At 63.6% G+C, this 57,671-nt stretch carries 49 protein-coding genes, 1 pseudogene and 1 riboswitch; of the genes and pseudogenes, 19 read left to right on the forward strand and 31 right to left on the reverse strand.

Annotation, left to right across the window (positions count from 1 at the left end; genetic code table 11):
* The 10 genes and pseudogenes from EN885_RS33890 to murA form a co-directional block, all read right to left on the reverse strand.
* Positions 1-122, reverse strand: a pseudogene (locus EN885_RS33890) (IS630 family transposase); the annotation flags it as partial.
* 94 nt (positions 123-216) lie between these two features.
* On the reverse strand, positions 217-1,332 hold the full coding sequence (locus EN885_RS25715) for an anhydro-N-acetylmuramic acid kinase (RefSeq protein WP_128243556.1): 1,116 nt from the start codon (positions 1,330-1,332) through the stop codon (positions 217-219).
* Positions 1,333-1,339: 7 nt separating this feature from the next.
* Entirely contained in the window at positions 1,340-2,344 is a 1,005-nt protein-coding gene (locus EN885_RS25720; RefSeq protein WP_128243557.1) for a serine hydrolase, read from the reverse strand.
* A gap of 232 nt (positions 2,345-2,576) precedes the next feature.
* On the reverse strand, positions 2,577-4,322 hold the full coding sequence (locus EN885_RS25730; protein ID WP_128243558.1) for an ABC transporter ATP-binding protein: 1,746 nt from the start codon (positions 4,320-4,322) through the stop codon (positions 2,577-2,579).
* Positions 4,319-5,158 (reverse strand): ABC transporter permease, encoded by an 840-nt coding sequence (locus tag EN885_RS25735; RefSeq protein ID WP_126103426.1) that lies wholly within the window; start codon positions 5,156-5,158, stop codon positions 4,319-4,321. Before EN885_RS25735 ends, EN885_RS25730 begins: the two co-directional genes overlap by 4 nt.
* Complete coding sequence (locus EN885_RS25740; RefSeq protein ID WP_126103425.1) at positions 5,158-6,117, reverse strand: ABC transporter permease; 960 nt, start codon at positions 6,115-6,117, stop codon at positions 5,158-5,160. Before EN885_RS25740 ends, EN885_RS25735 begins: the two co-directional genes overlap by 1 nt.
* Positions 6,118-6,160: 43 nt before the next feature.
* The gene (locus EN885_RS25745) at positions 6,161-7,699 is read right to left on the reverse strand and encodes an ABC transporter substrate-binding protein (RefSeq protein WP_128243559.1); all 1,539 of its coding nucleotides are present in this window, start codon (positions 7,697-7,699) and stop codon (positions 6,161-6,163) included.
* A 127-nt stretch (positions 7,700-7,826) separates the two neighbouring features.
* Entirely contained in the window at positions 7,827-8,750 is a 924-nt protein-coding gene (murQ, locus tag EN885_RS25750; protein WP_128243560.1) for an N-acetylmuramic acid 6-phosphate etherase, read from the reverse strand.
* Between the two features lie 185 nt (positions 8,751-8,935).
* Positions 8,936-9,826, reverse strand: a complete 891-nt coding sequence (locus tag EN885_RS25755; protein ID WP_128243561.1) for an N-acetylglucosamine kinase — start codon at positions 9,824-9,826, stop codon at positions 8,936-8,938.
* Positions 9,823-11,079, reverse strand: coding sequence for a UDP-N-acetylglucosamine 1-carboxyvinyltransferase (gene murA / locus EN885_RS25760; RefSeq protein WP_128243562.1), 1,257 nt, complete (start codon positions 11,077-11,079; stop codon positions 9,823-9,825). The genes EN885_RS25755 and murA overlap by 4 nt, the downstream gene beginning before the upstream one ends.
* A gap of 181 nt (positions 11,080-11,260) precedes the next feature.
* Between murA and EN885_RS25765 the strand changes: the two genes are divergently transcribed.
* Positions 11,261-12,118 carry a MurR/RpiR family transcriptional regulator gene (locus EN885_RS25765; protein ID WP_128243563.1) on the forward strand — a complete coding sequence of 286 codons (858 nt, stop codon included), beginning with the start codon at positions 11,261-11,263 and terminating at the stop codon, positions 12,116-12,118.
* A 39-nt stretch (positions 12,119-12,157) separates the two neighbouring features.
* Here EN885_RS25765 and EN885_RS25770 read toward each other — a convergent pair whose 3' ends face one another.
* From EN885_RS25770 to EN885_RS25790, 5 genes are all read right to left on the reverse strand, one after another.
* Entirely contained in the window at positions 12,158-12,940 is a 783-nt protein-coding gene (locus EN885_RS25770) for an ABC transporter permease (RefSeq protein WP_095484012.1), read from the reverse strand.
* Positions 12,937-13,803 (reverse strand): ABC transporter permease, encoded by an 867-nt coding sequence (locus EN885_RS25775; RefSeq protein WP_128243564.1) that lies wholly within the window; start codon positions 13,801-13,803, stop codon positions 12,937-12,939. Before EN885_RS25775 ends, EN885_RS25770 begins: the two co-directional genes overlap by 4 nt.
* Positions 13,800-14,861 carry an ABC transporter ATP-binding protein gene (locus EN885_RS25780; protein ID WP_128243565.1) on the reverse strand — a complete coding sequence of 354 codons (1,062 nt, stop codon included), beginning with the start codon at positions 14,859-14,861 and terminating at the stop codon, positions 13,800-13,802. The genes EN885_RS25775 and EN885_RS25780 overlap by 4 nt, the downstream gene beginning before the upstream one ends.
* 106 nt (positions 14,862-14,967) lie before the next feature.
* The gene (locus EN885_RS25785) at positions 14,968-16,005 is read right to left on the reverse strand and encodes an ABC transporter substrate-binding protein (RefSeq protein ID WP_128243566.1); all 1,038 of its coding nucleotides are present in this window, start codon (positions 16,003-16,005) and stop codon (positions 14,968-14,970) included.
* A gap of 110 nt (positions 16,006-16,115) precedes the next feature.
* The gene (locus tag EN885_RS25790) at positions 16,116-17,099 is read right to left on the reverse strand and encodes a 2-oxoglutarate and iron-dependent oxygenase domain-containing protein (RefSeq protein WP_128243567.1); all 984 of its coding nucleotides are present in this window, start codon (positions 17,097-17,099) and stop codon (positions 16,116-16,118) included.
* Between EN885_RS25790 and EN885_RS34745 the strand changes: the two genes are divergently transcribed.
* The 5 genes from EN885_RS34745 (at position 17,098) to EN885_RS25810 (ending at position 22,464) form a co-directional block, all read left to right on the forward strand.
* The gene (locus tag EN885_RS34745; RefSeq protein ID WP_281035159.1) at positions 17,098-17,232 is read left to right on the forward strand and encodes a hypothetical protein; all 135 of its coding nucleotides are present in this window, start codon (positions 17,098-17,100) and stop codon (positions 17,230-17,232) included. The genes EN885_RS25790 and EN885_RS34745 overlap by 2 nt on opposite strands.
* Before the next feature lie 140 nt (positions 17,233-17,372).
* Positions 17,373-18,482, forward strand: a complete 1,110-nt coding sequence (locus EN885_RS25795; RefSeq protein ID WP_095483825.1) for a carbohydrate kinase — start codon at positions 17,373-17,375, stop codon at positions 18,480-18,482.
* Positions 18,483-18,512: 30 nt separating this feature from the next.
* On the forward strand, positions 18,513-19,442 hold the full coding sequence (locus EN885_RS25800) for a pseudouridine-5'-phosphate glycosidase (protein ID WP_127203659.1): 930 nt from the start codon (positions 18,513-18,515) through the stop codon (positions 19,440-19,442).
* A 70-nt stretch (positions 19,443-19,512) separates the two neighbouring features.
* A complete protein-coding gene (locus EN885_RS25805) occupies positions 19,513-20,334 on the forward strand; it encodes an enoyl-CoA hydratase/isomerase family protein (protein ID WP_127203660.1) in 822 nt (273 codons plus the stop codon).
* Positions 20,335-20,337: 3 nt separating this feature from the next.
* Positions 20,338-22,464 carry an acetate--CoA ligase gene (locus EN885_RS25810; RefSeq protein ID WP_128243568.1) on the forward strand — a complete coding sequence of 709 codons (2,127 nt, stop codon included), beginning with the start codon at positions 20,338-20,340 and terminating at the stop codon, positions 22,462-22,464.
* On the opposite strand, the gene EN885_RS25815 is transcribed toward EN885_RS25810, so the two are convergent.
* The 8 genes from EN885_RS25815 to EN885_RS25855 all read right to left on the reverse strand — a co-directional run bounded on the left by EN885_RS25815 (position 22,465) and on the right by EN885_RS25855 (position 34,149).
* A complete protein-coding gene (locus EN885_RS25815) occupies positions 22,465-25,935 on the reverse strand; it encodes an indolepyruvate ferredoxin oxidoreductase family protein (protein ID WP_128243569.1) in 3,471 nt (1,156 codons plus the stop codon).
* Positions 25,932-27,344 carry an FAD-binding oxidoreductase gene (locus tag EN885_RS25820; protein ID WP_128243570.1) on the reverse strand — a complete coding sequence of 471 codons (1,413 nt, stop codon included), beginning with the start codon at positions 27,342-27,344 and terminating at the stop codon, positions 25,932-25,934. The genes EN885_RS25815 and EN885_RS25820 overlap by 4 nt, the downstream gene beginning before the upstream one ends.
* Positions 27,345-27,624: 280 nt before the next feature.
* The gene (locus EN885_RS25830; RefSeq protein WP_128243571.1) at positions 27,625-28,905 is read right to left on the reverse strand and encodes a trehalase family glycosidase; all 1,281 of its coding nucleotides are present in this window, start codon (positions 28,903-28,905) and stop codon (positions 27,625-27,627) included.
* A 59-nt stretch (positions 28,906-28,964) separates the two neighbouring features.
* Positions 28,965-30,005 carry an ABC transporter ATP-binding protein gene (locus EN885_RS25835; RefSeq protein ID WP_127203666.1) on the reverse strand — a complete coding sequence of 347 codons (1,041 nt, stop codon included), beginning with the start codon at positions 30,003-30,005 and terminating at the stop codon, positions 28,965-28,967.
* A gap of 21 nt (positions 30,006-30,026) precedes the next feature.
* Positions 30,027-30,869, reverse strand: a complete 843-nt coding sequence (locus tag EN885_RS25840; RefSeq protein ID WP_095483834.1) for a carbohydrate ABC transporter permease — start codon at positions 30,867-30,869, stop codon at positions 30,027-30,029.
* A complete protein-coding gene (locus EN885_RS25845) occupies positions 30,866-31,711 on the reverse strand; it encodes a sugar ABC transporter permease (RefSeq protein ID WP_127203667.1) in 846 nt (281 codons plus the stop codon). Before EN885_RS25845 ends, EN885_RS25840 begins: the two co-directional genes overlap by 4 nt.
* 76 nt (positions 31,712-31,787) lie before the next feature.
* Positions 31,788-33,053: an ABC transporter substrate-binding protein gene (locus EN885_RS25850; protein WP_128243572.1), complete on the reverse strand. Its 1,266-nt coding sequence runs from the start codon at positions 33,051-33,053 to the stop codon at positions 31,788-31,790.
* A 37-nt stretch (positions 33,054-33,090) separates the two neighbouring features.
* Positions 33,091-34,149, reverse strand: a complete 1,059-nt coding sequence (locus tag EN885_RS25855; protein WP_128243573.1) for a substrate-binding domain-containing protein — start codon at positions 34,147-34,149, stop codon at positions 33,091-33,093.
* A gap of 217 nt (positions 34,150-34,366) precedes the next feature.
* Between EN885_RS25855 and EN885_RS25860 the strand changes: the two genes are divergently transcribed.
* From EN885_RS25860 to EN885_RS25905, 10 genes are all read left to right on the forward strand, one after another.
* On the forward strand, positions 34,367-35,341 hold the full coding sequence (locus EN885_RS25860; RefSeq protein ID WP_095483838.1) for a sugar-binding transcriptional regulator: 975 nt from the start codon (positions 34,367-34,369) through the stop codon (positions 35,339-35,341).
* A 44-nt stretch (positions 35,342-35,385) separates the two neighbouring features.
* Positions 35,386-36,831: an extracellular solute-binding protein gene (locus EN885_RS25865; RefSeq protein ID WP_095483839.1), complete on the forward strand. Its 1,446-nt coding sequence runs from the start codon at positions 35,386-35,388 to the stop codon at positions 36,829-36,831.
* Positions 36,832-37,036: 205 nt separating this feature from the next.
* The gene (locus EN885_RS25870) at positions 37,037-37,960 is read left to right on the forward strand and encodes a sugar ABC transporter permease (protein ID WP_128243574.1); all 924 of its coding nucleotides are present in this window, start codon (positions 37,037-37,039) and stop codon (positions 37,958-37,960) included.
* Positions 37,961-37,969: 9 nt separating this feature from the next.
* Complete coding sequence (locus tag EN885_RS25875; RefSeq protein WP_095483841.1) at positions 37,970-38,827, forward strand: carbohydrate ABC transporter permease; 858 nt, start codon at positions 37,970-37,972, stop codon at positions 38,825-38,827.
* A 5-nt stretch (positions 38,828-38,832) separates the two neighbouring features.
* Positions 38,833-39,951 (forward strand): ABC transporter ATP-binding protein, encoded by a 1,119-nt coding sequence (locus EN885_RS25880; RefSeq protein WP_128243575.1) that lies wholly within the window; start codon positions 38,833-38,835, stop codon positions 39,949-39,951.
* Positions 39,948-41,072, forward strand: coding sequence for an ABC transporter ATP-binding protein (locus EN885_RS25885; RefSeq protein WP_128243576.1), 1,125 nt, complete (start codon positions 39,948-39,950; stop codon positions 41,070-41,072). The genes EN885_RS25880 and EN885_RS25885 overlap by 4 nt, the downstream gene beginning before the upstream one ends.
* Positions 41,072-42,625: an FGGY-family carbohydrate kinase gene (locus EN885_RS25890; protein ID WP_128243577.1), complete on the forward strand. Its 1,554-nt coding sequence runs from the start codon at positions 41,072-41,074 to the stop codon at positions 42,623-42,625. Before EN885_RS25885 ends, EN885_RS25890 begins: the two co-directional genes overlap by 1 nt.
* A 10-nt stretch (positions 42,626-42,635) precedes the next feature.
* A complete protein-coding gene (locus EN885_RS25895; RefSeq protein WP_126103396.1) occupies positions 42,636-43,676 on the forward strand; it encodes a 2-hydroxyacid dehydrogenase in 1,041 nt (346 codons plus the stop codon).
* A gap of 48 nt (positions 43,677-43,724) precedes the next feature.
* Positions 43,725-45,242 (forward strand): glycerol-3-phosphate dehydrogenase, encoded by a 1,518-nt coding sequence (locus EN885_RS25900; protein WP_128243578.1) that lies wholly within the window; start codon positions 43,725-43,727, stop codon positions 45,240-45,242.
* The gene (locus tag EN885_RS25905; RefSeq protein ID WP_095484013.1) at positions 45,242-46,183 is read left to right on the forward strand and encodes a TIM barrel protein; all 942 of its coding nucleotides are present in this window, start codon (positions 45,242-45,244) and stop codon (positions 46,181-46,183) included. The genes EN885_RS25900 and EN885_RS25905 overlap by 1 nt, the downstream gene beginning before the upstream one ends.
* Positions 46,184-46,226: 43 nt before the next feature.
* Here EN885_RS25905 and fba read toward each other — a convergent pair whose 3' ends face one another.
* Entirely contained in the window at positions 46,227-47,291 is a 1,065-nt protein-coding gene (fba, locus tag EN885_RS25910) for a class II fructose-bisphosphate aldolase (RefSeq protein ID WP_095483847.1), read from the reverse strand.
* Between the two features lie 290 nt (positions 47,292-47,581).
* Here fba and EN885_RS25915 point away from each other — a divergent pair, with 290 nt between their 5' ends.
* The 3 genes from EN885_RS25915 (at position 47,582) to EN885_RS25930 (ending at position 49,700) form a co-directional block, all read left to right on the forward strand.
* Complete coding sequence (locus EN885_RS25915; protein ID WP_127203680.1) at positions 47,582-48,349, forward strand: DeoR/GlpR family DNA-binding transcription regulator; 768 nt, start codon at positions 47,582-47,584, stop codon at positions 48,347-48,349.
* Positions 48,350-48,458: 109 nt separating this feature from the next.
* Positions 48,459-49,217 carry a triose-phosphate isomerase gene (locus tag EN885_RS25925; protein ID WP_127289609.1) on the forward strand — a complete coding sequence of 253 codons (759 nt, stop codon included), beginning with the start codon at positions 48,459-48,461 and terminating at the stop codon, positions 49,215-49,217.
* Between the two features lie 39 nt (positions 49,218-49,256).
* Positions 49,257-49,700 (forward strand): RpiB/LacA/LacB family sugar-phosphate isomerase, encoded by a 444-nt coding sequence (locus EN885_RS25930; RefSeq protein ID WP_095483850.1) that lies wholly within the window; start codon positions 49,257-49,259, stop codon positions 49,698-49,700.
* A gap of 98 nt (positions 49,701-49,798) precedes the next feature.
* Here the strand turns inward: EN885_RS25930 and dhaL are convergent, their stop codons facing one another.
* The 7 genes from dhaL to EN885_RS25965 form a co-directional block, all read right to left on the reverse strand.
* Complete coding sequence (gene dhaL / locus EN885_RS25935) at positions 49,799-50,437, reverse strand: dihydroxyacetone kinase subunit DhaL (RefSeq protein WP_095484014.1); 639 nt, start codon at positions 50,435-50,437, stop codon at positions 49,799-49,801.
* 11 nt (positions 50,438-50,448) lie between these two features.
* Positions 50,449-51,462 carry a dihydroxyacetone kinase subunit DhaK gene (locus EN885_RS25940; RefSeq protein WP_206616849.1) on the reverse strand — a complete coding sequence of 338 codons (1,014 nt, stop codon included), beginning with the start codon at positions 51,460-51,462 and terminating at the stop codon, positions 50,449-50,451.
* A gap of 69 nt (positions 51,463-51,531) precedes the next feature.
* The gene (locus EN885_RS25945) at positions 51,532-52,005 is read right to left on the reverse strand and encodes a 6,7-dimethyl-8-ribityllumazine synthase (protein ID WP_126103390.1); all 474 of its coding nucleotides are present in this window, start codon (positions 52,003-52,005) and stop codon (positions 51,532-51,534) included.
* Positions 52,006-52,081: 76 nt separating this feature from the next.
* A riboswitch (FMN riboswitch) is annotated at positions 52,082-52,228 on the reverse strand.
* Between the two features lie 366 nt (positions 52,229-52,594).
* Positions 52,595-54,883 (reverse strand): xanthine dehydrogenase family protein molybdopterin-binding subunit, encoded by a 2,289-nt coding sequence (locus EN885_RS25950; protein WP_128243580.1) that lies wholly within the window; start codon positions 54,881-54,883, stop codon positions 52,595-52,597.
* 9 nt (positions 54,884-54,892) lie between these two features.
* Positions 54,893-55,879 (reverse strand): xanthine dehydrogenase family protein subunit M, encoded by a 987-nt coding sequence (locus tag EN885_RS25955; RefSeq protein WP_127203684.1) that lies wholly within the window; start codon positions 55,877-55,879, stop codon positions 54,893-54,895.
* A gap of 3 nt (positions 55,880-55,882) precedes the next feature.
* Positions 55,883-56,542, reverse strand: a complete 660-nt coding sequence (locus EN885_RS25960) for a 2Fe-2S iron-sulfur cluster-binding protein (protein WP_126103387.1) — start codon at positions 56,540-56,542, stop codon at positions 55,883-55,885.
* 90 nt (positions 56,543-56,632) lie between these two features.
* A complete protein-coding gene (locus EN885_RS25965) occupies positions 56,633-57,517 on the reverse strand; it encodes an AraC family transcriptional regulator (RefSeq protein WP_128243581.1) in 885 nt (294 codons plus the stop codon).
* Positions 57,518-57,671 lie beyond the last annotated feature (154 nt).

Here is a 57,671-nt window from a genome sequence, read left to right on the forward strand (position 1 = left end):
AACAGCTTCACCGCCGCCGAAGCCGAAATGCCGAACCGTTTGGCGGCAGACCGGCGGCTTTCACCACTCAAAACCGCCGCCACCACCCGCTCGCGAAGATCATTGGAAAGGGGTCGAGTCATCAGATGCTGGCCTCCACTCCAGCCAGCATCTTGAATCACAAAACCCACAAATCTGGAATCCCCTTCGATTCCATCAAGCCGTGAACCGCTCTAGTTAGCCGGCAAGGCGCCCGCCGCGCATCGGCTGTGGCGCACCGGTGGTGGTCGGGAAGCTGATCGGCAGGCCCCTGAGCACGCGAACCGCAAGGAAGGCAAAGCACTCCGCCTCGACCGCGTCACCTTTCCAGCCGAGCGCCTCCGCCGGCACGGCTTCGACGCCGGCGCGGCTGGCAAGCATGGCCATGATCGTCGGGTTGTGGCGGCCGCCGCCGCTGACCACCAGCCGCTTCGGCCGATGCGGCAGAAGGTCGAGCGCTTTGCCGACGGCTGCGGCGGTGAAGGCCGTGAGCAGCGCGGCGCCATCTTCAGCGTTCATCCCGTCCGCCATGGCCGCGCCGAAATCGAACCGGTCCAGCGATTTTGGATAGGGCTTGGCCAGATAGGGATGCTGCAACAGCTTGACCAGCCGGGCTTCGTCGACGGTGCCCGCGCGGGCCAATGCGCCGTCGCGGTCCATCTCACCCAAACCCTTCGACTTGATGAAATCGTTCAGCGGCGCGTTGGCAGGCCCGGTGTCGAAAGCGACGACATTGTCCTTGCCGTCCCACCAGGTGATGTTGGCAACGCCGCCGAGATTGAGCACAGCCGTGTCGCCGCTGGTATCGGCATCGCGCAAAAGCGCCGCGTGATAGGCGGCGGACAGCGGCGCGCCTTGCCCGCCGGCGCGCATGTCGGCCGAGCGGAAGTCATAGGCCACCTTGGTACCCAGAATGGCATGCATCAAAGCGCCATCGCCGAGCTGGCGGGTCTGGCCGAGCCGGCCGACTTGCGGCGCGCGATGCAGCACCGTCTGGCCATGGAAGCCGACGACCCCAATATCGGCCATCGTCAGACCGTAGCTTTCGACCAGGTCTTTGACCGCCGCGGACTGGGCGCGCGTCAGCGCCTCTTCGGCCTCGCGAAAAATCGCCGGTTCCGGTCCGGTGAAATTCCACACCCTGGCCTGATCTAGCGTCTCCTCCAGCAGGGTCCGGATCGACCTGGGGTAGGGCGCCAGCGTGTAGGTGCCGAAATCCGCGATCCGCTCGCCGTCGGTCTTGATCAGCGCAACATCGATATTACCGTCCAGCACGGTGCCGGTCATCAGGCCGACGGCCCAGATTGGTTCCATAACTATCCTAGGCTCCGTTGACGAGATCGCCGACCGATTGGCGAAGCGCTGCGATCCCGCTGTTGAAATGACGTGTCGGATGGATCCGGTTGGTGAGCAAGATCCATGCCTTGCCTTTGTCGAAGTCGATCCACAGCCCGGTGCCGGTAAAGCCGGTATGCCCGATCGTCCCAGGGCTGCACAGCCGGCCGCCGGACCAGCCTTCATAGGGTCGCTCCCAGCCATGGGTGCGCGTCGGAGAGAGCGGCATGCGCATCAGCGCGATCGAACGCTCGGATGCGCCGGTCCCATCCAGCAACCCTTGTGCAAAGTCGAGGATAGACGCCGCCGTTCCGAACAGCCCGGCGTGACCCGCACCTTGCAGCGCCGAGCAATTGTCGTCGTGGACCTCGCCGCAGAGCACGCGATGACGCCAGGTGCAGTCTTCCGTCGCCGCCGTTTGATCCGGCTCAGCGGAGAACGCAAAGCCCGGGCCGGGGTCCATCTCGCGGATGGCCTTTCCCGACACGCGCTCCAGGGCAAAGCCGAGCAGGATAAAATTGATGTCGGAATAGACCGGTTCCCCGGCCTGCCATTCGCGCTGCAGGACGAAGGCGCGCAGCAGGTCGGGGTCCCGCCCATAGGTGTAGATCGGCGCAACGGCGGGAAACGGCGTCTGATGGCCGAGGCACTGGCGAAACGTCACCTTCCGCTCCCAGGCCTTTTCATCATACTGGCGAAGATCTGATAGGACCGAGATCAGCGGTGCGTCGAGATCGATGACGCCTTCTTCCGCCAGCGCCAGGATGCGCGGCGTCGTGAAGATGACTTTGGTCAGCGAGGCGAGATCGAACCAGGTTTCGACATGCATCGGCCTGACATTAGGCACCATCTGGGCCGAGCCAATAGCCCGGACGATGCGGGCACCACCGCGCTCGACGAGGCCCAACACACCGCCCGGAATGCGAGATGCCGCCACGGCCACTTCGAGAGGGGCGAAGGCGCGGTCTAAGAGGCGGGCTAGGCCGGTCATAGTTGGCCTCCCTCTGAGATGCAGCGATCCTTCCCACCCCCCTCTGTCCTGCCGGACATCTCCCCCTCAAGGGGGGAGATTGGCAGTTTTGGCGCCGCCGTCCATTTCTTTCCGCGTTGAAAATTGGCGAAACCTAAGGCGATATCCAATCTCCCCTCTTGAGGGGGAGATGTCCGGCAGGACAGAGGGGGGTGCTGTCCCGCTGCGTCTGGATAATTTTGGGCGACATGCATCACGCTTCCACCCTCGCTCTGTGATCCGGCCCGAACTCATCCCACCTCGCCGGCTCCGGTTCAAATCCCAGCGGCCGCACAAGCGAGGGGACCTGGCGCGTGTCCAGTTCGAAATGCTCGCGCCGCCGGTCGATGGTGGGAACCGCCGCAATGAGCTTCTTCGTGTAGGAATGCTTCGGCTCCGACAACACCGATGTGGCGTCGCCGATCTCGACGATCTGGCCGGCATAGATGACCGCGATGCGGTGGGCGATCCGCTCGACGACAGCCATGTCATGCGAAATGAACAGATAGGCCAGCCCGAACTCGCGCTGCAGGTCGACCAACAGCTCCAGAACCCTGGCCTGCACCGAGACATCGAGCGCGGAGACCGCTTCGTCCAGGACGACGACGGAAGGGTTGAGCATCAGCGCGCGGGCGATGCACAGTCTTTGCCGCTGGCCGCCCGAGAATTCGTGCGGGTATCGTTCAAGACTACTTTCCGGCAGGCCGACGCGTTTCAGCAGCGCGGCCATTTTCTCCCGCGTCTGCGCGTTCACACGGCCGGTGGCGATCACCGGTTCCGCCAGAATGCTGGCGATGCTGAGCCTGGGATTGAGCGAAGCGTAGGGGTTCTGGAACACCATCTGCACTGGCAGGGCGCTCTGCTCGGCGGCAGCCTTCCGCGCGCCGGCCGAGAATGTGCCGCGCGTCGACCGCACAAGCCCCAGGATCGCGCGCGCGGTGGTGGATTTGCCGGAGCCGCTCTCGCCGACGATGGCCAGTGTCTCGCCGGGCATCAGGTCGAAATCGACGCCGTCGACCGCATGCACGGCGCCGCTGGCGCGGCTGAAGAAACCTGATTTGACCGGAAACCGCACCACCAGGCCGTCGACCTTCAGCGCGGGTTCGGTGCCTTTGTCCTGTTCGCGTCGCCCGTCCGAGCGCGTCGCGCGACCGCTGGCGAAATGCGGCACGGCGTGCAGCAGATGCTGCGTGTAGGGGTGCTGCGGATGGTCGAGTATCTGGTTCAACTCGCCCTGCTCGACGGCCTCGCCGCCCTGCATCACCATGATCTTGTCGGCGATGCCGGCGACCAGGCCGATGTCGTGCGTGATGAAGATCATCGACATGCCGGTTTCCCGCTTGAGCTCGGCGAGCAGCGCCATGATCTGCGCCTGCACCGTCACGTCAAGCGCCGTCGTCGGCTCGTCAGCTATGAGCAGGCGCGGATTGCAGGCGAGCGCCATGGCGATCATCACGCGCTGCAGCATCCCGCCCGACAGCTGGTTCGGCGTGTATTCCAGCCGCCGCGCCGCATCCGGAATGCGCACGCGATCGAGCGCATCCTTTGCTGCAGCCGTAGCCTGCCGGCCGGTCAGGCCGCGATGCAGGCGAAACGATTCCTCGATCTGCGTGCCGATGGTCAGCACCGGATTGAGCGAGGTCATCGGCTCCTGGAAAATCATGCCGATCTCGGCGCCGCGGATCTTTGTCAGTTGCGGCTCGGTCGCCGTCAACAGGTCGAAGACGCTGTTGTCGGCCCGTCTCAGCTTGATCGAGCCGCCGGTGATGCGGCCGCCGCCATAGTCGACGAGACGGTTGATCGACAGAGCGGTGACCGACTTGCCCGAGCCGCTTTCGCCGACAATTGCCAATGTCTCGCCGTCGGCGAGGTCGAAACTGACGCCGCGAACGACCTCATTGGCTTCAGGGTTGCGGCCGAAGCCGACGTGCAGGTCGGTGACGGACAGAAGCGGGATCACGCAATCGACCTCCGCATCTTCGGATCGAGGATATCGCGCAAGGCATCGCCAAGCAGGTTGAAGCCCAGGATGCTGACCATGATGGCGAGCCCCGGGAAGATCATCAGCCAGGGGGCTGTTTCCATGAGGTTGCGGCTGTCGCTCAGCATCAGACCGAGCGACGCGGCGGGCGGCTGTGTGCCAAGGCCGAGGAAGCTCAAGCCGGCCTCCGTCAACAATGCCCAGGCCAGCGCCAGGGTTACCTGGACGGTCAACGGCGCCACGAGGTTGAGCAGCAGATGCCGGGTCAGGATGTAGCTTGAGCTGGAGCCGAAGGTGCGCGCGGCGTCGACGAATTCACGCGCCTTGAGCGACAGCGCAGGGCCGCGCACGACGCGCGTGAAGATCGGCGTGTAGACGATGGCGATGGCAACGATGCTGGTCCATGTTCCCGGCCCTGCAACTGTGACGATCAGCAGTGCCAGAAGGATCGCCGGGAACGCCAGCAGCACGTCCATGATGCGCATTAGCAGGCCGTCCCAGCGGCGTCCGAACCACGCTGCCGCCAGCCCGAGGATGGTGCCGGCGAGCGTTGCGAAAGCGACCGAGAAGAACGCCACCGTGAAGGATTGGCCGATCCCGATCATTAGCCGGCTTGCCACATCGCGGCCGAACAGGTCCGTGCCCATCCAGTAGGCGCTGTCGGGCGCATGCAGCCGGTCGACGCGATACTGCATCAGCGGATTGTGCGGCGTCAGTCCCAGCATTCCGAGGATCGCAAGCAGCAGATAGAGCGCGACGATCGCGCCGCCGATCCGGCCGCTGGTATGCGCGAAGATGGCGCGCAGAATACGCATCAGCGCTCCCCCAGCCGGATGCGCGGATCGAGCGCGACATAGGCGAGGTCGACCAGGAGGTTGACGATCATGAAGTTGAAGGCGATGAACAGGACGCTTCCCTGCACCAGCGCATAGTCGCGCTGCAGGATCGCATCCAGGACCATGCGTCCGAGACCCGGCAGCGCGTAGATCTGCTCGACGATGACGGCGCCGCCCAGGAGGTAGCCGAACTCGATGCCGCTCAGCGTGACGACTGGGATCAGCGCATTCGGCAGGGCGTGGCGCCAGATGACGCTGCGGTTGGAGGCGCCCTTGCTGCGGGCCGTCCTGACATAGTCGTCGCTCAGCACGTCGAGCATGGCCGACCGCGAAATGCGGGTTACCGAGGCCGCGAAGGCAAATCCAAGCGTCACCGCGGGCAGCAGCAGCTGGCCCAGATTGCGCAGCGGATCCTGCCACAGGGGCGAAAACGCGCCCATTGCCGGCAGCACGCCAAAGCCGGCGGACAGAGTGTAGATGATCAGCAGGGCAAGAACGAAATTCGGCGTCGACTGACCGATCATCGCGACCACGCGCACGCCGAGATCCGATAGCTTCTCATTGTGCGTGGCGGCGAAAACCCCCGCCGGCATGCCGACCGCAAGCGCGATGATCATCGCCAGCAGCGCGAGCTCGAGCGTGAGCGGGAAGCGCTCGAGGATAACGTCGAGGACCGGCTTGCCATAGGTGACCGAGATGCCCAGATTGCCGTGCAAGAGACCGAGCAGCCAGCGCCAGTACTGGATGAACCAGGGCTGATCGATGCCGAAATAGGCTGCAAGCGCATCACGCTGCGCGGGCGTAAGGAGGCCGGCTTCGGTCCCCAGCATCGCCGTGATCGAGTCGCCCGGAACCATCCGGATCGCCACGAAAACGAGAACGGACACGCCAATCAGGACGAGAGGAAACGTCGCCAGCCGTCGCATCAGATAGTTCACGCGAAGAATACCTCTCGGGCGATAGGTCCGAAGCCGGAGTTGGTTACTGCTGGAGCGTTACCTTGGCGAGGCTGAACAGCGATCCGGTCGGCACCGGCACGAACCCTCCGACATTCTTCTGCTGGGCCGTATAGCTGTACGAGGTGTAGAGCCAGATCCAGGGCGACATCTCGGTGATATGTTTCTCGAAATCGCCAAAGATCACCTTGCGTGCCGCCGGGTCGGTCTCGGTGCGGCCTTTCTGCATCAGTCCGTCGAGCGTGTCGTCGATATAGTTCGCCCCCTTCTGCAAGTTTCCGGCCTTGGTCCAGTAGCGATTGTACATCGTGTAGGGATCGGCCCTGCCGCCGTTCAAGGCGATGGCCATGTCGAAGTCGCCCTTCAGCCAGGCATCGACATAGACATTGAGCTCCATCATCTTGATGTCGAGCTTGACGCCGATTTCGGCGAGCTGCGACTGGATGACCTGGGCTTCGGCCGCCGCCGTCGGCGGCTCGCCGGTGGCGCCGATCACGCTCGCCGAAAAGCCGTCGGCATAGCCGGCCTCGGCCATCAGCTTCTTGGCCTTCTCGACGTCGCGCGTGTAGCAGAACAATTGGTTCGGATCGGTCGCCAGAGCAGGGATCGTCAGCGGACCGGTGATCTTGCCTTCGCCAAGCGAGGCGGTGTCCAGCACCTCCTGCCGGTCGATGGCGCAAGAGATGGCTTGACGCACTTTGAGCTCGGTCATCGGCTTGCGTGACGGATTGAGCTGCAGCACGTGATAGGCAAGAACCGGCACGCGGTTCAATTGCAGGCTGGCTTCCTTTGGAACCAGCGTGGCGACAAGCGGGTCGTTGAGCAGCGCGAAATCGACCTGCTTGGTGCGCAGCGCCGCCAGGATCGCCGTCTCGTCCGGAAGCACCGAGATGTCGATGCCGTCGACGCCGGTCGCGCCACCGGCCCAGTCCTTGTTGGCCACAAGCACTTCCTTGGAATTCGGATCCCATTTCTCGAGCTTGAACGGACCCGAGCCGATCGTCGTCGTGCCGATCGACCCGGCGGCGATTTCGCTGGCAGGGACAATGGCTGCGTTGATGTCGCTCATCGCCGTCAGAATCGGAACATCCGGCTGCGACAGGTGAAACACGACGGTGGCCGAATCTGGCGTATCGATGCTGGCGATCGAAAGGAAGTTGGCGCGGGCGGCTGCACTTGTCTTCTCGTCGAGTATCCGTTCGAACGATGCCTTTACATCGGCCGACGTCACCGCCGCGCCGTTCTGGAATTTTGCTTTCGGATTGAGCTTGAAGGTCAGCTCCTTGCCGTCCGCCGAGAACTGCCAGGAATCGGCGATGGCCGGGGTGATCTGCAGGCTGGCGTCGAGCCGCACCAGCGGTTCGTAGATCAGCTCCAGCAGCCGCAGTGACGAAAAGGCCGTCTGCTTGTGCGGATCAAGCCCGGTGGCGTCCTGTGACCAGGCCATACGCAACGTCGCCGCATCCGCCTGCACCGGGACTGCCGCAATGCCGAGCATCGCCGCCAAGGCAATGCCAGGTAGCGTCATGCCGGAAAGCAGTTTCTTGGTAAGGTGCTGTACCATCGTCGTCTCCCATTGTGATCGAACTCGATGCCTTGCAGTTCCCCGGTCCGCTTCAAAGAGACACGCGTCCCCAGAATGTCGGCCCAGTCTATCGGGCCCAGTCTGTCGGCCCAGTATCCATGCGGCTTCACACCGTCTTTTCGCCTATCGCCTTTCGCAGGAACCCTCCGGCAGCGCCAAGCGCCTCGCGCGCCTCTTCGACGCCCGTGCCGGTGATCGTCACCAGTATCGCCAGCTTGACGTCATTGCCGGTCTGGTCGAGTGCTTGTCGTGCCTGTTGCGCCGCGCAACCGGTCGTCTGCATCACCATCCTGACGGCCCTGGCAACGAGCTTCTTGTTGCTGGGATTAAGGTCCACCATAAGGTTCTGATAGCTCTTGCCGATGCGGATCATGCTGGCGGTCGTCAGCATGTTGAGGACGAGCTTTTGCGCCGTTCCCGACTTCAGCCGGGTCGAGCCGGTGAGAACCTCGGGGCCGACAAGCGGAGAGATGGCGATGTCGGCAAGGCCGGCGATGATCGATTTGGCGTTGCAGGAGAGCGCCACGGTCGTCGCTCCCACCTGCCGTGCATAGGTCAAGCCGCCGATGACATAGGGCGTGCGCCCGCTGACCGCGATGCCGACCACCACATCGTCGGCGGTGAGATTGATCTCCTGCAGAGCCTTCATGCCCTGTTTTGGATCATCCTCCGCGCCCTCGGCGGACCGCACCAGCGCATCGGGACCGCCTGCGATCAGGCCCACCACCATGCTCTCGGGCACGCCGAAGGTCGGCGGACACTCCGAGGCATCGAGGACCCCCAGCCGGCCGCTCGTGCCGGCACCCATATAGACAAGCCGCGCACCTTTCTGGAAAGCAGCCACAATCCGGTCTACGGCGGCGGCGATTTCCGGAATGACCTTCTCGATGGCAGCTGGAACGCCTCTGTCCTCGTCATTGATCTTGCGCAGGATATCGATGGTCGGCAGCAGGTCGATATCCATCGTCTTCGGGTTCCGATCCTCGGAAACCAACCGCTCCAGCTCCGACATCAACCTTTGTTCGCTCATCCGCTTGCTTTCAAAGTTCTTGCCGTCGGCAATAAGTAATCTGATGCCGCGCCAAGCGTCGACCAGTGCCAGCGGTTGACATTGGCTTCGTGTCGGCTGTCCCGGTTTCTGCTTTGTTAACTTTCTAGAATTGAATATTCTCAGTGTCAACGGATGATGGAATATAATATTCCTATGTTGGAACGCTATCGGTCGCCGAGGGAATTTTTGGCCAGGATGATGGCCCCTGAAACCGCGTCGCCATCGGCGGGCTTCAGACGCCGGCGGACGTCGGGAGAAAGCCACGGCTCGAGCGGGCTGGACAACCCTCCAAGCAACGTCACCCGTGGCGCGCCTTTTTCGAAAAGCACCCGCACGAAAGTATCGACCTGCTCGGCCGCACCCTGCACGATCCGTCGTCCAACCGGATCTCCCTGGTCGGCGTGGCGGATCACCATGGGTGCGAAGGCCGCATAGTCTGTCGCTGTGGCGCGGTCCATCCAGGCGACCGCCTCGATCGGGTCGTCCTTGAAACGCTGCATGACCTCCGCCAGCAGCGCCGTGCGCTCGTGCCGGCCATCGTGGGCGCGCAAGGCGAGCTGCACGGCCTTCAGTCCAAGATCGGCGCCGCTCCCCTCGTCGGAGATCGGAAAACCGTAGCCGCCGACGCGCAGGTCGCGCCCGTCGACAAAACCGATGCCGATCGAGCCAGTGCCGGCGATGACGATGGCGCCGTCCTGGCCCGAATGGGCGCCAAGGCAGGCGCCGACGCCGTCGCTGACGAAGTCGATGCTGGCAAAGGGACGTGCGATCGCCCGAAACGCCTCGAGTGCGCCCTTGCGCCCGATGCCGGCGAGACCAATTCCTGCCCGGATCCGGGCGATCTCCGCCGCCCCGAAACCCGCCTCCTCGATCGCCGCGCCAAACGCCTTGGCAACGGAGGCCCAGGCCGCGTCAATGCCGAGCCGCGTTGTTGCCGGGCCCGACAAGCCTTGCCCCAGCACCGTTCCCGCTTCGTCTTCGATGCGGGCGCGGCAGCCGGTTCCGCCGCCGTCGACGCCCAGGAAATAATGCGCAGACGCCGCGCTGGCACTCATCCGCTTATCCGCTCAATCTGGGCGCCGCACAGGCGGAGCTTGCGGTCCAGCTGCTCATAGCCACGGTCGAGGTGGTAGACGCGGTTGATGACTGTCTCGCCTTCGCAGATCAGCGCCGCCAGCACCAGCGAGACGGAAGCGCGCAGATCGGTGGCCATCACCTGCGCGCCTTTCAGCTTCTCGCCTCCGCGCACCAGCGCCATGGTCCCTTGCAGCTTGATGTTGGCGCCGAGCCGCGTCAGCTCGGGCACATGCATGAAGCGGTTTTCGAAGATCGTCTCGCGCAACAGCGCCGCGCCGTCGGCACAGCACATCAACGCCATGAACTGGGCCTGGAGATCGGTCGGAAAGCCAGGATAGGGTTCCGTCGTCAAGTCGACCGCCCTCAGAGGTCCGTCCCTCGACACGATCAGTCCGCGATCGCCGGGCCAGACCTTCACGCCGGTGGCCTCGAGCAGTTGCACCACCGATGCCATGTGCTCGAGCCGCGCATGGGTCAGCTCGAGCTGGCCACCAGTGATGGCTGCGGCAATCGCGTAAGTGCCGGCCTCGATCCGGTCCGGGATGATGTCGTGCGTGGCAGCACGCCAGTTGCTGCTGCCCTCGATCAGGATGCGGTGCGTGCCCGCACCTTCGATCCGGGCGCCCATGGCGTTCAGGCAGGCGGCGAGGTCCGCCACCTCCGGTTCGCGCGCCGCATTGAGGATTTCGGTCTCGCCCTTCGCCGCGGTCGCGGCCATCATCGCGGTCTCCGTCGCTCCGACCGACGGCGAGCTCAAAACGATGCGCGCGCCTCTCAACCCGCCCGACGCCGACGCAACGATCAGCCCGTTCTCGATGGCAATGTCGGCGCCAAGGGCGGCGAGCGCCGCGACATGCATGTCGACCGGTCGTGCGCCGATCGCGCATCCGCCGGGCAGCGAAACCCTGGCATGCCCGAAGCGGGCAAGCAGCGGTCCGAGAACAAGCACCGTCGCGCGCATTTTCCGCACCGTGTCGTAGGACGTCTCCTTGGAAACGGCCTTGCTGGTGTCGATCGTCGCGGCATGGGCTGATCTGGTGATCTCGGCGCCGTGCAGTCTCACCACGCCAAGCATATTTTCCACATCGGTCACATCAGGCAGGTTCGTCAGCTCCAGCGGATAGGGGCTGAGCAGCGCTGCCGCTATCTGTGGCAGAGCCGCGTTCTTCGCGCCGGAGATGGTCACCGCGCCTTGCAGCCTTTGCCCGCCGACGATCCGCAATTTGTCCATGGCTCTGGAACCTGACCTGAGATCTATGCGAGCTTACGCGCTTGCGGGGAGTCTTTCATGCCCGAATCTGGGCTGGTCGCATCGACTTCGAGAGTCGATGGATCATTCCTGGCTGTCAATCGTGTCCGGAATAATTTATTCCTTGGCTTGGCATTGCCTGCAACTGGCGACAAGGGAACGCATGTCCGTCCTGAAGAAGATCGAGGCCAAGCTCGAAACCATGGCGCCCGGTGATCGCCAGATCGGGCAATTCATCATCGACAACCCGGACCAGATGCTGCGCCTGTCGACGGCGGCTCTCGCGGCCGAGATCGGCCGCAGCCAGTCGAGCGTCGTCAAGTTCAGCCAGAAGCTGGGCTATGTCAGCTATCAGGAACTCAAGCTCGCCGTCAGCGAGGCCAAGGCGCAGGAATGGCAAGTGCCGGCTGGAGTGATCCACGGCTCGATCGAGGTTGGCGACAGCTTCCAGATCATCCTGAAGAAGCTGACCGGCAGCAAGCTTCTGTCGATGCAGCAGACCGTCGCCGCCAACAGCGAGCGGATCATCTCCAGGGCGTTGGAAATGCTGGACCGCGCGCGTCGCATTCATCTGGTCGGTGTCGGTGCCTCCTCGCTGGTGGCGCGCGATTTCTCCTACAAGCTGATGAAGCTCGGCCGCAACGTGCTGCACGACAGCGACAGCCATGTGCAGATGGCCAATGTCTCGACGCTCGGACCCGGCGACGTGCTGTTCGCGCTCTCCTATTCCGGTGCCAGCATCGAAACCTTGCGGATGGCCGAACTTGCCCGCAAGCGCGGCACGACGGTGATCGCCGTCACCGGCCTGCATGACAATCCGTTGAGCCGCGTCGCCGACATCCGTCTCTACACTATCGCCGACGAAGAGCGTGCACGTTCCTCGTCCATCACCGCACGCGATGCGCAGCTGACACTGACGGACTTGCTGTTCATCCTGCTCGTGCAAAAGCAGCCGGACGCCAATGAATATGTCCACAACAGCGAAGTGGCCGTCTCGGTGCTGAAGGCGGACCGATCATAGCGCTGCCGGTGTGTTGCAGATGACAAGCGCAGCATCAGCTCAGAAGCGATGGATGCGCAGCCCCAGCACTTTCTCCGAGACGATCACCACCACCAGCGTCAGCACGATTGATACGGTCGAGACGGCTGCGGCTTCTGGCGTGAAATTGGTGCGCAGGTAGTCGAAGAGCTGGATCGGCAGCGTCGACGTCCCGATTCCCTTCAGCATGAACGAGATGGTGAAAGTGTCGAAGGATATGATGAAGGCAAACAGCGCGCCGCCGATGACGCCGGGCTTGATCAGCGGCAGCATGATGCGGCGGAAGCGGGTCAAGCGGTCGGCGCCCAGCGAACGCGCCGCCATGTCCCAGGACGGGTCGAAGCTTTCCAGCGAGGCCGAGACGTTGATGAAGACGAAGGGCAGCGTGATCAGCACATGGCCGGCGACCATGCCGATCATGGTCGTGGTGCCGATGCCGATCGCATAGACGAAGAACAGCAGTGCGATCGCCGTCAGCACTTCCGGCAGCAGCAGCGGCGCCAGCATGGCGACGCGCACCGTCTCCTTCCAGCGGCCGGCATGCTGGACGTAGTAGAGCGCGGCCATGGTGCCGATGGTTCCGGAAATGACGGTGGCAACCGCCGCCACCCACAGCGAGGTACGGATCGCGCGCATGAATACGTCATTGTGGAAGAACGTCACATACCAGCGCAGCGACAGGCCCTGCGGCGGGAACGTCAGGAAATTACCGGCGTTGAAGGAGGCGCCGACGACCACCAGGATCGGCGCCAGCAGGAAGGCATAGACCAGTAGGCAGTAGAGCGTGAGCACCGGCCGCTTCATGGTCGCGCCACCTTCCATTTCATGCGCGTCAGCCGCGCGAAGATGACGACGCAGAGCGCGCCGGTGACGGACAGCATGAGCGCCAGCGCCGAGCCCCATGGCCACTGGAACGTATCAATCAGCGCATCGACGACGGTGACGGCCATGGTCTTGACCCTGAGGCCGCCGATCAGCGACGGCGTCACATAGGCGCTGAGCGACAAAACGAAGACGAGGATACAGCCGGCCTGGATGCCTGGCGTGCACAGCGGCAGGACGATGCGGCGGAAGGCAGTGAAGCGCGACGCACCGAGCGAACGCGCCGCCGATTCCAGCGACGGATCGACGCCCTGGATCCCCGCCGTGATCGGCAGGATCATGAAGGGCAGGAAGACATGGACCAGCGCGATGACGATGCCGAGCGCATTGTACATCAGCGGCAAGGGGCGATCGATGAGGCCCATGCCAGTCAGCGTGCGGTTGATGAGGCCGGCATTGCCCAAAAGAATCGTCCAGCCATAGGAGCGGATGACGATGCCGACCAGCAACGGCGACAGCACCAGCCCATAGGCCAGCGCACGAAAACGCATGGTGCCGCGCGCCAATTGCCAGGCGACGGGAAAACCGACGACGAGGCAGATCGCGGTGGTGATGAGGCCGATCCACAGCGTGTTGGCGACCTGAAGCAGATAGAAACTGTCGGCGAAGAATTTGGTGTAGTTGCCTGTCGTGAAGCCCGGACCGTAAGGCGTGCCTTGCCCCGGCATGCGAAAGCTCATCACCACGATGTTGAGGTAGGGCAGGATGAGAAAGATGCCGAGCAGCGCCGCCGCCGGCGCGATCAGGACCAGCGGTCCAAGGCCCTTGCGGCGCGCCGCCCTCATTTTGCTGCCCCGAGCAGCCAGAACCCATCCGCCGGCGCGTGCACGCTGACGCGGTCGCCTTCGGCAATCCGAATGTTCGGAAAGGTCTGGACATGCAGCGTCTCGCCTGAATCGAGGGCGACGCGATAATCGATGATGCTGCCGGAATAATAGCGCGCGGTAACCTTTCCCGGTGCGCCGCCCTGACCTGCGGGCCTGAGTTCGATCGCCTCCGGGCGCAGCGACAGCGTGACGGCGGTGCCGGGCGCATGATCGGTGCGGCTGTGGACGGCGACTTCACCAAAGACGGACGCAACGCGGCTCCTTCCGGCTTCCGCCTCTCCAGTGATCGTACCCTTGATCAGGTTCACCTGGCCGACGAATTGCGCGACCTCGAGATTTTCGGGGCGCTCATAAATGTCGGACGGCGCGCCGATCTGGGCGATGCGGCCGCCGAACATGACCACGACCCGGTCGGACATCGTCATCGCCTCGGCCTGGTCATGCGTGACGTAGACAGTGGTGATGCCGACGCGGCGCTGCAGGTCGCGGATGAAGACGCGCATTTCCTCGCGCAGCTTGGCGTCGAGATTGGCGAGCGGCTCGTCGAGCAGCAGGATCTTCGGCTCGATGACCAGTGCCCGCGCCAGCGCCACGCGCTGCTGCTGGCCGCCGGAAAGCTGGTTTGGATAGCGCTCGGAATATCCGCCGAGCTGCACCATATCGAGCAGCTTGGCGATGCGGCTGCGCATTTCGGGCTTGGCGATCTTGCGCATCTCCAGCCCGAAAGCGAGGTTCTGGTCCACCGTCATATGCGGAAAGAGCGCATAGTTCTGGAACACCATGCCGATGTCGCGTTTTTCGGCCGGCACGTTGATGACGTCCTTGCCGTCGAAGCGGATGGCGCCTTCGCTCGCTTCCTCGAAGCCGGCGATCATCTTCAGCGTCGTCGTCTTGCCGCAGCCTGAGGGACCGAGCAGCGAAATGAACTCGCCATCGGCGATGCGGATCGAGATGCCGTCGACCGCGCGTGCGCTGCCGAAGGTCTTGGTCAGCCGCTCGATGCTAACCTCGGTCATGAATGCTCCACTTCACAGGCGATCGACCGCCACCGCAGGCGCGGCGCGGCTGGCGGGAAGCGCGCCCCGAAAGCGAGACGCGCCATCCCAAGTTCAATGTCAGCCCTTAAAGGATCGTCTTGGCCCAGCGCTCGGCCAGCTCGCCCTGCTTCTCGTTGACGAAATCCCAGTCCCAGGTGAGTATCTTGGTCATTGCCTCGCCCGAGACCGGCACGTCGGCCTTGAGGTCGTCCGGAATGACCACCTTGGAGTTGGTCGGCGACACGAAGAATTCCTTCGCCATCAGCATCTGGATTTCCGGCGACAGCAGGAAGTCAGCATATTGATAGGCCAGCTCCTTTTCCGGTCCATTGGCCAGGATCGAGACCGTCTGGTCGAACATGAACATGCCTTCCTCGGGAACGACGCATTCGACCGGCAGGCCCTGCTTGCGCAGCCGCGCGATCTCGCCGAAATCGAACGGCGCGACGACGATTTCGCCTGAGGACAAAGCCGTGGAGAGGTTGAAGTCGACCTGGATCACCTGGCCGAGCTTGGCGAGAGCGTCAAAGCCGGCATCGACATCATACTGGTCCTTGCCGAAGATCTTCGAGGCCAGCAGCAGCTCCATCTTGCCGGCGCTGTTGGCGAAATTGTAGAGGCCGATCCTGCCCTTGAACTCCTCGTTGCTCCACAGGTCCTTCCACGCCTTGGGCGGCGTCTGAACCAGATCGGTGCGGTAGCCGATGCCGATCGGCGAAATGGCGCCGGTGGCGCCGAAACCGTCGGCGATCTTGGCCAGCGGATAGAGATCGTTGTAGTTCGGCAGCTTGGCCAGATCGAGTTTTTCGAAGAAGCCCTCCTTGCGCAGGCCGGACGCGAACACCTCATTGGTCATGATGATCGAGTAGGGCGGCTTGTCGGCGCCGGCGGCACGCAAATTGGCGCCGAAGACGCGGCCATTGCCGACATCGAGCGTCACCTTGGCGCCCGAGGCCTTCTCGAAGGCCGGTGCGATGGTCGAGCGCCAGAACTGCTCCCAGACGCCGCCGAGCGTCGGCACGATCAGCGTCTTCTCCTGGGCGATGGCAGGCATCCCAATGAGCCCGGCGGCGCCGAGCGCGCCCATGCCGGCAACCGTCTGTCTTCTGGTCAATTTTGTCATCACAATTCCCCTTGTTGATTTCTTGAATCAATTCGTTCTTTGGGACGGTCGTTTTTGGAGCCGTCCGGCTGAGCTTGGCGAGGGCGATTGCGCCCGAGCCCCGGCTTCGGTCAGCGGCCGAATGCCTGTTTCGTCTTCAGCTCGATATAGTCTCCATAGGTGATCGGCTCATACTTGGCCTGCTTGCCGTCCGCGCAGAACGGCTCCAGGCAGGAGATCATCGTTTCCTTGCTGGGGTTGACGAAGAACGGGATCGACTGGCGGCGCGAGCTGCCTTTCCTGTTGCGCGGCGGATTGGCGACGCGGTGCGGCGTCGAGACCCATTCGTCGTTGCTCCAGCGCATGAAGGCATCGGCGATGTTGACGACATAGGCGCCGTCGATCGACGGCGCATCGAGCCAGCGCCCGTCGCGTGTTTGCACCTGCAAGCCGCCGGACGATGCTTCCGAACGCAGGATGGTCATGAAGCCGTAGTCGGTGTGGACGCCGGCGCGAAGCTGGCCGGGCAGGGGGTCCAATTCCTGCTCGGGATAATTGATGACCCGCAGTGCCGACAGATGGTTCTCAAAAGCCGGCTCGAAATAGTCGGGCTCGAGGCCGATCGCCTGGCAGAAGATCCGGCGCAGATGCCCGGCAAGCGTTTCCATTTCGGAGAAATAATCACGAAAGGCGCTCTCGATACGTTCGGGCTGGTCCGGCCAGGTGTCGCCGTTGAGGCGCAGGCCGAAATTCAGGCTTTCCTTGTAATCGCCTGGCGTCTTGATGCCCTTGGTGGCGGCCAGCGCCTCGTCGGCGATCGGCGAGAACGCGACGCCGCCTTTCAAGCCGGTTCCGCGCCCATGGCTGCGCTTGTAGTCCTCGGGAAGATCGAAGAAGGCGCGCGCCAGATTATAGAGCCGCATCGTCCTCTCGGGCGACACGCCATGGCCGGTGACCAGAAAGAAACCGGTGGTCCGGCAGGCGGTCTCGATAGCCCTGACGACAGCACCGGCGCCGGCCTCGCCGCGAATGAAAGGCCCGACATCGACGACGGGAATTCCCTGACCTGTTGCTTCGGCCTGATCTGTTGCTTCGACTTGAGGCTCAGGCTGCATGATCGCGATCACCTTCCTGTTGGAACTGTCGTATGCAGAAGGCGAAAACCAGGCATGGCCGCTTCAGGATGTTGAAGCAGTGAAAGCGGGCAGGGCGGATGATCTCGCATGCGCATCGCTGTGCCTTCTCTAGTGCCTTGTCCCCGCTTCGAGAGAAGCCGGGGAAACGCCGGTTTGATGGACGTTATAGCTACAAACGAATGTTGACAAGATCATCTGTTGTTGTCCATATCGAAAATGTTCAGCTACGAATTAGACGGGCCGGGTGAGACTATGGACGACCTTGGAGCACAGGAACAAGCGGTTCTGGACCTCATCGCGGCGAACCCGTTCGCCGGCCAGCAGGACATAGCGACCGCGCTCGGCATTGCCCGTTCGACCGTCGCGGCCCACATCGTGCAGCTCGTCAACAAGGGCTACATTCTCGGCCGCGGCTATGTGTTGCCGGCTTCCAAGCGCATGATCTGCATCGGCGGCGCGGTCCTGGACCGCAAGTACCACGCCAAGAAGGATCTGATCTTCGAGACGTCGAACCCGGTCGACGGCTATCGCAGCTTCGGCGGGGTCGCCCGCAACGTCGCCGAGAACCTTGTCCGCCTCGGCGTCGACGTCAGCTTCGTCTCGATTGTCGGCGACGACGAAACCGGCCGCTCGCTGGTGCGGCATCTGCGCGATCTCGGCGCCGACGTCAGCCAGGTGATCACCACAACGGAGCGGCCGACGGCGGAATACGCGGCCATCCTCGATCTCAACAACGATCTCGTGCTCGGCATCGCCGACATGGAGATTTTCGATCTGTTTTCACCATCCTATCTCGACCGCTTCTGGCCGCATCTGGCTTCGGCGACTTGGGTGTTCATCGACTGCAACCTACCGGCCGCGACTATCGCAGCGCTGATGTCACGCAAGCAGGGCGCGCGTTTCAAGCTCGCCGTCGACACGGTGTCGTCGCCGAAATCGGCACGCCTGCCGAAGGACCTGACCGGCATCGACCTGTTGTTCACCAATCACGACGAGGCCAACACCATGCTTGGCATCACCGATGCCGACAAGCGGCTGAAGCCGAAAGACGCTGCCGCTGCCTTGCGCGCGGCCGGTGCTGCCGAGGTCATCGTGACCATGGGCGCGCATGGATTTGCTGTGGCGACCGAGAGCGGCGTGGCGACGATGCGCTCCGTGCCAGCGCGGGCCGTCGACATCACCGGCGCCGGCGATGCGATGATTGCCGGCACCATGTACAAGGTGCTTTCGGGCGATCCCGTGCCCCACGCAGCGCGCACCGGCGCGCTGCTCGCCACGCTGACCACCGAGAGTGAATCCAGCGTTCATCCCGATCTGTCGCCGCGCTTCCTCACCGCCGGCATGTACCGCATTCCCGCTTGAAAGCGAGACGACCCTGAAAGCGAGACGACGATGAAAACTTCCCTTCTCCACCTGAACGACGAAGTTGCGGCAGCACTTCGGGAAGGCCGTGCGGTGGTGGCGTTGGAATCGACGATCATCACCCATGGCATGCCTTATCCGGCCAATCTGGAGACCGCGCGCGGTGTTGAAACCGTGGTGCGCGAGAACGGCGCTGTTCCCGCCACGATCGCGGTGGTTGCGGGCAAGATCAAGGTCGGGCTCGACGACACTGAGTTGGAAAAGCTGGCAGCGGCAAAAGACGTGGTCAAGGCATCCGGGCGCGACCTCGCGGCAATCATGGTGGGCGGCGGATCGGCCGGCACCACGGTCTCGGCGACGATGCGGATCGCTGCATTGGCAGGCATCGGCATTTTCGCGACGGGCGGCGTCGGCGGCGTGCATCGCGGCGCCGAGGCCACTTTCGATATCTCGGCCGACCTGACCGAACTCGGGCAGACCGGCACCACGGTCGTCTGCGCCGGCGTGAAATCGATCCTCGATATTGCAAAAACGCTGGAATATCTGGAGACCCAGCGCGTGCCGGTGATTGCCTATCAGAGCGATGATTTTCCGGCCTTCTATACGCGCTCCAGCGGACTGAAAGCCGATCACCGCCTCGACACGCCGGAGGACATTGCTGGGGCCATGCTGCTGCACGAGCAGATCGGCTCGGGCACCGGCATCCTCGTCGCCAATCCAATTCCGGAAGTGGATGCGCTCGATCCAGCCTTCATCGATGGCACGATCGCTGCGGCCGTGGCGGAAGCTGAAAAACGCGGCATCGGCCGCAAGGAGCTGACGCCGTTCTTGCTCGCCCGCATCAACGAGCTCTCGCAGGGCCGCAGCCTGAAGGCCAATATCGCGCTGGTCCGCAACAACGCCGAGCTCGCCGCTCGCATCGCCGTGGCGCATGCGCGGCTGAAGCGCATGGCAGCGTAGACAAGGTCAACTCTCAGCCCGGCTTCACTGACCTCCGATTTCCGACTGCCGAAAATACCAGGAGAACCGCATGAGCGAGCAGGCCACCTACGAGACGATCCTTTACGAGAAGGACGCGACCGACAAGTTCGCGACGATCACCATCAATCGTCCCGACAAGCTCAATGCGATGAACAAGACGGTGATCCGCGAGATCGACAAGGCACTCGCCGCCGCCGTTGCCGATCCTGATATCAACGCGCTGGTGATCACCGGCGCCGGCCGTGCCTTCTCCTCCGGCTACGATCTGCAGGGCGGCGACTTCGATGTCGACATCGATTTCTGGCGCGAGGACATGGGCGAGAACGCTGAAGCGCTGCTCAACATCTGGCGCGCGCCGATCCCGGTCATCGCGTCGGTCAACGGCTATGCGCTGGCCGGTGCGCTGGAACTGATGATGTGCTGCGACCTGGCGATCGCCGCCGACAATGCGAAATTCGGCGAGCCTGAGGTGCGCCACAATTCCGGGCCGCCGGCGCTGATGATGCCTTGGCTGCTCGCCACGCGCGACGTGCGTTGGCTGATGTATACGGGCGACCTTGTCGACGCCGAGGAGGCGCTGCGCATGCATCTGATCAACCGGATCGTGCCGGCCGATCAGTTGAAGGAAAAGACGGAAAACCTCGCCCGCAAGCTGGCGCGCATGCCGGTTCCGGCGCTGAAGTTCACCAAGGCGTCGATCAACAACCAGCAGATGGTGGCCGGGCTGCTGCCGTCCTTCCAATACAATATCGAGGCGATCGCAGCACTGCATGTCACCAAGCAAGGCCGTGAATGGATGGCCAACCTCGCCAAGATGAGCCTCAAGGAATATCTCGCTTTCCGTGACGGTCCGTTCAAGGGCCTCGACTGAGCCGTGACCGGCCTCGCCGCTTCGCATGAGGCGATGCGGGCGCTGATGGCGCCGCGTTCGGTCGCCGTCATCGGTGCTACGGAACGGGCTGACGCGTCGTCGAGCTACGTCATGCGCAATTTGATGGCGTTCGGATTCTCCGGCACCATCATCCCCGTGCATCCGAAGGCCGAAAAGGTGTTCGGCATTCCGGCCATTCCGTCGCTCGACCGGCTCGATGCGCCGGCGGACGTGGCGGTGATTGGCATCGGCGCGGCACACGTTCTGAGTGCGCTTGAAGAAGCCGGCAAGGACGGCGTCAAGGCGGCCGTCGTGCTGGCCAGCGGCTTTGCCGAGACCGATGAAGAGGGCAAGGCGCGCCAGCAGGCGCTGGTCGGGATCGCGCGAAAATACGGCATGGCGATCTGCGGGCCGAACTGCCTCGGCCTGTTCAATCTGCAAAGCGGTGCGGCCCTTTACTCCTCGACGCTGTCGCCCAATCTCAGGAAAGGCCAGCTCGCCATCCTGTCGCATTCCGGTGCCAGCGCCATCGCGCTCGCCAATTCCGGGCGCTTCGGCCTGAGCCACATCGTCTCTTGCGGAAACAGCGCGGCGACCGATCTTCCCAACTATCTCTCTTATCTCGCCGACGATGAGGCGACGCGCGTCGTCGGACTTGTCGTGGAAGCGATCCGCGATCCCGCCGCCTTCACCTCGGCGATGCAGGCGGTGCATGCCGCCGGAAAGCAAGTGATTGCCTTGCGCGCCGGCAAGTCGAGCAAGGGTGCGGAAGCCACCGCCGCGCATACCGGTTCGCTCGCTGCCGCCAACGAGGCCTATGAAGCCTTCTTCCGGCGGACCGGCGTGATCGAGGTCGCCGACATGGACGAGTTCGTCGAGACCGCCGCGCTCTGCCTCACGCTGAAAGCCAGGCCGGCCCGAAAGGGCGTCGCGGTCGTCGGCGTCAGCGGCGGTGGGGTCGCCCATGTGTCCGACATCGCCGAACAGGTCGGCATCGATCTGCCGGAATTTTCGCAACAAACCATCGCGCGGCTTAAGGCCGTGCTGCCGCCTTTCGCGACGCCGCAAAATCCGGTTGACACCACGGGCGTGGTTTTCGCCGATGGCGCGATCTATCGCCGCGTGTTCGACATCTTGGCGCAGGATCCCGCCGTCGGCCTGATCGTCGCCGCGCAAGACGCGCCTGTCGGCCTCGATGCCGGCGGCGCTGCCGAATATGTCGGCATTGCCGACGCCGTTGCCGCTTACGCAAAGGATGCGACCGTTCTCGTCATCTTCATGAGCAATCTCTCCTCCGGACACCATCCCGTGGTCCGGGACAGGCTTGCCGGCGTGCCGGTGCTCAACGGCACACGTGCTGCGCTGCGTGCCGTGCGGCGGCTGCTGGACGCGACCGGCGCCACGATACCGAACGCCCCGGCGATCGAACCGGCCGGCGAAAACGATCCGTGGGCAAAGCGTCTTGCTGCCGGCAAGAAGCTGACCGAGCGGGAGGCCAAGCAGTTGCTGGCCGAGAACGGTCTGAGAGTGACGCGCGAGCGTCAGGCGGTAACGGCGCAAGAGGCAGGCGAGGCTGCAGAGGCGATCGGCTTTCCGGTCGTGCTGAAAATCGAATCGCCTGACATTCTCCACAAGACCGAAGCCGGCGGCGTGCAGCTCGGCATAGGCAGTGCAGCCGAAGCTGCCGAAGCCTTCACGGCGATCATGCAAAATGCCGGGGCCTACGCACCGGATGCGGAACTGCGTGGCGTGGTGGTGCAGGAAATGGCCGGGCGCGGCGTCGAAGTGCTGGTCGGCCTCATCCGGCACGAGCCATTCGGCCTCGGTATCGTCGTCGGCATCGGCGGCGTTCTTGTCGAGCTGGTCAAGGACGCCGCATTCGATCTGCTGCCGATCGATTGCAAGTCGGCCGAGGCGCTGATCGATCGGACACGATTGGGCGCTCTGCTCAAGGGTTATCGCGGCGCGCCGCCGGCCGACCGGGAAGCACTGGTCGACACGATCCTGGCGCTGTCCGATTTCGCCGGCCGCTACGGCCATCTGATCGAGGCTGTCGACCTCAATCCGGTCGTCGTGTTCGAGAAGGGCGTCTGCGTTCTCGATGCGCTGGTCATTCCGAGAGCGGAATAGTCACGCCGCCGTCTCCAACCGGCTTTCCCTGCCCAATTTTGCCAGCAGCGCTTTCTTCCTTGCCTCGAAACGTTCGACCGCCGCCATCTTGACGTGGCCGAAGCCGCGCACCTCTTCCGGCAGCCGGGCAAGCTCGGTCGCGACGGCATGATTGCCCTGCGTCAGCCGCGCCGAAAGATCTGCTATCAGGCCTTCATATTCCTCCATCAGGCGCCGTTCCATCCGCCGCTCTTCGGTGCGCCCAAACGGATCGAAGCGTGTTCCGCGCAGGCCCTTCAGCCGCGCCAGCATGGCGAAAACCGGATTGATCCAGGTGCCGAAAGCGATCTTGCCGGGATGGCCGGTGCGTGGGTCGATGCGCGAAATCATCGGCGGAGCGAGATGATGCCTGATCCTGAAATCGCCCTCGAACTGTTCGGCCAGCTTTTTCCTGAAGGATTGATCGCGATGCAGCCGCGCCACCTCATATTCGTCCTTGTAGGCCATCAGCTTGAAGGCCCCGACCGCCACGGCTTTGGCAAAATCCTCGGAGCCGGCTGAGGTCCCGGCTTCGGCCGCGCGGGCGGTCTCCACCAGCTTGCGGTAGCGGTTTGCGTAGGCAGCATTCTGGTAATCGGTCAGGAAGGACATCCGGCGGGCAACCATGTCGTCGAGCGTCTCTGGCTTCGGCGCTTCTGCGCTCCCTGTCTGCGCCGCATTCAGCACCGCCGCAAGGTCGACCGCCGCGCGGCGGCCCCAGTCAAAGGTGGCGCGGTTCATGGCGACGCCCGCGCCGTTCATCTCGATCGCTCTGTCGATCGATGTCAGGCTGATCGGCACCAGTCCGCGCTGCCAGGCATTGCCGAGCAGGAACATGTTGGCGGCGATGGCGTCGCCCATCAGCGCCAGGCCAAGCTTCGTCGCCGAAACCAGCGTGACCGCCTCCTCGCCGGCTGCCCGGCGCAATTGCTTCAGCGTCGCTTCCTGGCGGAAGTCGATCGCGGTGTTCTGCACAAAGGAGGCGGTCGGCGCGAAATGATCGTCGAGAACGGCTGTTGTGCGGCCATGCGCAAAGGTCGAGAGCGATGTCGCGGACGCAGAGACGACGATGTCGAAGCCAAGCACCAGATCGGCCTCGCCTGGGCCTATCCTGACCGTGTTGAGCAAGTCGGGGTCGCGCGCCAGCCTGATATGCGAGATCACCGCGCCGTTCTTTTGCGCCAGCCCGGTTTGGTCGAGGGTCAGAAGGCCGAGCCCGTCGAGATGCGCCGCCTGGGACAGAATGGCGCTGACCGTGATGACGCCGGTGCCGCCAATGCCGGCCAGCAGCATGTTGTAGGGGCGGTCGAGCGCCGCCAGCGCCGGCATCGGCAATTCACCGGAACCAGCCGTCACCGCGCGCGCTTTCGGCTTGCGGATCGTGCCGCCTTCCGCGGTCACGAAGCTCGGGCAAAAGCCCTTGATGCAGGACAGGTCGGTGTTGCAGCTCGACTGGTTGATCTTCCGCTTGCGGCCAAACTCGGTCTCCACGGGCTCGATCGAAATGCAGTTGGAGACGGCCGAGCAATCGCCGCAACCTTCGCAGACCAGCTCGTTGATGAAGGCCCGTTTTGGCGAGACCGGGTAGGCGCCGCGCTTGCGGCGGCGGCGTTTTTCGGCGGCGCAGACCTGGTCGAAAACCAGCACCGTCACGCCCTTGATCTCCCTGAGCTCGCGCTGCACGGCGTCGAGCTCGTCGCGATGGTGGATGGTCACGGACCGCGGCAGGACGCCCGCCCAGGCCTCAGGCTTTTCGGACACCACGACCACGCGTTTCGCGCCCTCGGCCAGCGTCTGCTCGACGATGGAGGGCACGGAAACCTCGCCGTCATGACGCTGGCCGCCGGTCATGGCGACGGCGTCGTTGTAGAGGATCTTGTAGGTGGCGCTGACCTTGGCGGCGATGGCAGCTCGGATCGCCAGCAGTCCGGAATGGAAATAGGTGCCGTCGCCCATATTGACGAAAATGTGCCTCTCGTCGGTGAAGGGCGACAGGCCGATCCACGCGCCGCCTTCGCCGCCCATCTGGGTGAAGGTGGAGGTCTCACGCTCCATGCCGATGACCATCATGTGGCAACCGATGCCGGTCGAGGCGCGGCTGCCGTCGGGCACCACGGTCGAGATCGAGTGCGGGCAGCCGGAGCAGAAATAGGGGTCGCGCTTCAGCGCGATCACGTCGCCGGGGGCAGACGCCGCGACGGCCTCGATTGTCTTCAGATGCAGGCCAAGCTCCGCGTCCGGCGCGCCGAGCCGCGAGACGATGGCGCGGGCGACCGAAACGGCGCTGATCTCGCCGATGGAAGGCAGCAGCGGCGCGCCGCGCTCGTCCATTTTGCCGAAGACGCGCGGGCGATCCGGTGCGTTGAACAGCAGCGCCTTGATCTGGTCCTCGAGCACCGGCCGCTTCTCCTCGACGACGAGGATTTCCTCCAGCCCTTGCGAAAAGGCCTTTAGCCCCTCCGGCTCGAGCGGCCAGACCATGCCGACCTTGTACAGCCGGATGCCGAGCTCGGCCGCGCGCCGCTCGTCGATCCCGAGCGCCGACAGCGCGCCAAGCAGATCGAGCCATGACTTGCCGGTCGAGACGATGCCGAGCCGCGCCTTGCCGCTGCCATGCACGATGCGGTCGATGCCGTTGGCACGGGCAAAGGCATGCACCGCCGCCATCTTGTGCTCGATGCGGCGCTCCATCGCATGCGGGCCATCCGGCCAGCGCAGCGACAGGCCGTCGGCGGGGAGTGGCAATTCTGGTGTAACGATACCAAGCCGCGCCGGATCGACGTCGACGGTCGCCGTGCATTCGACGATCTCGGTCTGGCACTTGAAGCCGATCCAGGCGCCGGAATAACGGCTCATCGCCCAGCCGAGCAGGCCGTAGTCGATATATTCGCCGACGCCACCCGGCGACAGCAGCGGCACCATGGCCGAGATCAGATTGTGCTCGCTCTGGTGCGGCAGCGTTGACGAGACGGCGCCGTGATCGTCGCCGACCAGCAGCAGCACGCCGCCATGTCGGTTGGTGCCGACGGCATTGGCATGGCGGATGACGTCCATCGTCCGGTCGACACCGGGACCCTTGCCGTACCACATGGAAAAGACGCCATCATAGCGCGAACCCGCGAACATGCCGGTCTGCTGCGTGCCCCAGACGGCGGTCGCGGCCATGTCCTCGTTGAGGCCGGGATGGAAGACGACGTGGTTTGCCCTGAGATATTTGCCGGCGCGCTGCATCTCGCGGTCGAAACCGGCCAGCGGCGAGCCGCGATAGCCCGAGACATAGCCGGCCGTGTTGAGGCCGGCGGCAAGGTCACGCTGGCGCTGGACAAGCGGCAGCCGTACCAGCGCCTGCGTGCCCGAGACCAGGATGCGGCCGCGTTCGAGCGCATAGCGATCGTCGAGGCTGGCCGGAACCGCATTCGCTTGTCCGCTTTTCGGGAGAGCGGCAGCCGTCATCGGGGCACTCCTTCACGCGCAACATCCGCCGGCGCGAGATCAAAGACCCGCCCGGCATTGAGGATATTGTTCGGGTCGAAGGCCGCTTTCAAGCGCCGCATGGCCGCGATCTCGGCATCGCTGCGCGCCAGGTGCAGCCATTGCTTCTTGTCGAGGCCGATGCCATGTTCGGCCGAGACGCCGCCGCCGGCCGCGGCCACGCCCCTATAAACGATGTCATATGCGGCGGCCGGATCCACGGTGCCAACCTGATAGTGCAGATTGCCATCACCGAGATGGCCGAAGACATAGATGTCGGCGCTGGGGTCGATTGCGCGGATCGCGGCTTCTGCCGCTTGCAGGAAAGTGCCCATCCTCGCCAGCGGAATGCTGATGTCGACGCCGATCAGGCCTTTCATCGAAAACAGAAAACGATTGGCGTCCTCTCGCACCGCCCAGAGCGCGCGGAATTCGCGCGGCGACTGCGAGACGACCACGTCGTCGATCACGCCGTCTTCAACCGCCTGCATCAGCACCGCGGCAAACCGTTCGCCGTCGGGCTCGTGGCCCTGTATCTCGGCGAGCACGTAGACGGGCGAGCCGACCGGCAGTGGCGCCGGCGCATCCATGCCGGCGACCATGGCGCCGTAGAGCGGCGCGAAATTGACCTCATAGGCCGAGAGCAACGGTCCGAGCTTCTGCCTGAGCAGCCCGAGCAGCGCGATCGCCGCATCCAGCGAGGCGAGCGCGCAGAAGGCATTGACCTCGGTGGCCGGCTTTGGGTGCAGCCGCAGGCAGGCGCGCGTGACGACGCCGAGTGTGCCTTCGCTGCCGATGAAGAGCTGGTTGAGATCATAGCCGGAATTGTCCTTGGGCAAGCCCTTGAGCGACGTGAGCACGCTGCCGTCGGCAAGCACCGCTTCCAGGCCGAGCACCTGCGCGCGGTACATGCCGTAGCGCAGCACGCGGATGCCGCCGGCATTGGTGGCGACATTGCCGCCGACCGTGGCCGTGCCGCGCGCGCCGATGTCGACGCCGAACAGCAAGCCGGCCGCATCGGCCGCGTCCTGCAACATCTGCAGCGGCGCGCCGGCCTCGGCGATGATCGTCGCCGCTTCGCGGTCGGGAGCCTCGATCGCCGTCATGCGCTCCAGCGACAGCACCGCTTCGCCGGGCTGGATGCGCGCCGCACCGGCAAGCCCGGTCCGGCCGCCCTGGACGACAAGCCGCTGCCCGACCTCATTGCACAGGCGCAGAATGTCGGACACTTCGCCGGCCGTGCGCGGACGCAGGACGATCGCCGGCGGGGCGCCGTCCTTGCCGTCCGGGTCTTCCTGATAGCGCGGTCCGGCCTCTTCGGCCGAAACAATCGCTGACCTGTCCAGCCGCTTTTCCAGTCTCGACAGGAGTTCGGCAATCCTTTGGGACATGAGGCTCAAGGACGCAAATAGGCCGGACGCAGCGGCACGGCCGGAAGAGGGAAGGGCGAGGGCTGCGACCGATTTCTGTCGTCCGGCAAACGAGCGGAAAACCCGCCAAAAATCCAGCCGGTTGTCTTCGTCATGCGTCGCTCCTGTAACAGGTCGACCATAGGCGCGGCCTGCTATTTGTCAAACCTATGGGGGCAGCAAAGCAGGTTGCCGACAGCATCCGCTCGGCCATTCTGGATGGCACGCTGAAATGGGGTCTTTGGCAAGAACCCCATTTGACTCATCTCTCACTCCTCAGGAACTCGATCACCATTGCCGCCGTCCAGGTGAAACGGCCGCCGCCGAGCGGTTCGCCGCTGAGCGGATCGTAATATTCGGCAAAGCCGCTCTCGGCGATCAGGTCGACGCTCGACCGCGTGATCCGCTGCGCAACCTGCGTGTGGCCAGAGGCGGCAAGGCCGTCGGCGATCATGTAGTTGACCACCAGCCAGACCGGCCCGCGCCAATAGCGCTTGGCGTCGAAGCGCGGATCATCGAGGTCGTGCGACGGGACGATATAGCGTGCCTTGCCGGCGATACGCTCGATGGTGGCGGCGATTGCAGCGATACGGGGTTTCGGGATGGCCGAGAAGACCGGCAGGATGCCGCCCACCGAAGCGCTGTCGACGAGCTTTCCGATGACGCGGTCGAGGCAGAGATATTGGCCGTGCGCATCGCTCCACAGCCGCTCCATCGCCAAAAGCCCTTTTTCGGCGCGGGCGCGATTGGCTTTTGCGATCTCCATTTCGCCAAGCGTCTCGGCGAGATCGGCAAGGTCGGCCGCTGAGCGGATCAGGATGGCGTTGAAGCCGGGATCGACGATCTGGAAGGGTGAGGCATCGTGCAGCTTTGCATTGTCCCAGCCAAGTGCGCGAAAATGCTGCAGCAGCCAGAGGTAGCGGTCATATTGCGCCTTGGTCGGCCGGTGCGCCGGGTCGGCATGCAGGGTGTCGCGGCGCGTGTAAGGCTCGACGCCTTCGGTCGGCACGCGCTCGAAGGCGTCGTCCCAGTCGATGGAATTGTCGCGGCCGGACTCCCAAGGATGGATAATGGCGACCAGTCCTTCGCCCCTTGGATCGCGGTTTTCGTAGAACCAGCGATGCCAGGCGTCGATCTTCGGCAGCAGCGCGCGGGCGCGCTCGGCCGCCAGTTTCTTATCCTTGGCCCGGTCGAACAGGCGGCGCACGGCAAAGCCCGCCACCGCCGGCTGGGTGATGCCGGAGGTGGCAGTCGGGCGGTTGGTTCTCCAGACCTCCGGCCCGGGGAAATAGCTGTCGTTCAGGACATGGAACACGATATGCGGCACCATGCCGTCCGGCCATTGATGGGCGAACAGCGTCTCGATCTCCGTCCAGGCGCGCGCCTCGTCATAGTGGGCAAGACCGAGAGCGGTCAGGCAGGAATCCCAATTCCACTGGAAAGGATAGAGGCCCTTGGTCGGGATGGTGTAGTCGCCGTGGTCGTTTTCCCTGAGCACCTCGACGGCACGGGCGATGGTTTCGTTGACGGCAAGAGAGATCATTGAAGCGTTCGTACTTTCGCGATTGAAGGGCGTTGGCAGATTGAAGGGCGTTGGCGGGATCAAAGGGCGTTGGTGGTTTCAGGGTCGAACCAGCGGATGCGATCGGCTTTGGGCGCAAGTCGCAGGTGGTCGCCGACGGCGATCGCAGCGCTCGATTCGAGGATGGCGCGAAACAGCCCACCCTCAACGTCGCAGGTGACCAGCGTATGCGGACCGAGCGGCTCGACGACGCGCACGGTGGCATGCAGCCCCTCGTCACCTGCGTCGACATCTTCGGGGCGAATGGCGAATTCAATTTTGTGCTTGTCCGATTTCGGGCCGGGCAGCGTCAGGCCGGCGACGGTCCAGCTTCCGTTCGCAGTCTTCGTCGCGGGGATGAAATTCATCGGCGGGTTGCCGATGAAGGAACCGACGAAGCGTGCGGCCGGGTTGCGATAGACCTCGACCGGCGAGGCGGCCTGGACGATGTGGCCCTGATGCATGACGGCGATGCGGTCGGCGAGGCTCATCGCCTCGACCTGATCGTGAGTGACATAGATGGTGGTGGTCTTCGATGCAGCGAGCACGCCCTTGAGCTCGGCGCGCATTTCGAGCCGGAGCAGCGCGTCGAGGTTGGACAGCGGCTCGTCCATCAGGATGACGTCGGGCTCCATGGCGAGAGCGCGCGCCACCGCTACACGCTGGCGCTGGCCACCGGAAAGCTGGCCCGAATAGCGTTTCAGCAATTGCTCGATATGCATGAGCTCGGCGGTGCGGGTGACGCGGCGTTCGACCTCTTGCTGCGGCAATTTCTTCATGCGCAAACCGAAAGCGATGTTCTCGAATACGGTCAGATGCGGGAAGACCGCATAGTTCTGGAACACCATGGCGATGCCGCGGTCGCGCGGCGGCAGATGATCGACGCGACGGCCGCCGATCCAAATCTCGCCCTGGCTCGGCGTTTCCAATCCGGCGACGATCCTGAGCAATGTCGTCTTGCCGCAGCCCGAGGCGCCGAGCAGCACCATGAATTCCTGGTCGGCGATGGTGAGGTCTATCGAATGCAGCGCGGTGAAGCCGCCGAAGCGTCTGGCCACCTGTTTTATGGCGATCTCAGCCATCGGCTTTCTCCCTCTCGCGCGTCATCGGTTGGCGATCCCCCACATGGCGAACAGGTATTTGCGGACGGCAAAGATGAAGATCAGCGCTGGGATGACCAGTGCCGCCCCACCGGCGAATTTGAGATAGAGCGGCGACTCGCCGAGGCTCTGCAGCAGGAAGGCGGTCAGCGTCCGGTTCTCTATGGTGAGCACGGCGGCGGCAAACACCTCGTTCCAGGAGATGGTGAAGGCAAAGACCGCCGAGGCCGCGATGCCGGGCAGTGCCAGCGGCAGGATGACTTTACGAAAAGCCTGTAGGCGGGTGCAGCCGAGCGTCCAAGCCGCTTCCTCGAGCTCTACCGGAATGCCTGAGAATAGTGAAAAGGTGATCAGCACCGCGAAGGGCAGCGCCAGCGTGGTGTGGACCAGCGCCAGCCCGATGGCGGTGTCGTCGAGGCCGGTGCGGATGAACATCACCGCAAGTGGCAGCGCCAGCAGCGGCAGCGGAAAGGCGCGGGTCATCAGCACCAGGAAACGGAACGTGCCCTTGCCCGGAAAATCGAAGCGCGACAGCGCGTAGCCGGCGGGCGCGCCGAAGCCGATCGAGAGGATCATCGTCAGCGTGGCGACGAGGACCGAGTTCCACAGCGCCCTGCCGACGCCGGCGAAATTGATGAAGAAAGACAGGCTGCCGAAATCGAAGGAAGGGAAGAAGCGTTTCGGAAAGGCAGTGACCTCTTCCGGCGACGACAAGGCGTTGACCATCAGAAGATAGATCGGCAGCAGCACCCAGACGGAGAGCAGGATGACGGTGGCGACCAGCAGCCAGTTGCCGGCCTTACGGGCCGCGGGCGCGGCGATTGGCATCTCTGCGACGGCGCTCATATGCGTGCTTCCTTCGGCACGCGCAGCACTCGCAGGAAGAACAGCGTGAGCCCGACCGAGATGGCAAGGATGAGCAGCGCGAAAGCGGCGGCAACGTTGCGGTCCTGCAACGAGAATTGCCAGTTGTAGGTCTCACCCATCAGCACCGGAAAATTGGTGCCGCCGAGCGCCGCCACCACGGCGAAAACCTCGAAGGCGAGGATGACGCGCAGGATGATCGCCGTCTGCAGGCTGGGGCGCAACAAGGGCAGCGTGATCTTGACGAAGCGCTTCCACGGGCTCGCGCCAAAGACTTCGGCTGCCTCGTGATATTCCCGGGGGATGAACCCCATGCCAGCGACCAGGATGACCATCATGATTGCCGTCGCGCGCCAAATCTCGGCCAGTATCACGGCAATGAAGATGGATAGCTTGCTCTGGTAGCCGAGGAACATGACAGGCCTGTCGACGAGGCCGAGGTTCGACAGCAGCGTGTTGAGGAAGCCCGACTGGTCGAAGATGGCCAGCCAGATCAGCCCGGCGGCGAGATCGGAGATGCCGAGCGGAATGGCGAAGATGTAGAGCGCCGCACCCCGCCCGGTTTCGAGCCTAGACACCACCGTGGCCATCAACAGCGCCATGACCAGCTGGATCGGTACGACGATAGCTGCGAGCAGGATTGTGTTCCAGAATGCGACCGGGAATTTCCAGTTGCCGGTCATGGTGCGAAAATTGTCCAGCGTGAAGCCGCCATCGCGGGTGAAAGCCTCAAAGGCGACCAGCGCGAACGGGTAGAGGAAGAAGACGCACAGAAACAGCGTCGCCGGCATCAGCAGCAGATAGGGCAGGGCCTTGCCGTGCATGGTGTGTTCTCGGTGCGGCGTATGAAAGGGTGGGCGCCCGGAGCGCAACAGCTTCCGGACGCCCCTCGGGAGGATTCTAGTCGACCGGGCAGGCGCCTTCGGATGGCTTGTCGGGCGCCCAGCACGGTGCCTTGGACTGGTCGATGAGCGCCTTGAGCGCCGTCGCCTGTTCCTCGAGCACGCCACGCACATCCTGGCCGCCGAGCACGATGCGCTCGAAACTGTCTGTGTAGACCTGGTTGAACTTGCCGCCGAGATCGCCGAGCCCCATTGGCAGCAGCGCCGGCAGCGCATCCGGAGCGCCGGTCATGGTGGCGATCACCGGGCCAAAGGCTTTCACAGAGGCCGGCATGTCGTCGGGCAGCTTGACGTCGACCACGGGGAAGAAGTTGGTGGCCTTGAGCGTCGCGATCTGCGTTTCCGGCTTCATCATGTAGGCGACCAGTGCCTTGGCCTTGTCCACGTCCGGCGAGGTCTTCGGAATGGCGACGCCGGCGACCACCGGCATGTAGCCGCGACCCGCTGGGCCGGCCGGCGCTGGGAAGGCGACGAACTCGTCGGGCTTCTGGTTGAACGCATCGGCAAGCCGCGCCACATGGTCGAACGCCACCCACACATCACCGGTCAGCAGCGGCTCCTGCATGAAGGCATAGTTGGTTGAATTCGGGTTGGTGTACTGCCACAATTCTTTGAACTTGTTCCACGCGGTCTCTGCCTCCGCCGAGCGGAACTTCGTCACCATCGAGCCGGTGTAGGATGGGTAGAGAAAACCCTCGAAGAAACGGTGCTTCAGCCCCTTCGGTCCGGCCGGGAAGCCGAATTTCGGCGAGCCAGTCTTCTCGGCGATGTTCTTCGCCCATTCGATCAGTTGGTCATAGGTGATGGTGTTGAGATCGGTTCCTGCCGGCAGATATTGCAGCGCCTGCTTGTTGGCTGCCATCAGGAAGGTGGCCTGCATCCACGGCAGATATTTCTGTTCGCCTGTGCCGAGCACGCCGAGCTTCTTGTAGGCTTCGTTGAGCTTGACACCCCCCACATCGACGCCGGACAGATCGACAAGGTCCGCACCGACCGTGGAGAAGTCGCCGTGCAGCCCGCCAAGCACGCCGATGGTGCCGGAGCCGGCCTGCAGCTCGGCCTGAAGGCGGGTGAGCCACGGCCCGTCCTCGGCGACTTGGTAGTCGACTTGGCCGTCAAACGCTTTCAGCACTTCGCTGCGCATTTTCTGTGTCTCCTCCACAGGCCGCGCCTGCGTCGACCAGAACAGCACCTGGGCTTGCGCGCCGCCGATCGCGATCGACAGCGCGAGTGCGGCGCCGGCCAATGTCTTCAACGCATTCATCGTGGTCTTCCTCACTGGTTGTGCGCCGCCCCCGGCATCAGTTTTTTCCTATGGGTGCCGGTCCTGTGGGTGCTGGGCCATGGCTTGCCCGCGAAACCAAGGTCGGCCGGATCAGCCGCGTCAGCGGCGCGGCGGACCCGTCGCCGATGACGGTCAACAGCATCTCGCCGATCTCGCGCGCGCATTGGCGGATCGAGGCATCGAATGTGGTGAGGCCCGGCGGCGCATAGGCCGAGGCGGCGATGTTGTCGAAGCCGATGACCGAGAGGTCGCGAGGGATGGTCAGGCCGGCGCGGGTGGCCTCTTCCATGACATTGAGCGCCAGTTCGTCGAACAGCGCGACGATGGCCGTCGGCCGCTCGTCAGCATGCAACAGCCGGTTGATGGCCTGGATGCGGGCGCCGCGATCGAAGCGCGGCGCCGTCGCCACATCGAGCCTGACCGACGGATCGCCTCGGCGCGCGATCGCTGCGGCGAGCCCGTCTTGCCGCAGATGGCGAAACGTCATCGGCTCGGCGATCGTCACCAGGCCGAAATGGCGGTGCCCGAGATCGTAGAGCATATCGAAGGCTTCGCCGAAGGCGTGCGCGCCATCGGTGTCGAGCCAGTTGTAGGCGAAGTCGGTGTCGAGCAGCCGGCCATGGGCGACGAACGGGAAATTGCGTTGGCGCAGATAGGCGAGCCGTTCGTCGACCTCGGCGATGCGGGTGACGACGACGCCATCGGCACGTCCGGATTCGACAACATGGCGAAGCACGGAAAGTTCCGACTGGCCTTGCGCCACGGCGGCGAGGATCAGGTCGGTGCCATGCGAAACCAGCCCTTCGCCAAGCCCGGTGACGAATTCGCCGAGGAAGGAATCGACGAGATTGGAGCCGCGGACCGGCAGCACGATGCCGACAAAACCGCTGCGACCGGAGACCAGCGTGCGGGCCGCCGTGTTGGGCACGTAGCCCGCCTGGCGCGCGGCTTCAGTGACGCGCTCGCGCGTCTTCAAGGCGATCTGCTGATGGCCGGCAAGAGCCCGCGACACCGTGGTGATCGACAGGTCGAGCTGCGCTGCAAGTTCCTTGAGCGTGGTGACGCGGGTCGGCACCGTTCCTCCGGATCGAGTGTTTGAAGCGTTTGTAATGGGTTTCAGCTGGATTGCAAACGTTTTAAATCCAAGCCGAGTCAATTGAGGGTCTTTCGCTCCACGGCAGCCAATGGCCGGTTTTTGGCCACTTAGCGTGATTTGAACCACGTGGCGCTTGACTCCGGCGACGCCTTGTGAAAAATTTTGCACCAACTGATAAAAATATCTTAGGGTGGAAATGGTTGGTTTTGGGAACGGCCTCCTGCGCGACGATGAAACCAGCATGGCGACGCGTGCCGCCTGGCTTCATTATGCTGGCGGCCTGACCCAGTCGGAGGTCGCCAAGCGGTTGGGCCTGACCAGCCTCAAGGCGCATCGCCTCATCACCAAGGCCAATCAGGAAGGGTTGGTCAAAGTCTATATCGACGGCGAAGTGTCGGAATGCGTGGCGCTCGAAGACGAGTTGTCCAGCCGCTACGGCCTCGATTACTGCGAGGTCGTTCCCGACTTCGATGGCGAAGACTTGCCCCTCAAGGCGCTCGGCATCGCCGGCGCGCAGTTTCTCAAGCGTGAGATCGAACGTGGCGAGGATACGCTGATCGGCGTCGGCCATGGCCGCACGCTCGCCGCCTGCGTGGAATATCTGCCGCGCATATCGGCCGAAAAGACCCGTTTCGTTTCGCTGCTTGGCGGCCTGACGCGCAAGTTCTCGGCCAATCCTCACGATGTCATTCACCGCCTGGCCGAACGGACCGGCGCGGAAGCCTATGTGATGCCGGTGCCGATGTTCGCCAACACGGTCGAGGATCGAACCGTGCTGCTCGGGCAGAAGGGCATCAGCGAGGTCTTCGATCTCGGCAAGGCCGCCGACCTGCTCATTGCCGGTATCGGCACTGCCGAGCGCGAGGCGTCGCTGGTCGCCACCGGCATGATCGAGAAGGGCGAAATGGAGGAGATCCGCCGCAAGGGGGGCGTCGGCGAATTGCTCGGCCATTTCTTCGACGATGCTGGAAAGGCGGTCGAGACGACCCTTTCCAACCGGGCGCTGGCGCTGGCGCGCGAAGACATCAGCAATCGCAGGATTGTCGCCGTTGCCGGCGGCAAGGTGAAGGTTCGTGCCATCAAATCGGTGTTGGAGGGCCGCTATCTCAAAGGCTTGGTCACCGATGAGCGGACGGCGCGATCACTCGTGGAGCAGACGCCGGTCGGGTAGCCGGCAACCATTCGATTGAAACTACCCTGTGGAGGAGAAGACAAATGCATGAGAAAGAAAAAGACCTGATCGATGCGTTCCTGCGCGGACAAGTCGATCGTCGTGGGCTGATCAAGGGCCTTGGCGCGATGGGCCTTGCCGCCGGCACGGCCGGCACGCTGCTCAATCTCGGGCAGACCCGCGCGCTCGCCGCGGATTTCGACTGGCAGGCGCACAAGGGCAAGACCATCAAGCTCTTGCTCAACAAGCATCCTTATGCGGATGCGATGATCGCCAACCTCGAAAACTTCAAGAAGTTGACCGGCATGGAAGTCGTCTATGACGTGTTTCCAGAAGACGTCTATTTCGACAAGGTCACCGCTGCGCTGTCGGCCAGTTCGCCTGAATACGATGCCTTCATGACCGGCGCCTACATGACCTGGACCTATGGCCCGGCCGGCTGGATCACCGATCTCAACGAGTGGATCAAGGATCCGACCAAGACCAACGTGAACTATGCCTGGGACGACTTCCTGCCCGGCGTCAGGAAATCCTGCGCCTGGAACGGCCAGCCCGGCGGAGTGCTCGGCTCCGACGACGCCAAGCAGTGGTGCATTCCATGGGGCTTCGAACAGAACAACATCACCTACAACAAGGGTATGTTCGACAAGGTCGGCGTCAGCGTTCCCGGCAATATGGACGAGATGGTCGCTACGGCGGCGAAGCTCACCAAGGATGTTGGTGGCGGCGTCTACGGCATCGGCGTGCGCGGCTCGCGCTCCTGGGCGACGATCCATCCCGGCTTCCTGTCGGCTTACGCCAACTTTGACCAGAAGGACCTGAATGTCTCGGCTGACGGCAAATTGTCGGCCGCGATGAACACCGCCGAATCCAAGGCCTTCCACAAGCAGTGGGTCCAGATGATCCAGGAGAGCGGCCCCAAGGACTGGTCGACCTACACCTGGTATCAGGTCGGCACCGATCTTGGCGCCGGCGCTTCGGCGATGATCTTCGACGCCGACATCCTCGGCTACTTCATGAATGGCGGCGACAACAAGATGGCCGGCAAGCTCGCGTTTTCCGCCTTCAAGGCCAATCCCGCAGCCAAGGCGCCGACGCCCAACATTTGGATCTGGTCGTTGTCGATGTCCAATTTCTCGAAGGACAAGGACGCCACCTGGTACTTCATGCAATGGGCATCAGGGCCCGAGCATGCGCTGTTCGGCGCGACCAAGATGGATTTCGTCAATCCGGTCCGTCAGTCGGTCTGGAAGGACGAGATGTTCCGCGAGAAGCTGAACAAGAGCTATCCGGGCTATGTCGAGATGTTCGACGTCTCGGCGCCGGGCGCCAGCATCAAGTTCACCCCGCAGCCGCTGTTCTTCGATCTGACCACCGAATGGGCGGCGACGCTGCAGAAGATGGTGGCCAAGGAGGTGCCGGTCGACGAAGGCCTCGACATGCTGGCCACCAGCGTCGACGGCCAGCTCAAGGAAGCCGGGCTCGGCTGAGTCCTGGCGAACGGTTGGCCCGCTTTTGCGGGCCAGCCGGCCATTCCACTGCGAAGCGGCGCCTGGAGCATCGGACCCAAAAGTGGAAACCGGTTTTGGGAAAATCCGATGCTCAACCACTGGCGGTGCCGCCACTCGCCCAACCGGCTGCCTAGCTCCCTGGGCGGCCGGCAGGGCGAAGCAACAGAGATGACGGAACACCACGATGACTGCGGCGACAATGCGAAGAAACAGGCCTTCCGGCTTCAGGATCAGCAAGAGGGTGCTGCCCTATGTACTCAGCCTGCCGGCCTTGCTCGTCTGCATCGGCATCCTGATCCCGTTCTTCACATCGGTTGTCTATTCGTTCCAGCGCTATCGGCTGAGCCAGCCCTGGGCGCGGCAGTTCAACTGGGGCGACAATTATATCTCCTTCTTCACTGACCCTAAGTTCTGGAACACGCTTGAGATATCGCTGCTCTATGCCGGTATCACCGTCCTGCTCGAACTGCTTCTCGGTCTCGGCATCGCCATGCTGCTGCAGAAGCGCTCGACGCTGAACAACTTCATCTCGATCATGCTGCTGATGCCGCTGATGACGGCGCCGGCGCTTGCCGCGCTGATGTGGAAGCTGATGACCAATCCCGGCTTTGGCGTGCTGAGCTATCTCGCCGGCCTGATCGGGCTGCAGGATTTCCGCTGGGCCTCGTCTCCGTCGACCGCGCTTTTCACAGTGGTTCTTGTCGACATCTGGGTCTACACGCCCTTCATCATGATCCTGCTGCTTGCCGGGCTGCGCAGCCTGCCGACGCAGCCCTTCGAGGCGGCGGCACTTGACGGCGTGCCGAGGAGTTTCGTGTTCTTCCGCATCACCTTGCCGATGCTGACGCCCTACATCCTGACGGCGACGCTGTTTCGCCTGCTTGATTCCATCCAGCAGTTCGACATCATCTATGCCATGACCCAGGGCGGTCCGGGCGACACGCTGACCGTCTTCCAGGTCGAGGCCTACCTCAACTTCTTCCAGTCGACCAATGTCGGCCGCTCGGCGGCGCTGATGATCATCCTGTGGGCGATCACCTATTTCCTCTCGAACATCTTCATCAAGAACTGGCTGCGGCTGCGCGAACGCGCCCGCGGCCAGGCATAGGAGGCTGAGATGGAGCACACCTCGCTTCTCGAACGCATCCTGCGCGGCGTAGCGCTGACGCTGGTCGTGATCTTTTTCATGTTCCCGATCGTCTGGATCTTCATGATGTCGTTCCAGACCAACGAGACCATCCTGCGGATTCCGCCGCAGCTTGTCTTCAAGCCGACGCTGGCCAACTACACCGCGCTCATCACCGGAAAGCTGACGACGGCGGCCGGTACGCTCGACATCGCCTTCATGCGCAACCTGTGGAATTCGGTGTTCCTGTCGGTCACCTCGGTCGCCGTCGCGCTGTTGCTCGGCGTTCCCGCGGCCTACGCCTTTGCGCGGCATAAGTTCCGGGGCTCGGAAGACATCGCCTTCACGCTGCTGTCGTTCAGGTTTGCGCCGGCGCTGCTGGTGCTCCTGCCGCTGACCCTCTATTTCCAGAAGCTTGGACTGGCCAACACCTATATCGGGCTGATCTGGGTCTATCAGCTGATCTGTCTGCCGCTGATCCTATGGATCGTGCGCGGCTATTTCGAGGATATCCCGGCCGACATCGAATATGCCTATCGCATCGCCGGTCATTCCTGGTTCGCCACCTTCCGCAAGATCGCGCTGCCGCTCGCCGGCCCCGGCATTGCGGCTGCCGGCCTGCTCGCCTTCATCTTCGCCTGGAACAACTTCGTCTTCGCGCTGGTGCTCGCCTCGGCCGACAAGCAGCCGGTGACGGTCGGCGCGCTGGCTTTCATCACTTCCTCCGGTATCCAGTATGGCCAGATCTCGGCGGCGATCGTGCTGTCGATCACGCCGACGCTGGCGCTTGCCCTCTATGCGCAGCGCTATCTCGTCGAAGGCCTGTCGCTTGGCGCCGTGAAAGGATAGCTCCGATGGCCAGCCTCGAACTGCGAAATGTCGTCAAGCGCTACAAGAGCCAGACTGTTCTCGACAATCTGTCGCTGACCGTCGCCGACGGCGAAACCCTGGTCCTGTTCGGACCGTCCGGCGCCGGCAAGACAGTGCTTCTGCGGCTGGTCGCCGGCGTCATCGACCCCGATGAAGGAAAGATCTTCATCGGCGGCGAAGACATGACCGACCTCGATGCCGAGTTCCGCGGCGTCGGCATGGCGTTCCAGAATTTCGCGCTGTTTCCGCACATGACCGCCTTCGACAACATTGCGACACCGCTGGAAGCCAGCCGTTCGTCGCAAAGTGCGATCAAGGCGGGCGTCCAAAGCGTCGCCAAGCTGCTCAAGATCAGCCATGTGCTCAGCCACAAGCCACGGGCGCTGTCCAACGGCCAGAAGCAGCGCACCGCGCTCGCCCGCGCTCTGGTCGGCTCGCCGCCGGTGCTCCTGCTCGACGATCCCCTACGCAACGTCGATGCCAAACTGCGCTTCGAAATGCGGCTCGAATTGCCAAGGCTTTTGGCCGACCGTGGCGCGACCGTCGTCTACGTCACCCAGGACTATAAGGAGGCCATGGCGCTCGGCGATCGCATCGCGGTGATGTCGCAAGGCGTCATCAAGCAGCTCGGCACGCCCGAGCAGATCTATCGTGAGCCGGCGAACATCGAGATCGCGCGGCTGTTTGGCGATCCAACCATCAACCTGCTCGACGTCAAGCCGTCGCGCGATGCCAAGGGCATCTATGTCGGCCTGTCGAACGTCCAGGTCCATCTGACGGGCGCCTATGATGCGACGGTCGGCCGCGATTGCGTGATCGGCTTGCGGCCGGAAGCGCTGAGCTTCGTCGATGAAGGCACGCCGGCCGCCATACCGGTGACGGTCGAGGCCGAGACGCCGCTCAACGAAAAGATCGTCACGCTGGTGCGCACCGTGCGCGGCCGCGAAATCCTGGTCTCCCGGCCGGCCGGAACACCGGGTCAGAGCGAAGGCAGGGCCCACATCGCCGTCGACGGCAAAAGCGCTTTGCTGTTCGATCGTGCGAGCGGCGACCGCATCGGCTCGAAGAACGTCGTCAATTTGCGCAGCGGAGAAGCGGCATGAGCCAGAGCGCACTCGCCATTTCAGGCGTCGACAAGTTCTACGGTCCGATCGACAGGGGCGTGCATGCCGTCCAGAATCTGACGATCGAAATCGACAAGGGCGAGATCGTCGCCCTGCTCGGTTCGTCAGGCTGCGGCAAGACCTCGACTTTGCGCATGATCGCCGGCTTCGAGGAGGTCTCGCGCGGCACCATCTCGGTTGCCGGCCGCAAGGTGCACACGCTGGCGCCGGTCAAGCGCAATGTGGCGATGGCATTCGAGGGCTATTCGCTCTATCCGCCGCTGACCGTGCGCGAGAACATGGCGTTTGCGCTGAAGGCGGCCAAGCTGCCGAAAAGCGAGGTTGACGCGAAGGTTGCCAGCATCGCCAAGCTGCTCGAGATTGAGGATATTCTTGAGCGCTATCCGAGCTCCATCTCCGGCGGCCAGCAGCAGCGCGCCAGCCTCGGCCGGGCGCTGATCCGGCAGGCCGATCTGCATTTGCTGGACGAACCGATGGGCCAGCTCGAGCCGCAGCTTCGCGCCGTCCTGCGCGGCCGCATCAAGCACTTCATCAAGGAGCGTGGCTTGACCGCGATCCTGGTCACTCACGACCAGACCGAGGCCAACGCGTTGGCCGACCGGATCGCGGTGATGGAAGGCGGCGTCTTGCAGCAGTTCGACACGCCCGACATGATCAAGCAGCGGCCGGCCAACCTTTTCACCGGCACCTTCGTCGGTGAGCCGCCGATGAATGTCTTCGAGGCCTATGTCGGCACGGCTGCCGACAAGATCAATCTGCGGCTACCCGACGGGCTTTCGCTTGATTATGACAAGGACGCGTTCAGCGGCGCGGTTCGCGACGAATTGCTCAAGCGGGAGCGGGTCGTCATCGGCATCAGGCCCTATGCGGTTCGCCGCTCGAAGGACGGCGTGCCGGCCACGGTTTCGGCCAACCAGTGGCTCGGCGACCAGACGCATATAGCGGCGGATTTCGCCGGCGGCTCGCTGGTCCTGGTCGAACATGACCGGACCCGGCTGGAGCTTGGCGCGCCGATCAACATCAGCATCGATCCGAAAAACCTGCACGTCTTCGATCAGTCCAGCGGCATGGCCATTTCGCACGGCATGGAGCTTGCCTGATGCGGGATGTGCTGATCGGCATCGACGCCGGCACGTCTGTCATCAAATCGGTCGCCTTCGACACGGCGGGCCGGCAGCTCGCGGCCGCGGCGGTGCCGAACCGGTATGAGACGTTGCCGGGCGGCGGCGCCGAGCAGGATCTGGCGCGCACCTGGGCCGATACCGCGACCACCTTGCGCCAGCTTGCCGACAAGGTGCCGGACCTCGCCAGCCGCACCATCGCGATCGCCGTGACCGGACAGGGTGATGGCACCTGGCTGATCGACAAGGACGGTGAGCCGGTCTCGAAGGGCTGGCTGTGGCTCGACGCGCGCGCTGCAGGGGTCGTAGAGGAGATCCGGGCGCGACCGGAGGATCGGCTGCGCTTCGAAAAGACCGGCAGCGGTCTAGCCGCCTGCCAGCAGGGACCGCAGTTCGCCTTCATGAAGCGCAACATGCCCGAAATGCTTGGCAGGGCGGCGACGGCGTTCCACTGCAAGGATTGGCTCTATTACAAGCTGACCGGCGAGCGCGCCACCGACCCGTCGGAAGGGACCTTCACCTTCGGTGACTTCCGCACCCGCGGCTATTGCGACGAGGTGCTTGAGGTGCTCGGCGTCACTGATCTCAGGTATTTGCTGCCGCCGATCGTCGACGGCACCAGGCATAGCGCCGGCCTGTCGGCGGCGGCCGCCGGAGCGACTGGGCTGCTCGCCGGTACGCCGGTCGTGCTGGCCTATGTCGACGTGGCCTGCACCGCGCTCGGCGCCGGCCTGCTCGACCGCGAGCGCAAGCCCGGCTGCTCCATCATCGGCTCCACCGGCATGCATATGCGGCTTGCGCAGACGCCGGACGAGGTGCTGCTCAACGAAGCCGCGACCGGCTACACGATGACGATGCCGGTGCCCGGCGTCTTTGCGCAGATGCAGTCGAACATGGCGGCGACACTCAACATCGATTGGGTCCTTAGCCTCGCCTCCGGCATACTCGCCTCGCAAGGCATAACGCGCACCAATGGCGAGATGATCGCGCTGGTCGATGAATGGATATCGTCATCCGAGCCGGCGTCGCTGCTCTATCAGCCCTATGTGTCGGAGGCCGGCGAGCGGGGGCCGTTCGTCGACGCCAATGCAAGGGCCGGCTTCGTCGGCATTTCGTCACGGCACGGCTACGCCGACATGGTCCGCGCCGTTTTCGAGGGGCTGGCCTTCGCGGCACGCGATTGCTATGCCGCCATGGGGCCGCTGCCGAGCGAAATCCGGCTGACCGGCGGTGCAGCCAGAAGCCCGGCTCTGCGCAAGATCCTGGGTGCTGTCGTCGGCGCGGCCATTCGCACCAGCCAACGCGAGGAAGCCGGTGCTGCGGGCGCCGCGATGATCGGTGCGGTCTGCGTCGGCCAATACAAGTCGATGGATGAATGCGTCGGCGAATGGGTCACGCCGCTGCTTGGCGCGGCGGAGCCGAGCGACCGAGAACTTGCCGCGATCTATGAGCGGGCGGTTCCGTCCTACACATTGGCGCATGAGGCGCTGCGGCCGGTCTGGCGTTCGATGGCCGCATCCAAGGCAAACTGAGAAGTCGAGCATGCGTAAGAAGATTGCAATCATTGGCGACCGCTTCATGCTTCCCGAAGTGTTTCGCGAGAAAATCGAGAAGGCCTGCGGCGACAATCTCGATATCCGTACCCTTGAGGCGGCATGGCCCGACGAGCCGATGGAATTCGGCAATGCGGCGCTCGGCCTCGACAAGGTCAAGGAGTATTTTGGCGATCCGGACGAGGTGGTCGATTTCATCGGGGATGCCGAGATCTTCGTCACCCAGCTTGCGCCGCTCTCCGAGACCATGATGCAACGCCTGCCCACGCTGAAGCTGGTTGCGGTATCGCGCGGTGGCCCGATCAACATCGACATGGCTGCCGCCAAGGCCCACGGCATCACCGTCGTCAACGTGCCGGGACGCAATGCGAGTGCTGTGGCCGAGTTCACCATCGGCGCCATCCTTGCCGAGACGCGGCTGATCCGGGTCGGGCACGAAGCCTTGCGCAAGGGGGAATGGCGCGGCGATCTCTACCGGGCCGATCGCACCGGCCGTGAGCTCAACGAAATGACCGTCGGCGTCATCGGCTACGGCAACATCGGCACCCGACTGGTCCGCCTTTTGCGCGCCTTCGGTTGCCGAATTTTGGTGTCCGATCCCTATGTGCAGTTGAGCGCCGAAGACCGCAATGCCGGCGTTGAACTGGTCGCGCTCGACGATCTCCTGTCCCGCTCCGATGTGGTCACGCTTCATTCCCGAGTAACCGAGGAGACCCGCGGGCTGATCAACAAGGACACCATCGCGCGGATGAAGCCGGGGGTGATCTTCATCAACACCGCGCGCGGGCCGCTGGTCGACTACGACGCACTTTACGATGCTCTCGTCTCGGGACACATCGGCAGCGCCATGCTGGAGACGTTCGCGGTCGAGCCGGTGCCTGCCGACTGGCCGCTGCTGCAGCTTCCGAACGTCACGTTGACGCCGCATATCGCCGGTGCCTCGGTGCGCACGGTGACCTATGCGGCCGAGCAAGCCGCCGAAGAGGTGCGCCGCTACATCGCCGGCCTTCCGCCGGTCAACCCATGCTGAGGTTGCGGCAGCCATGAAAGCAAATCTAGGCATAGAGGACCCGGCGAGATGAGCGGCGCCACTGAAATCGTCGATCTCTTCGTCATCGGCGGCGGCGTCAACGGCGCCGGCATCGCGCGCGACGCAGCCGGCCGCGGCCTTTCCGTCATTCTATGCGAAAAAGACGATCTTGCCGAAGGCACCAGTTCGCGATCCGGAAAGCTCGTCCATGGCGGCCTGCGCTATCTCGAATATTACGAGTTCCGGCTGGTGCGCGAGGCGTTGATCGAGCGCGAAGTGCTGCTCGAATCCGCTCCCCACATCATCTGGCCGATGCGCTTCGTGCTGCCGCACAGCCCTGACGACCGGCCGGCCTGGCTGGTCCGGCTCGGCCTGTTCCTCTACGATCATCTCGGCGGCCGCAAGCGGCTGCCGGGCACCCGAACGCTCAACCTGCGCACCGCGCCCGAAGGCGCGCCGATCAAGGACGCGTTCAAGCGCGGTTTCGAATATTCCGACTGCTGGGTCGACGACGCCCGTCTCGTCATCATCAATGCGCTCGATGCGGCGGAGCGCGGAGCCAAGGTCTTTACGCGAACCGCCTGCACCGCCGCCCGCCGTGAAAACGACCTGTGGTCGGTCGAGATGCGCGACAGCCGAACCGGCGTCAGGACCACGGTTCGGGCGCGGGCGCTGATCAACGCCGCCGGGCCGTGGGTCAACGATATCATCAACCGCGTGGCCGGCCAGAATTCCAAGCGGAACGTGCGCCTGGTCAAGGGCAGCCACATCGTCGTGCCGAAATTCTGGGAAGGGCGGCAGGCCTATCTCGTCCAGAACAGCGACAAGCGCGTTATCTTCATCAATCCTTACCAGATCGATCTGGCGCTGATCGGCACCACCGACATTCCCTATGATGGGCGGCCGGAAGACGTAGCGGCGGATGCCAGCGAGGTCGACTACCTGATCAAGGTGGTCAACCGCTACTTCAAACGCGGGCTTGCCCGCAGCGATGTCATTTACTCGTTTTCGGGCGTCAGGCCGCTCTATGACGATAACGCCGACAATCCGAGCGCGGTGACGCGCGACTATATTTTCGAGCTCGACGCCTCGGCCGGACAGGGGCCGCTGCTCTCCGTCTTCGGCGGCAAGATCACCACCTTCCGCAAATTGGCCGAGCACGCGCTGGACAAGATCGCCCCGTTCTTTCCGAAAATGGGCAAGCCATGGACGTCGAAAAGCTATCTGCCGGGTGGCGATATCGCCAACGCCGACTTCGAGCAGTTTCTCGGCGATCTCGGCCGCGAATATCCCTGGATGCCGGCGTCGCTGGTCAAGCACTATGGCCGGCTCTACGGCACCAGGACGCGGGTTCTGGTCGGTGCGGCCCAGTCGCTCACCGACCTGGGGCGGTGCTTCGGTAAGGATTTCTTCGAACGCGAAGCCAATTATTTGTTCGAGCACGAATGGGCGCTGACATCAGCCGATATTCTCGAACGGCGCACCAAGCACGGTCTGCATCTGTCCGCCGCAGAAAGAGCCACTTTCGAAGACTGGTGCGCGAGCCGGCTGGTGAAAGCAAGCTGATGGCCTTTACGCTTTCCCTCAACACCAATCCGCTGGTCAATCGCTTTGCCGAACCGGACGATCTGATCGATGCGATCGCTTACGACATCGGCATCAGGGACGTGCAGCTGACGCATGAATTCGTCAATCCCGGCTGGCCGGCGGCGACGATCTCGAAATTCCTCCGCCTGTTCCGCGCCGCGCTCGACCGCACCGGCGTGCGCGTGACGTCGGGGATGACCGGCCCCTACGGCAGGCTCAATCATTTCGGCCACCCTGACGCCGATGTGCGCCGCTACTATGTCGATTGGTTCAAGACCTTTGCCGATATTTCCGCCGAGCTCGGCGCCAGCGGCATGGGCACGCAGTTTGCGATCTTCACGCACAGGGATTTCGACAATCCGGAGCGTCGCGCGCGGCTTTTCGACATCGCGCTGGAATGCTGGCGCGAGGTCGCCGAGCATGCCAAGGCGGCCGGTTTGAGCTACCTCTTCTGGGAGCCGATGTCGGTCGGCCGTGAATTCGGCCACACGATCGAGAGCTGCCGGGCCCTGCAAAACGAGATCGAAGCAGCCGGCATGGCCATCCCGATGGAGATGATGGTCGATATCGACCATGGCGACGTCACGTCGAGCAATCCGGACGACATCGATCCCTATGCCTGGGCCGAAGCGTTTCCCAAAGTATCGCCGATCATCCACATCAAGCAGTCTTCGATGAATAAGGGCGGTCATTGGCCGTTCATTGCCGCCTACAACAAGGACGGCCGCATCACACCGGAAAAATTCCTGGAGACGGTTCGCCGCGGCGGCGGCGTCGACAACGAGATCTGCCTGGAATTGTCGTTTCGCGAACGCGAGCCGGTCGACCATCAGGTCGTCGCCATGATACGCGAGTCGGTCGACTACTGGGCGCCGTTTATCGAGACCGGCAGAGCCGCTCTCCTGCCGAAAGCGGGATAGATGAACAGGAGCCGATGCGGCTCCTGTTCAGAACCAGAATACGTCAGCCGAATTTCGGATCGAGGCTGCCCGACTTGTAGCGCTTGGCCATTTCCGAGACTGGCAGCGGCTTGATCTTCGGCGCGTTGCCGGCGGTGCCGAATTGCTCGAAGCGCTCCTTGCACAGCTTCCTCATCGCGGCCATTGCCGGCGTCAGATATTTGCGCGGATCGAATTCGCTCGGGTTCTCGGTCAGCACCTTGCGGATCGCGCCGGTCAACGCCATGCGGTTGTCGGTGTCGATGTTGATCTTGCGCACGCCGTGCTTGATGCCGCGCTGGATCTCCTCGACCGGCACGCCCCAGGTCGGCTTCATCTGGCCGCCATATTTGTTGATGATCTCCTGCAGCTCTTCCGGCACCGAGGACGAGCCGTGCATGACCAAGTGCATGTTCGGCAGCCGGCGATGGATCTCCTCGATCACGTTCATGGCCAGAACCGCGCCGTCCGGCTTGCGCGAGAACTTGTAGGCGCCGTGGCTGGTGCCCATGGCGACGGCCAGCGCATCGACATGCGTGTCCTTGACGAACTGCACCGCCTGCTCCGGATCGGTCAGCAACTGGTCATGGCTGACGGCGCCCTCGACGCCGTGGCCGTCTTCCTGTTCGCCGCCGCCCATCTCCAGGGAGCCGAGAACGCCGATCTCGCCTTCCACAGACACGCCGCCCCAGTGCGCCATGTCGACCACGCGGCGCGTGATGCCCGAATTATAGTCGTAGTCTGCCGGCGTCTTGCCGTCTTCCTTCAGCGACCCGTCCATCATCACCGAGGTGAAGCCATACTGGATCGCGGTCACGCAGGTCGCTTCGTTGTTGCCGTGGTCGAGATGCATGCAGACCGGGATGTCGGGATGGATCTCGACCAGCGCATCGATCAGCTTGGCCAGCACGACGTCGTTGGCATAGGCACGGGCCCCGCGGCTCGCCTGCAGAATGACAGGCGATTTGGTCTCCTCGGCGGCCTCCATGATGGCGAGGCCCTGTTCCATATTGTTCATGTTGAACGCAGGCACGCCATAGCCGTGTTCGGCGGCATGGTCGAGCAATTGTCTCAATGTGATGCGAGCCACCCAATAGTCTCCCGTATTTGGTTTCAAGCCTATGGTTGCGAGCCGTCCGGTCGTCGTTCAGCCCACTGATGCTTCTGGCCGGATTTCCAGAGAACCGCAACCTTTGGCCATGCCGCCGGGAGCAATTCTTGTTACAAGACAGCAATCAAAGCGAATAATATCCCAAAGAAATGTAACATTATCACAAAAAATCTGACGCATATGCGATTTACTCTGTTATAATGGCTGTGGCTCGGCGTTTCCGCCACGGTGGACTCGCAACGAGCCGGATTCAGGGAACAGGCTGGACAATGAAGAGCGACGGCCGGCGGCAAGGCATCATGGATTTTCTGATGGATACTGGCACGGCCAGCGTCGATGACCTTGCCACGCGCTTCGGTGTATCGAAGATGACCGTCCATCGCGACCTCGACGAACTCGAGGAAAGCGGCTTCCTGCGCAAGGTGCGCGGCGGTGCCTCGATCCAGCCGAGCGGCCTGTTCGAAAGCGATTTCCGCTACCGTCAGAAGCAGGCCGGTGAGGAGAAGCAGCGCCTGGCGGCTGCCGCGGTGGCGATGATCGAGCCGGGCCAGACGGTGATCATCGACGACGGCTCGACCGCCGGCGGCATTGCGCGCCACCTTGCGGATCTCCGCCCGCTGACGGTGATCTCAAACAATCTGGCCGTCATACAGGATCTGGCAGGCGTTGGCGGGATCACCCTGATCGCGCTCGGTGGCCAGTACAGCAAGAAGTTTCACGGTTTCTTCGGCCTGCTTGCCGAGGACACGTTGAGATCGTTGCGCGCCGATGTGGCCTTCCTGTCGTCGTCGGCTATCCACGGCGCTTCCGCCTTCCACCAGGACCAGGAAGTGGTCCATACCAAGCGGCTGATGATGGCCGCCGCCGCGCGTAAATATCTGCTGGTCGATCACGGTAAGTTCGGCCGCACGGCGCTGCATTTCCTGACCGATCTCAAGGCGTTCGACGCCGTCTTCACAGGTCGCGAACTGGAACCCCAGATGCGCGAGGTGTTGGATGGCGCCGGCGTTTCGCTAACACTGGTCGAGAAGGACTAGACCATGATCCCGAAAAGTGGGAACCGGTTTTCGGAAAAGATCATGGTCAAAGAAGAAGATAGAGCCCCATCCGCTACGCGGGATGGAACAGGCTCTAGAAGGAGGACGCATGGTTTACTGGGTCGGCACAAGCTGGAAAATGAACAAGACGCTTGCAGAGGCGACTGAATTCGCCAAGGCGCTGGCGGGGTTCGTCCCCGGTTTCGATGACCGCATCCAACCCTTCGTCATCCCGCCCTTCACGGCGGTCCGCGAGGTCAAGAAGGCGTTGGCCTCGACGCGGGTCAAGGTCGGCGCCCAGAACATGCATTGGGCCGACGCCGGAGCCTGGACCGGCGAGGTCTCGCCGGTGATGCTGACGGATTGCGGGCTCGACCTCGTCGAGCTCGGCCATAGCGAACGGCGCGAGCATTTCGGCGAGACCGACAAGGCGGTCGGCCTCAAGACCGCGGCGGCGGTGAAGCACGGGTTGGTGCCGCTCATCTGCGTTGGTGAGACATTGGCGCAACGCAACAGCGGCCAGGCCGATGCGGTGCTGGCCTTGCAGGTGCATGGCGCGCTGCAATACCTCGAAGGCCAGGCAAAGGCGGCGACGATCCTGTTTGCTTACGAGCCGGTCTGGGCGATCGGCGACAAGGGCATTCCGGCAAGTGCGGACTATGCCGATAGGCAGCAGGCGCTGATCAAGAAGATCGCCGGCGATCTCCTGCCGGCCATGCCGCTGGTGCTTTATGGCGGCAGCGTCAATCCGCAAAATGCCGCCGAGTTGATCGGCCAGCCGCATATCGACGGGCTGTTCATTGGCCGCTCGGCCTGGCAGGCGGAAGGCTATATCGACATCCTCGGGCGCGCCTCGGCGGCGATCTGAACCAATCTAAAAAGCATTCAGTCAGGAAAGGACACGACCATGAAAATAGCCATTGGAGCCGACAGCGCCGGCAAGCCGCTGCTCGACGTCATCGCCGCGCATCTCGCCACCAAACCCGGCCTCGCCGTCAGCGACCTCAGCCAGGCCGGCTACTATGCCGACCTGTCGCAGAAGCTCGCTCAGACCATTCTCGACGGCGAGAACGATCGCGGCATCCTGTTTTGCGGCACCGGCATCGGCGTTTCGATCTCGGCCAACAAGGTGCCCGGCATTCGCGCCGCACTCACCCACGACACCTATTCGGCGGAGCGCGCCGCGAAATCCAACAATGCCCAGATCATCACCATGGGCGCCCGCGTCATCGGCCCGGAACTGGCCAAGTCGATCGTCGACGCCTGGCTCGCATCGGAGTTCGACGAAAAGGGACCATCGGCCGGCAATGTCCAGGCGATCGACAGGCTCGACGCGGCGAAGCTGGGCTAGAGCGCTTCATCGTTTCACGGAAACGCCGAACCGCTCTATCTCTTTGTTTTTGAGCAATTCCGGACGGAAAACCGTTTCACACTTTTCCTGGAATTGCTCTAACCTAGGCTTTTCCGCATCGCGCCAATCACGGTGACGGCCGATGCGGCGCCGGGGTCCATATGCCCGAGCGATCGCTCGCCGAGCCGCGACGAGCGGCCCTTCGCGGCGATCATCTCCTTGGTCGCCTCGGCGCCCCGTTCGGCTGCTTGAAGCGCCGCTGCGAGACTTTCGGACAGGGTCTTGCCTGAGGCATGCGCGGCCGCCGCTGCTTGCGCCGCCGGCAGCCAGGCGTCGACCATCGTCTTCTCGCCGATCTCGGCCTTGCCGCGATCCTGGATGCCTTGCGCCATCGCCTGGAACAGGGCGATGAAATCGGCACCCGCCAAGGTCGTCTTGCCTTTGACGGCAGCCGCACCACGCATGAAGGCCGTCGCATAGAGCGGACCTGACGAAGCGCCGACGGCGTTGAGGAACGATTTCGCGGCGGTGTTGAGGAGAGCTGTCGGCTCGGTCGCCGCGAGGTCCAGCAAAGCGAGCGCATCGCGCACTGCGCCAAAGCCGAGCGCCATGGCGATGCCATGATCGGCGTCGCCGATGACACCGTCTAATTGGCAGAGCCTGTCCTTGTCGGCTTCGATTGCCACCGCGATCGCATCGAACATAGTTTTCAAGCCGGCTGTGTCGATGGATGTCATGAATGCTGCTTTCAGCCGGCGCGGAACATGGCGCAGTCGCAAGGATGGTCGAGCATCGTCTGCAATTCGTCGTCGAGATGCATCAGCGTCACCGAGGCGCCGGCCATTTCGAGCGAGGTGCAATAATTGCCGACCCAGGTCGCGTGAATTGACGCGCCGATGTCATCGAGCCTGTGCTTGACCCGCCGGTTCATAATGTAGAGTTCCATCAGCGGCGTCGAGCCGAGCGAGTTGACGAGCACGGCGACCTTGTCGCCACGCGCCGGCGCCATCTCGTCGAGGATCTTGTCCAGCATCTCGTCGGTGATCTCGTCGGCTGTTTTCAGTTTTCCCCGCGCAATGCCCGGCTCGCCATGAATGCCCATGCCGATCTCCATCTCGTCCGGCCCGATCTCGAAATTCGGCCGGCGGGTCTGCGGCAGCGAACAGGGCGACAGCGCCACCCCCATGGTGAAAGTATGGTCGTTCGCCTTCCGGGCGATGCGCTCGCATTCATCGAATGAGAGCATCCGGTCGCAGGCGGCACCGGCAGCCTTGAAGATGAAGAAATTGCCGGCAACGCCGCGCCGCTTTTGCCGCTGGTCACGCGGCGCCGATGCCACGTCGTCAGTGGTCAGCACGGTGCGCACCTCGATGTCATCCATCGCCGCCATCTCTGCGGCCATGTCGAAATTCATCACGTCGCCGGCATAGTTGCCATACATGAACAGCACGCCAGCACCGCCGCTGGCCGCCTTGGCGCATTCGAGGATCGGGTCCGGCGGCGGCGAGGCGAAGACATTGCCGATCGCCGCCGCGTCGGCCAGCCCCTTGCCGACGAAACCGAGGAAGGTCGGCTCGTGGCCCGAGCCGCCGCCGATGACGAGGCCAACCTTGCCGTCCCGCGGTCCATCACGGGCGATGATGGAGCGCGGACTTCCCTCAGCGCTTGTGAGATGGCGGGGATGCGCGGCCAGGATGCCTTCCAGCATCTCGTCGACGGTGCGGTTGCCGTCATTGATGATCTTCTTGGTCTGCACCTGCATCCTCCCGATTTCGGTATTTTCGCAGATAGTACAGCGTGTTACCGGGATTTCCACCCGGGAACGGACATTTCACGCGGCGATGCGTTCGCGCGCGGCCAGGATCTGAACACAGGCATTGGCTGCCTCTTTGCCCTTGACCTGGAAGTGCTCGAAGAAGAAGCGGTGGTGGTCCGCGCTGTCATGGTAGTTGTGCGGGGTGAGCACCGCCGAAAGCACCGGCACGCCGGTCGACAATTGCACGTTCATCATGCCGTCGATGACAGCGCTCGCCACGAATTCATGCCGGTAGATGCCGCCATTGACGACAAAGGCCGCACCGAGGATCGCTGCATAGCGACCGGTCTCGGCAAGCGTCTTTGCATGCAGAGGAATCTCATAGGCGCCCGGCACATCGAAGACATCGACGGCAAAGCGTTTCTCTCCAAGAACCGCAAGTTCGGCCTGGAACGCCTCGACGCACTGGTCGACGATGTCGGCGTGCCAGCGCGCACGAATGACGGCAACGCGGATCGTTTCATAGTCTTTCTGGGAATGCTGATTCATGGGTCCATCCTTCCGTTTCGAACCAGAATCAGGACGCACGATACGGAATCCGAACCGCGAAAGCGGACCGTCTTCCGTTCGTTCTCTTCCATCCGGACTGTGACCGTCGGCTCCGGAATCACACCGGATCTGCTGACCCCTCCGGCTAACCGGAAAGCGCTCGCGGGCTTGGGCCGAAACCCTTACCGCCGGTGGGGACTTTCACCCCGCCCTGAGAACATTGACGATGTTTGTATGGAAGGGGCGGACAGCGCTGTCAACCACAGACGTCGTCGCGGATGGCGCAGAAATAGCGATCCGTTCCAGGGCAATCGCATTTGGATTCTTGCGAAGATGGACCCCCACCCTAACCCTCCCCACAAGGGGACCACAAGGGGGAGGGAACGCTGCCGCGCACCTGTACTTTCCCGTTAGCGCCGAAAGGCAGATAATTTGCCGAGGTCAGCGCCAACGGAAGTCTCCCTCCCTCCTGTGGGGAGGGGTTAGGGGTGGGGGTACATCGTAGAGCGAAAGCCTCGGCCTTCCACCTGCGATAGCCCTGCGTTCCGACCTGGTCACTTGAGGGCAAGGAGGAGGGCAACCTGCAGCGTCAAATGGCGATCACGGGCAAGGCAGGCAGCACCTTGTCCAAGGTGATGGGAAATTCACGCACTCGCACGCCGGCCGCGTTGTAAATGGCGTTGGCGACAGCAGCCCCCGCACCGCAGACGCCGAGCTCGCCGAGACCCTTCGCGCCAAGTGGATTGGCCTTGTCGTCATGTTCCTCGAGGAAGACGACCTCCATCTCGGGGACGTCGCCGTTGATCGGGACATGATACTCGGCAAGATCGTGATTGACGAAGTGGCCGTAGCGCGGGTCAAGCACCGTCTGCTCCATCAGCGCTGCACCGATCCCCCAGGTCATGCCGCCGATGATTTGCGAGCGCGCGGTCTTGGCGTTGAGGATACGGCCCGCGCCCATCACAGCCAGCATCCGGCGCATGCGGATCTCACCGGTATCGCAATCGACAGCGACCTCGCCGAAATGCGCTCCATAGGAATGCTGCGAGTAAGCCTTGTACGACCCGGTGGCAGCGCCCGCGGCCACGGAACCTTCGGCCTCAAACCCGTCGGGAGCGATCCTCCCGATGAGGTCGGCCAGGCTTGCCGACCGCTGGCCGACCCTGACCTCGCTGTCGGCAAAACTTGCCTCGGTGGCATTCGCGCCGCGCAACGGCGAGGCTTCGCTCGCCTGCGCCGCCTCCAGGATGCGTTCCTTGAGAGCGTTGCAGGCGTTATGCAGCGCCGAACCCGCGCTCGCCGCGCCCCAGGAACCGCCGGAGCCGGCGGTACGCGGGAAGCGGCTGTCGCCGAGTTCCACTTTGATGGACGAGATCGGCAGGCCGAGGCTCTCCGCGGCGATCTGGGTCAGGATCGTATAGCTGCCGGTCCCAATGTCGGTCATGTCGAGCCGCACCGTCACCCGACCGTCCCGGTCGATCGCAACCCGCGCCGTCGCCGCGCCGATGTAGTTAGGACGGATCGCCGCCGCCATGCCGTAGCCGATGAGCTTCCGGCCCTCTCGGGTGCGGCCCGGTGTCGGGTTTCTCCGCTCCCAACCGAAACGGCGGGCGCCTTCTTTCATGCAGGCGACGAGATTGCGGGTGGAGAACGGCACGCCGCGCTCGGGATCCTGTGCCGGTTCGTTACGGATCCTGAGTTCGATCGGGTCCAGGCCGAGCCGCTCGGCGAGCTCATCCACGGCGCATTCAAAAGCCAGCATGCCGGGCGCCTCGCCGGGCGAGCGCATCCATTCGCCGCGGTTGATATCCAGCGGAACCAGGCGATGACGGGTGACACGGTTCGGCGCCGCATAGAGCGAGCGGGCAAAAACTGCCGTTTGCTCGCAGTACTCCTCGAAGCTGGATGTTGCGGACCAGACATCGTGCGCGATCCCGGTGAGCCGCCCGTCGGTGTCCGTGCCGAGACGTACCTGTTGGATCATCTCTGCGCGGTGACCGGCATTGGCGAACATCTGTTGTCGCGTCAGCGCAATCTTCACGGGACGCTTCAGAACCTGCGCTGCAAGCGCGGCCAGGATCGTATCGGCATGGGCAATCAGCTTGGAGCCGAAGCCTCCGCCGATGAAGGGGCTCACGATGCGCACACGCTCGGGCGGGATGCGAAGCGTGCTGGCGACTCCCGCCCGGAAGTTCGCTAAAGTCTGCGCCGATGTATGGATCGTCAGCTCGTTGCCTGACCAGGCGGCGAGCGTCGCATGGGGCTCCATCGGATTGTGATGTTCGAAGGGGGTCCGGTAAGTAGCATCGATCTTGACCGGAGCCGCCGCAAAGGCGCTCTCGAAATCGCCAATCACGCTGTCGGTCTCGAAGCCGGCATTGGTCCGTTTTGGTGCGTAGGCGTCGGCCTTATGTCCCGGTAAATCATAGACGCCCGGCGCCTCGTCGTAGCGCACTTTGATGAGGCCCGCAGCAGCGCGGGCCGCCTCGAACGTCTCCGCGACAACAAGCGCGACGGGCTCGTCGTAATATCGCACCCGCTCGCTGTTGAGCGCGGGCCGGGCGCGTGTGAAGACCTCCGGCACGGTCGGCGTGACCGCCGGGCCGAAATCCGGCTGGGCCGGCGCATTCCGGTGCGTCATGACGAGCAGCACTGCCGGCGCCCGTTCGGCTTCGGCCGTGTCGATCTCGGCGATGCGCCCCTTGGCGACGGCGGCGCCGAGAATATAGCCATAGGCTGTACCATCCAGCGCATTCTCGTAGGCGTAGGTGGCACCGCCTCTCACTTTGAGCGGACCGTCGATGCGGTCGATCGGCCGCCCGATGACGCCATTGCGTGGTTCGGAAGGACGGTTCTCGCTGGTCTTCGTCTCTGTCATCGTGTCACCTCACGCACTCTCGGCGGCAGCAGCGAGCGTGTGCCGCATCGTCCGTTTCGCCAGCGGGATCTTGAAATCATTGCCGCCATGCCCGACGGCTCCGGCGAGCGCGGCTTCGGCTGCGTCGGTAAAGGCGCCGTCGGACGCCGCCGCTCCTGCGAGCGTCCGCTCCGCCTCCGTCGCGCGCCAGGGCTTCGCGGCCACGCCGCCCATGGCGATTCGCGCGCTTCGGATACGATCGCCCCTCGTCTCGACGATTGCCGCCACCGACACCAGCGCGAAGGCGTAGGAGGCACGGTCGCGCACCTTGCGGTAAACCTGCCGGCCGGGCGGCGGGGACGGCAGGGTGACCGCGGCGATCATCTCGCCGTGGCCGAGCACGGTCTCGACATGGGGCGTCGCCTCGGGCAATCGATGGAAATCACCGATCGGGATCGTGCGGGTCTCGCCGCCGGGCGATATGGTCTCGATCATGGCGTCGAGCCCGGACATGGCCACCGCCATATCCGAGGAATGGACCGCGATGCAGGCTTCGCTCGCGCCGAGCACGGCATGCATACGGTTGAAGCCCTGAAGCGCCGCGCAGCCTGAGCCCTGCTCGCGCTTGTTGCAAGGCATGTTGCGGTCGTAGAAATAGGGGCAGCGCGTGCGCTGCAGGAGATTGCCGCTGGTCGAGGCCTTGTTGCGTATCTGGCCGGACGCTCCCGCCAGCAGCGCTTGCGTGAGCATCGGGTAGCGTGATCTCACCCGCGGATCGGCGGCGAGATCGCTGTTGCGGACCTGGGCGCCGACCCGAAGTCCGCCTTCCGCCGTCTCCTCGATCCGATCGAGCGGCAGCCGGCTGATGTCGACGAGATGCGCTGGGCGCTCGATCTCGAGCTTCATCAGGTCGAGCAGGTTGGTGCCGCCGCTGATGAACTTGGCGTCCGGCCGAGCCGCGACCGCGGCGGCCGCCTGCTCGGCACTTGCCGCACGTTCATAAGTGAAGGATTGCATTGCTCACGCCTCCTCTGCCGCGTCGCGGATTGCAGCGACAATGTTCGGATAAGCGGCACAACGGCAGATGTTGCCGCTCATCCGCTCGCGGATCTCGGCATCGGTGAGAGCGACGGAAGCCGCCGCTACGTCGGCGCTCGCATGGCTCGGCCAGCCGGCCTTGGCCTCGCCCAGCATGCCGACAGCGGAGCAGATCTGGCCCGGCGTGCAGTAGCCGCACTGGAAACCATCGCGGGCGACGAAGGCGGCCTGCACCGGATGCAGCCGGTCACCCTCGGCAAGGCCCTCGACCGTGGTGATCTCGTCGCCCTCATGCATTGCGGCAAGCGTCAGGCAGGAATTGATCCGGCGCCCATCGACGAGCACCGTGCATGCGCCGCACTGGCCGTGGTCGCAGCCTTTCTTCGAGCCGGTGAGGCCGAGATGGTTGCGCAGCGCATCGAGCAGCGTCGTCCGCGGGTCGAGCTCGACGGCAAGATCCCTAGCGTTGATCCGTAGGGACATCGGCATCGTCGGTACCGGCGTCGGAGAGGCGACCGCCGTGACGGTGTCGGCCGGCTCTGCGTCGACCGGTATACCGGTAGCCAGGAGCACGCCGGTCGCCACCCCGCCCTCCAGCACCGTTCGACGCGTCGGCCCGCTCCTGTTGTCTGTTTTGGCCATGCATGATCTCCCAGTCGCAGTTCTGTCACCCGTCGACACTGGAGCTGGGGATGCGCGCGGCGGCTTTCTTTCAAGAAATCGGCGGCAATGTCAGAATTCCGGAGAAGAATTCACCCGATAGACCCGAGGCGTCATGCCCCTGAGGCGCCGGAAGGTCGTGGTGAAGTGGCTCTGGCTTGAAAAGCCGAGGCGAAAGGCAATGGTACCGATCGACAAACCCGTTTCGCGCAGCAGCATCTCGGCTCGCCGCACGCGTTCCTCGATCACATAGGCATAGGGCGCAAGGCCGGTCGTCGCTTTGAATCGGCGCGCAAAACTGTCGACGGCCATTCCCGCGACGGCTGCCAGCTCGCTTAGCGAAATGTCGGAGTTCATATGTGCATCGATATAAGCCCGAACTCGACCAAGCGCCCGACGGCTGAGACAGCCGTGACGTATAGGCGGGTGTTGCTCCCGGTTCAGGTTGGCCACGCGGAGGCTGACGAGGGCGACCAGATGCTCGACATAGGCAGTGTCCGGCTTGTGGCCGAGTGCCATCTCGTCGCGAAGCGAACTCAGAAGCGTGGCGACGACTACGTCTTTCTTGTTCACCAGGATCGGCAGGTCTCTCAGGCGTTCGCATCCGGGAAGCCCGATATCGGGATCGATCCACAAGGCTGAGTAGGAGAGGTTTACATCGCGATAGAAGCCGAGCCGCTCCGCGCCTGCGGGGACGAAGGTGAGGGCTCCGGGCCGGTCCATCCCGTCGTAGAGGGATCTTGCCTCGTGCCGGATAGATGTGTGGGACGTTCCGCCTTCTTCGGTCAGCACGATCAGATGATGAGGGGCTGTCCAGCGGAGCTCCGCCTCCCGGCATGCCCATCGCCGATTGTCGAAAACGATCGAGGAGCTACCCCATGACGCGGTTTGCAGGGGCTCCGACGTCTCTTCCTGGCTCCGAACCCGTCCGTCACCAAGCAACGGTCTGAATGACATCGCGGCATCCCGCTGGTTCACTCGCGGAGCCGTGGCCAGCCCCGGATTGAGCGTTGTGCGCCGCCCCGCCGCTACGCATATGGCGGTTTATGTGGGACAGGCATCGCGCGTTGGTAACCGGGCAGTGTTCAAGAAGTCGTGAGATCGGTCAAAT

It is taken from the genome of Mesorhizobium sp. M6A.T.Cr.TU.014.01.1.1 (assembly GCF_004022765.1).
Taxonomy (GTDB): Bacteria; Pseudomonadota; Alphaproteobacteria; order Rhizobiales; family Rhizobiaceae; genus Mesorhizobium; species Mesorhizobium mediterraneum.

Bases quoted from the DNA above. Each gene is read 5' to 3' on its own strand.
- EN885_RS25715 (WP_128243556.1), bottom strand. From the start codon at position 1,332: ATGGAACCAATCTGGGCCGTCGGCCTGATGACCGGCACCGTGCTGGAC.
- EN885_RS25720 (WP_128243557.1), bottom strand. From the start codon at position 2,344: ATGACCGGCCTAGCCCGCCTCTTAGACCGCGCCTTCGCCCCTCTCGAA.
- EN885_RS25735 (WP_126103426.1), bottom strand. From the start codon at position 5,158: ATGCGTATTCTGCGCGCCATCTTCGCGCATACCAGCGGCCGGATCGGC.
- EN885_RS25745 (WP_128243559.1), bottom strand. From the start codon at position 7,699: ATGGTACAGCACCTTACCAAGAAACTGCTTTCCGGCATGACGCTACCT.
- murQ (WP_128243560.1), bottom strand. From the start codon at position 8,750: ATGAGCGAACAAAGGTTGATGTCGGAGCTGGAGCGGTTGGTTTCCGAG.
- EN885_RS25755 (WP_128243561.1), bottom strand. From the start codon at position 9,826: ATGAGTGCCAGCGCGGCGTCTGCGCATTATTTCCTGGGCGTCGACGGC.
- murA (WP_128243562.1), bottom strand. From the start codon at position 11,079: ATGGACAAATTGCGGATCGTCGGCGGGCAAAGGCTGCAAGGCGCGGTG.
- EN885_RS25765 (WP_128243563.1), top strand. From the start codon at position 11,261: ATGTCCGTCCTGAAGAAGATCGAGGCCAAGCTCGAAACCATGGCGCCC.
- EN885_RS25770 (WP_095484012.1), bottom strand. From the start codon at position 12,940: ATGAAGCGGCCGGTGCTCACGCTCTACTGCCTACTGGTCTATGCCTTC.
- EN885_RS25775 (WP_128243564.1), bottom strand. From the start codon at position 13,803: ATGAGGGCGGCGCGCCGCAAGGGCCTTGGACCGCTGGTCCTGATCGCG.
- EN885_RS25780 (WP_128243565.1), bottom strand. From the start codon at position 14,861: ATGACCGAGGTTAGCATCGAGCGGCTGACCAAGACCTTCGGCAGCGCA.
- EN885_RS25785 (WP_128243566.1), bottom strand. From the start codon at position 16,005: ATGACAAAATTGACCAGAAGACAGACGGTTGCCGGCATGGGCGCGCTC.
- EN885_RS34745 (WP_281035159.1), top strand. From the start codon at position 17,098: ATGATCGCGATCACCTTCCTGTTGGAACTGTCGTATGCAGAAGGCGAA.
- EN885_RS25790 (WP_128243567.1), bottom strand. From the start codon at position 17,099: ATGCAGCCTGAGCCTCAAGTCGAAGCAACAGATCAGGCCGAAGCAACA.
- EN885_RS25795 (WP_095483825.1), top strand. From the start codon at position 17,373: ATGGACGACCTTGGAGCACAGGAACAAGCGGTTCTGGACCTCATCGCG.
- EN885_RS25800 (WP_127203659.1), top strand. From the start codon at position 18,513: ATGAAAACTTCCCTTCTCCACCTGAACGACGAAGTTGCGGCAGCACTT.
- EN885_RS25805 (WP_127203660.1), top strand. From the start codon at position 19,513: ATGAGCGAGCAGGCCACCTACGAGACGATCCTTTACGAGAAGGACGCG.
- EN885_RS25815 (WP_128243569.1), bottom strand. From the start codon at position 25,935: ATGACGGCTGCCGCTCTCCCGAAAAGCGGACAAGCGAATGCGGTTCCG.
- EN885_RS25820 (WP_128243570.1), bottom strand. From the start codon at position 27,344: ATGTCCCAAAGGATTGCCGAACTCCTGTCGAGACTGGAAAAGCGGCTG.
- EN885_RS25830 (WP_128243571.1), bottom strand. From the start codon at position 28,905: ATGATCTCTCTTGCCGTCAACGAAACCATCGCCCGTGCCGTCGAGGTG.
- EN885_RS25835 (WP_127203666.1), bottom strand. From the start codon at position 30,005: ATGGCTGAGATCGCCATAAAACAGGTGGCCAGACGCTTCGGCGGCTTC.
- EN885_RS25840 (WP_095483834.1), bottom strand. From the start codon at position 30,869: ATGAGCGCCGTCGCAGAGATGCCAATCGCCGCGCCCGCGGCCCGTAAG.
- EN885_RS25845 (WP_127203667.1), bottom strand. From the start codon at position 31,711: ATGCACGGCAAGGCCCTGCCCTATCTGCTGCTGATGCCGGCGACGCTG.
- EN885_RS25850 (WP_128243572.1), bottom strand. From the start codon at position 33,053: ATGAATGCGTTGAAGACATTGGCCGGCGCCGCACTCGCGCTGTCGATC.
- EN885_RS25860 (WP_095483838.1), top strand. From the start codon at position 34,367: ATGGTTGGTTTTGGGAACGGCCTCCTGCGCGACGATGAAACCAGCATG.
- EN885_RS25865 (WP_095483839.1), top strand. From the start codon at position 35,386: ATGCATGAGAAAGAAAAAGACCTGATCGATGCGTTCCTGCGCGGACAA.
- EN885_RS25870 (WP_128243574.1), top strand. From the start codon at position 37,037: ATGACTGCGGCGACAATGCGAAGAAACAGGCCTTCCGGCTTCAGGATC.
- EN885_RS25875 (WP_095483841.1), top strand. From the start codon at position 37,970: ATGGAGCACACCTCGCTTCTCGAACGCATCCTGCGCGGCGTAGCGCTG.
- EN885_RS25880 (WP_128243575.1), top strand. From the start codon at position 38,833: ATGGCCAGCCTCGAACTGCGAAATGTCGTCAAGCGCTACAAGAGCCAG.
- EN885_RS25885 (WP_128243576.1), top strand. From the start codon at position 39,948: ATGAGCCAGAGCGCACTCGCCATTTCAGGCGTCGACAAGTTCTACGGT.
- EN885_RS25890 (WP_128243577.1), top strand. From the start codon at position 41,072: ATGCGGGATGTGCTGATCGGCATCGACGCCGGCACGTCTGTCATCAAA.
- EN885_RS25895 (WP_126103396.1), top strand. From the start codon at position 42,636: ATGCGTAAGAAGATTGCAATCATTGGCGACCGCTTCATGCTTCCCGAA.
- EN885_RS25900 (WP_128243578.1), top strand. From the start codon at position 43,725: ATGAGCGGCGCCACTGAAATCGTCGATCTCTTCGTCATCGGCGGCGGC.
- EN885_RS25905 (WP_095484013.1), top strand. From the start codon at position 45,242: ATGGCCTTTACGCTTTCCCTCAACACCAATCCGCTGGTCAATCGCTTT.
- EN885_RS25915 (WP_127203680.1), top strand. From the start codon at position 47,582: ATGAAGAGCGACGGCCGGCGGCAAGGCATCATGGATTTTCTGATGGAT.
- EN885_RS25925 (WP_127289609.1), top strand. From the start codon at position 48,459: ATGGTTTACTGGGTCGGCACAAGCTGGAAAATGAACAAGACGCTTGCA.
- EN885_RS25930 (WP_095483850.1), top strand. From the start codon at position 49,257: ATGAAAATAGCCATTGGAGCCGACAGCGCCGGCAAGCCGCTGCTCGAC.
- dhaL (WP_095484014.1), bottom strand. From the start codon at position 50,437: ATGACATCCATCGACACAGCCGGCTTGAAAACTATGTTCGATGCGATC.
- EN885_RS25940 (WP_206616849.1), bottom strand. From the start codon at position 51,462: ATGCAGGTGCAGACCAAGAAGATCATCAATGACGGCAACCGCACCGTC.
- EN885_RS25945 (WP_126103390.1), bottom strand. From the start codon at position 52,005: ATGAATCAGCATTCCCAGAAAGACTATGAAACGATCCGCGTTGCCGTC.
- EN885_RS25950 (WP_128243580.1), bottom strand. From the start codon at position 54,883: ATGACAGAGACGAAGACCAGCGAGAACCGTCCTTCCGAACCACGCAAT.
- EN885_RS25955 (WP_127203684.1), bottom strand. From the start codon at position 55,879: ATGCAATCCTTCACTTATGAACGTGCGGCAAGTGCCGAGCAGGCGGCC.
- EN885_RS25960 (WP_126103387.1), bottom strand. From the start codon at position 56,542: ATGGCCAAAACAGACAACAGGAGCGGGCCGACGCGTCGAACGGTGCTG.
- EN885_RS25965 (WP_128243581.1), bottom strand. From the start codon at position 57,517: ATGTCATTCAGACCGTTGCTTGGTGACGGACGGGTTCGGAGCCAGGAA.